Origin of the sequence: Asanoa sp. NPDC050611 (assembly GCF_040654855.1) — a bacterium.
Lineage (GTDB): Bacteria > Actinomycetota > Actinomycetes > Mycobacteriales > Micromonosporaceae > Asanoa.
This window is the reverse complement of the sequence record NZ_JBFAIU010000008.1, coordinates 1-56,915: the sequence shown is the minus strand read 5'-3', so window position 1 is coordinate 56,915 and position 56,915 is coordinate 1. Positions and strand designations below refer to the sequence as shown.

Annotated in this window: 53 protein-coding genes and 1 tRNA gene (1 of these 54 running past the window's edge); 21 read left to right on the top strand and 33 right to left on the bottom strand. The window is 72.3% G+C overall.

The genetic code is table 11. From position 1 onward, the window contains the following. Both AB0H87_RS02740 and AB0H87_RS02735 read right to left on the bottom strand, forming a co-directional pair. A protein-coding gene (locus tag AB0H87_RS02740) for a nitrate- and nitrite sensing domain-containing protein (RefSeq protein ID WP_360138478.1) crosses the window boundary here: on the bottom strand, positions 1–560 show its 5' end (the start). 3,235 nt of this gene lie to the left of the window's left edge; 560 of the gene's 3,795 nt are visible here — the first part of the coding sequence; its start codon is at positions 558–560; the stop codon falls past the left edge of the window. A gap of 375 nt (positions 561–935) precedes the next feature. After that, positions 936–2,009 carry an adenosine deaminase gene (locus tag AB0H87_RS02735; protein ID WP_360138475.1) on the bottom strand — a complete coding sequence of 358 codons (1,074 nt, stop codon included), beginning with the start codon at positions 2,007–2,009 and terminating at the stop codon, positions 936–938. Positions 2,010–2,035: 26 nt separating this feature from the next. Here AB0H87_RS02735 and AB0H87_RS02730 point away from each other — a divergent pair, with 26 nt between their 5' ends. Then, positions 2,036–2,848, top strand: a complete 813-nt coding sequence (locus AB0H87_RS02730; protein ID WP_360138472.1) for a putative RNA methyltransferase — start codon at positions 2,036–2,038, stop codon at positions 2,846–2,848. On the opposite strand, the gene AB0H87_RS02725 is transcribed toward AB0H87_RS02730, so the two are convergent. From AB0H87_RS02725 to AB0H87_RS02690, 8 genes are all read right to left on the bottom strand, one after another. Continuing rightward, complete coding sequence (locus AB0H87_RS02725) at positions 2,841–3,521, bottom strand: DUF4272 domain-containing protein (protein ID WP_360138469.1); 681 nt, start codon at positions 3,519–3,521, stop codon at positions 2,841–2,843. The two genes, AB0H87_RS02730 and AB0H87_RS02725, sit on opposite strands and share 8 nt — an antisense overlap. A gap of 72 nt (positions 3,522–3,593) precedes the next feature. After that, complete coding sequence (locus AB0H87_RS02720) at positions 3,594–4,871, bottom strand: thymidine phosphorylase (protein WP_360138466.1); 1,278 nt, start codon at positions 4,869–4,871, stop codon at positions 3,594–3,596. A 73-nt stretch (positions 4,872–4,944) separates the two neighbouring features. Beyond that, complete coding sequence (locus AB0H87_RS02715) at positions 4,945–5,637, bottom strand: cytidine deaminase (protein ID WP_360138463.1); 693 nt, start codon at positions 5,635–5,637, stop codon at positions 4,945–4,947. Between the two features lie 9 nt (positions 5,638–5,646). Next, complete coding sequence (locus AB0H87_RS02710) at positions 5,647–6,927, bottom strand: ABC transporter permease (protein WP_360138460.1); 1,281 nt, start codon at positions 6,925–6,927, stop codon at positions 5,647–5,649. A 4-nt stretch (positions 6,928–6,931) separates the two neighbouring features. Beyond that, entirely contained in the window at positions 6,932–8,224 is a 1,293-nt protein-coding gene (locus AB0H87_RS02705) for an ABC transporter permease (RefSeq protein ID WP_360138457.1), read from the bottom strand. Beyond that, positions 8,217–9,713 carry an ABC transporter ATP-binding protein gene (locus tag AB0H87_RS02700; protein WP_360138454.1) on the bottom strand — a complete coding sequence of 499 codons (1,497 nt, stop codon included), beginning with the start codon at positions 9,711–9,713 and terminating at the stop codon, positions 8,217–8,219. The genes AB0H87_RS02705 and AB0H87_RS02700 overlap by 8 nt, the downstream gene beginning before the upstream one ends. Positions 9,714–9,862: 149 nt before the next feature. Next, positions 9,863–10,939, bottom strand: a complete 1,077-nt coding sequence (locus AB0H87_RS02695; RefSeq protein ID WP_360138491.1) for a BMP family ABC transporter substrate-binding protein — start codon at positions 10,937–10,939, stop codon at positions 9,863–9,865. A 240-nt stretch (positions 10,940–11,179) separates the two neighbouring features. Next, entirely contained in the window at positions 11,180–12,163 is a 984-nt protein-coding gene (locus tag AB0H87_RS02690) for a hypothetical protein (protein WP_360138451.1), read from the bottom strand. Positions 12,164–12,266: 103 nt separating this feature from the next. On the opposite strand from AB0H87_RS02690, the gene AB0H87_RS02685 reads away from it, so the two are divergent. The 3 genes from AB0H87_RS02685 (at position 12,267) to AB0H87_RS02675 (ending at position 15,639) form a co-directional block, all read left to right on the top strand. After that, positions 12,267–12,854 (top strand): TetR/AcrR family transcriptional regulator, encoded by a 588-nt coding sequence (locus tag AB0H87_RS02685; RefSeq protein WP_360138448.1) that lies wholly within the window; start codon positions 12,267–12,269, stop codon positions 12,852–12,854. A gap of 77 nt (positions 12,855–12,931) precedes the next feature. Continuing rightward, positions 12,932–13,942 carry a LacI family DNA-binding transcriptional regulator gene (locus AB0H87_RS02680; protein ID WP_360138445.1) on the top strand — a complete coding sequence of 337 codons (1,011 nt, stop codon included), beginning with the start codon at positions 12,932–12,934 and terminating at the stop codon, positions 13,940–13,942. 77 nt (positions 13,943–14,019) lie between these two features. Continuing rightward, complete coding sequence (locus AB0H87_RS02675) at positions 14,020–15,639, top strand: glycoside hydrolase family 13 protein (RefSeq protein WP_360138442.1); 1,620 nt, start codon at positions 14,020–14,022, stop codon at positions 15,637–15,639. Positions 15,640–15,720: 81 nt separating this feature from the next. Here the strand turns inward: AB0H87_RS02675 and AB0H87_RS02670 are convergent, their stop codons facing one another. From AB0H87_RS02670 to trpS, 3 genes are read right to left on the bottom strand one after another with little or no spacing between them, the layout of a single operon-like run. Further along, the gene (locus AB0H87_RS02670; protein ID WP_360138439.1) at positions 15,721–16,170 is read right to left on the bottom strand and encodes a hypothetical protein; all 450 of its coding nucleotides are present in this window, start codon (positions 16,168–16,170) and stop codon (positions 15,721–15,723) included. Between the two features lie 7 nt (positions 16,171–16,177). Continuing rightward, positions 16,178–17,149 carry a YihY/virulence factor BrkB family protein gene (locus tag AB0H87_RS02665; protein ID WP_360138436.1) on the bottom strand — a complete coding sequence of 324 codons (972 nt, stop codon included), beginning with the start codon at positions 17,147–17,149 and terminating at the stop codon, positions 16,178–16,180. A 42-nt stretch (positions 17,150–17,191) separates the two neighbouring features. Then, positions 17,192–18,220 (bottom strand): tryptophan--tRNA ligase, encoded by a 1,029-nt coding sequence (trpS, locus tag AB0H87_RS02660; protein WP_360138433.1) that lies wholly within the window; start codon positions 18,218–18,220, stop codon positions 17,192–17,194. A gap of 83 nt (positions 18,221–18,303) precedes the next feature. Here trpS and AB0H87_RS02655 point away from each other — a divergent pair, with 83 nt between their 5' ends. Both AB0H87_RS02655 and AB0H87_RS02650 read left to right on the top strand, forming a co-directional pair. Next, positions 18,304–18,852 carry a SigE family RNA polymerase sigma factor gene (locus tag AB0H87_RS02655; protein WP_360138430.1) on the top strand — a complete coding sequence of 183 codons (549 nt, stop codon included), beginning with the start codon at positions 18,304–18,306 and terminating at the stop codon, positions 18,850–18,852. Next, complete coding sequence (locus tag AB0H87_RS02650) at positions 18,839–20,068, top strand: hypothetical protein (protein ID WP_360138427.1); 1,230 nt, start codon at positions 18,839–18,841, stop codon at positions 20,066–20,068. The genes AB0H87_RS02655 and AB0H87_RS02650 overlap by 14 nt, the downstream gene beginning before the upstream one ends. Here the strand turns inward: AB0H87_RS02650 and AB0H87_RS02645 are convergent. Next, a complete protein-coding gene (locus tag AB0H87_RS02645; protein ID WP_360138424.1) occupies positions 20,065–21,090 on the bottom strand; it encodes a hemolysin family protein in 1,026 nt (341 codons plus the stop codon). The genes AB0H87_RS02650 and AB0H87_RS02645 overlap by 4 nt on opposite strands. A 59-nt stretch (positions 21,091–21,149) precedes the next feature. On the opposite strand from AB0H87_RS02645, the gene galK reads away from it, so the two are divergent. Both galK and AB0H87_RS02635 read left to right on the top strand, forming a co-directional pair. Then, positions 21,150–22,298: a galactokinase gene (gene galK, locus AB0H87_RS02640; protein ID WP_360138421.1), complete on the top strand. Its 1,149-nt coding sequence runs from the start codon at positions 21,150–21,152 to the stop codon at positions 22,296–22,298. Next, positions 22,295–23,020, top strand: a complete 726-nt coding sequence (locus tag AB0H87_RS02635) for a rhomboid family intramembrane serine protease (protein WP_360138418.1) — start codon at positions 22,295–22,297, stop codon at positions 23,018–23,020. Before galK ends, AB0H87_RS02635 begins: the two co-directional genes overlap by 4 nt. Positions 23,021–23,431: 411 nt before the next feature. On the opposite strand, the gene cysN is transcribed toward AB0H87_RS02635, so the two are convergent. From cysN to AB0H87_RS02590, 9 genes are all read right to left on the bottom strand, one after another. Continuing rightward, the gene (gene cysN / locus AB0H87_RS02630) at positions 23,432–24,724 is read right to left on the bottom strand and encodes a sulfate adenylyltransferase subunit CysN (RefSeq protein ID WP_360138415.1); all 1,293 of its coding nucleotides are present in this window, start codon (positions 24,722–24,724) and stop codon (positions 23,432–23,434) included. After that, complete coding sequence (cysD, locus tag AB0H87_RS02625) at positions 24,724–25,629, bottom strand: sulfate adenylyltransferase subunit CysD (RefSeq protein WP_360138412.1); 906 nt, start codon at positions 25,627–25,629, stop codon at positions 24,724–24,726. The genes cysN and cysD overlap by 1 nt, the downstream gene beginning before the upstream one ends. Before the next feature lie 55 nt (positions 25,630–25,684). Next, complete coding sequence (locus AB0H87_RS02620) at positions 25,685–26,473, bottom strand: inositol monophosphatase family protein (protein ID WP_360138409.1); 789 nt, start codon at positions 26,471–26,473, stop codon at positions 25,685–25,687. Positions 26,474–26,493: 20 nt separating this feature from the next. Then, positions 26,494–28,278 carry a sugar transferase gene (locus AB0H87_RS02615; RefSeq protein ID WP_360138406.1) on the bottom strand — a complete coding sequence of 595 codons (1,785 nt, stop codon included), beginning with the start codon at positions 28,276–28,278 and terminating at the stop codon, positions 26,494–26,496. Between the two features lie 67 nt (positions 28,279–28,345). Further along, the gene (gene pth / locus AB0H87_RS02610) at positions 28,346–28,933 is read right to left on the bottom strand and encodes an aminoacyl-tRNA hydrolase (RefSeq protein WP_360138403.1); all 588 of its coding nucleotides are present in this window, start codon (positions 28,931–28,933) and stop codon (positions 28,346–28,348) included. A 91-nt stretch (positions 28,934–29,024) separates the two neighbouring features. Beyond that, on the bottom strand, positions 29,025–29,684 hold the full coding sequence (locus AB0H87_RS02605) for a 50S ribosomal protein L25/general stress protein Ctc (protein WP_360138400.1): 660 nt from the start codon (positions 29,682–29,684) through the stop codon (positions 29,025–29,027). 277 nt (positions 29,685–29,961) lie between these two features. Then, positions 29,962–30,942, bottom strand: a complete 981-nt coding sequence (locus tag AB0H87_RS02600; protein WP_203710014.1) for a ribose-phosphate diphosphokinase — start codon at positions 30,940–30,942, stop codon at positions 29,962–29,964. Positions 30,943–30,973: 31 nt separating this feature from the next. Further along, a complete protein-coding gene (gene glmU / locus AB0H87_RS02595; RefSeq protein WP_360138396.1) occupies positions 30,974–32,455 on the bottom strand; it encodes a bifunctional UDP-N-acetylglucosamine diphosphorylase/glucosamine-1-phosphate N-acetyltransferase GlmU in 1,482 nt (493 codons plus the stop codon). Positions 32,456–32,537: 82 nt separating this feature from the next. Beyond that, positions 32,538–32,609, bottom strand: a tRNA-Gln gene (locus AB0H87_RS02590). A gap of 172 nt (positions 32,610–32,781) precedes the next feature. Between AB0H87_RS02590 and AB0H87_RS02585 the strand changes: the two genes are divergently transcribed. Next, complete coding sequence (locus tag AB0H87_RS02585) at positions 32,782–33,750, top strand: acyl-CoA desaturase (protein WP_360138393.1); 969 nt, start codon at positions 32,782–32,784, stop codon at positions 33,748–33,750. Positions 33,751–33,858: 108 nt separating this feature from the next. Beyond that, positions 33,859–34,458: a TetR/AcrR family transcriptional regulator gene (locus AB0H87_RS02580; protein ID WP_360138488.1), complete on the top strand. Its 600-nt coding sequence runs from the start codon at positions 33,859–33,861 to the stop codon at positions 34,456–34,458. 50 nt (positions 34,459–34,508) lie between these two features. On the opposite strand, the gene AB0H87_RS02575 is transcribed toward AB0H87_RS02580, so the two are convergent. From AB0H87_RS02575 to rsmA, 5 genes are all read right to left on the bottom strand, one after another. Continuing rightward, entirely contained in the window at positions 34,509–34,988 is a 480-nt protein-coding gene (locus AB0H87_RS02575; protein ID WP_360138390.1) for a DUF4383 domain-containing protein, read from the bottom strand. 35 nt (positions 34,989–35,023) lie between these two features. Further along, positions 35,024–35,476, bottom strand: coding sequence for a DUF4383 domain-containing protein (locus AB0H87_RS02570; protein WP_360138387.1), 453 nt, complete (start codon positions 35,474–35,476; stop codon positions 35,024–35,026). Positions 35,477–35,549: 73 nt separating this feature from the next. Continuing rightward, entirely contained in the window at positions 35,550–37,376 is a 1,827-nt protein-coding gene (locus AB0H87_RS02565; RefSeq protein WP_360138385.1) for an ABC-F family ATP-binding cassette domain-containing protein, read from the bottom strand. Positions 37,377–37,381: 5 nt separating this feature from the next. Then, a complete protein-coding gene (locus tag AB0H87_RS02560) occupies positions 37,382–38,335 on the bottom strand; it encodes a 4-(cytidine 5'-diphospho)-2-C-methyl-D-erythritol kinase (protein WP_360138382.1) in 954 nt (317 codons plus the stop codon). A 32-nt stretch (positions 38,336–38,367) separates the two neighbouring features. After that, complete coding sequence (rsmA, locus tag AB0H87_RS02555; protein ID WP_360138379.1) at positions 38,368–39,231, bottom strand: 16S rRNA (adenine(1518)-N(6)/adenine(1519)-N(6))-dimethyltransferase RsmA; 864 nt, start codon at positions 39,229–39,231, stop codon at positions 38,368–38,370. Between the two features lie 57 nt (positions 39,232–39,288). On the opposite strand from rsmA, the gene AB0H87_RS02550 reads away from it, so the two are divergent. Then, a complete protein-coding gene (locus tag AB0H87_RS02550) occupies positions 39,289–39,660 on the top strand; it encodes a VOC family protein (protein WP_360138376.1) in 372 nt (123 codons plus the stop codon). On the opposite strand, the gene AB0H87_RS02545 is transcribed toward AB0H87_RS02550, so the two are convergent. Genes AB0H87_RS02545 through AB0H87_RS02535 form a run of 3 tightly spaced genes read right to left on the bottom strand, consistent with a single transcriptional unit; the run spans position 39,657 to position 41,409 of the window. Then, positions 39,657–40,232 carry a hydrolase gene (locus tag AB0H87_RS02545; protein WP_360138373.1) on the bottom strand — a complete coding sequence of 192 codons (576 nt, stop codon included), beginning with the start codon at positions 40,230–40,232 and terminating at the stop codon, positions 39,657–39,659. The genes AB0H87_RS02550 and AB0H87_RS02545 overlap by 4 nt on opposite strands. Before the next feature lie 6 nt (positions 40,233–40,238). Then, the gene (locus AB0H87_RS02540) at positions 40,239–40,535 is read right to left on the bottom strand and encodes an MFS transporter (protein ID WP_360138370.1); all 297 of its coding nucleotides are present in this window, start codon (positions 40,533–40,535) and stop codon (positions 40,239–40,241) included. Further along, a complete protein-coding gene (locus AB0H87_RS02535; RefSeq protein ID WP_360138367.1) occupies positions 40,516–41,409 on the bottom strand; it encodes a TatD family hydrolase in 894 nt (297 codons plus the stop codon). Before AB0H87_RS02535 ends, AB0H87_RS02540 begins: the two co-directional genes overlap by 20 nt. A gap of 133 nt (positions 41,410–41,542) precedes the next feature. Between AB0H87_RS02535 and AB0H87_RS02530 the strand changes: the two genes are divergently transcribed. Next, positions 41,543–42,793 (top strand): hypothetical protein, encoded by a 1,251-nt coding sequence (locus AB0H87_RS02530; protein WP_360138364.1) that lies wholly within the window; start codon positions 41,543–41,545, stop codon positions 42,791–42,793. Positions 42,794–42,816: 23 nt separating this feature from the next. Here the strand turns inward: AB0H87_RS02530 and metG are convergent, their stop codons facing one another. Then, positions 42,817–44,613, bottom strand: coding sequence for a methionine--tRNA ligase (gene metG / locus AB0H87_RS02525; protein WP_360138361.1), 1,797 nt, complete (start codon positions 44,611–44,613; stop codon positions 42,817–42,819). Positions 44,614–44,749: 136 nt separating this feature from the next. On the opposite strand from metG, the gene AB0H87_RS02520 reads away from it, so the two are divergent. Continuing rightward, positions 44,750–45,637, top strand: coding sequence for a hypothetical protein (locus AB0H87_RS02520; RefSeq protein WP_360138358.1), 888 nt, complete (start codon positions 44,750–44,752; stop codon positions 45,635–45,637). On the opposite strand, the gene rsmI is transcribed toward AB0H87_RS02520, so the two are convergent. Beyond that, a complete protein-coding gene (gene rsmI / locus AB0H87_RS02515) occupies positions 45,631–46,479 on the bottom strand; it encodes a 16S rRNA (cytidine(1402)-2'-O)-methyltransferase (RefSeq protein WP_360138355.1) in 849 nt (282 codons plus the stop codon). The two genes, AB0H87_RS02520 and rsmI, sit on opposite strands and share 7 nt — an antisense overlap. A gap of 151 nt (positions 46,480–46,630) precedes the next feature. Here rsmI and AB0H87_RS02510 point away from each other — a divergent pair, with 151 nt between their 5' ends. The 8 genes from AB0H87_RS02510 (at position 46,631) to AB0H87_RS02475 (ending at position 56,906) form a co-directional block, all read left to right on the top strand. After that, a complete protein-coding gene (locus AB0H87_RS02510; RefSeq protein ID WP_360138486.1) occupies positions 46,631–48,241 on the top strand; it encodes a phospholipid carrier-dependent glycosyltransferase in 1,611 nt (536 codons plus the stop codon). A 10-nt stretch (positions 48,242–48,251) separates the two neighbouring features. After that, positions 48,252–49,019, top strand: a complete 768-nt coding sequence (locus tag AB0H87_RS02505; protein WP_360138352.1) for a dihydrodipicolinate synthase family protein — start codon at positions 48,252–48,254, stop codon at positions 49,017–49,019. Between the two features lie 407 nt (positions 49,020–49,426). Further along, positions 49,427–50,344, top strand: coding sequence for a hypothetical protein (locus AB0H87_RS02500; protein ID WP_360138349.1), 918 nt, complete (start codon positions 49,427–49,429; stop codon positions 50,342–50,344). Beyond that, the gene (locus tag AB0H87_RS02495) at positions 50,341–52,668 is read left to right on the top strand and encodes a glycosyltransferase (protein WP_360138346.1); all 2,328 of its coding nucleotides are present in this window, start codon (positions 50,341–50,343) and stop codon (positions 52,666–52,668) included. Before AB0H87_RS02500 ends, AB0H87_RS02495 begins: the two co-directional genes overlap by 4 nt. A 3-nt stretch (positions 52,669–52,671) precedes the next feature. Continuing rightward, a complete protein-coding gene (locus AB0H87_RS02490) occupies positions 52,672–53,028 on the top strand; it encodes an MmcQ/YjbR family DNA-binding protein (RefSeq protein ID WP_360138343.1) in 357 nt (118 codons plus the stop codon). A gap of 35 nt (positions 53,029–53,063) precedes the next feature. Then, positions 53,064–55,241: a LuxR C-terminal-related transcriptional regulator gene (locus AB0H87_RS02485; protein WP_360138340.1), complete on the top strand. Its 2,178-nt coding sequence runs from the start codon at positions 53,064–53,066 to the stop codon at positions 55,239–55,241. A 171-nt stretch (positions 55,242–55,412) separates the two neighbouring features. Continuing rightward, positions 55,413–56,465, top strand: a complete 1,053-nt coding sequence (locus tag AB0H87_RS02480) for a hypothetical protein (protein ID WP_360138337.1) — start codon at positions 55,413–55,415, stop codon at positions 56,463–56,465. Positions 56,466–56,552: 87 nt separating this feature from the next. After that, positions 56,553–56,906 (top strand): dynamin family protein, encoded by a 354-nt coding sequence (locus tag AB0H87_RS02475; RefSeq protein WP_360138334.1) that lies wholly within the window; start codon positions 56,553–56,555, stop codon positions 56,904–56,906. The last annotated feature ends 9 nt before the right edge of the window (positions 56,907–56,915 follow it).

Here is a 56,915-nt window from a genome sequence, read left to right as displayed (position 1 = left end):
GCCAGCTGGGCGGCGCCGTCGCGGAGCGTGAGCAGGTTGTCGGTGAGGGCGTTGTATGCGTTGGCCGCGTCGGTGAAGGCGAACTTGCGCCCCGTCACCTGGCTGCGCACGCCCGGCAGGCCCTGCAGGCCCGCGTCGATCTGGTTGAGCGTCGAGACGAAGTTCGGCGGCAGGTCGTTGAGGGAGGCCCGCTGCGTCGCGTAGTTGTTGACCACGCGGTCGACCGCCTGCTGGGCGCTGTCGAACGACGCCCGGTATTTTGCCTGGTCGTTCGTCTTCTCGGCGCCCAGGAACAGGGCCGCCGCGGCGCGCTCGTTCTGCAGGTTCTGGACGAGATCCCCGGACGCTTCCACCACCACGGCGAGGTCGCGTGCCTGGTCCGCGTTCTCCGACGTCTCGATGTGATCGATCAGGCCGTTGGTGCCAACCACGATCGTCGCCAGGGTCGGCACGATCATGATGAGGCCGAGCTTCGACCAGATCGGCAGATCACGAAGCCGGCCGGCTGGCCGGCGGAGACGCGACATGAAGGAATTCGCCGTCTTCGGCCGCTTGCTCACGTCACCGCCCTCCGGTTCGGCGCCGTCAGGAAATTGCGCACGGGCACCGCCGATCGACCGACCCGGGCGGGTCGGACCCCCGGCATTCCATCACGTCGGCCTGCCAAAGAGAAAGCCCACCCTGTGCGTCATCGCCGTACCGATGCGATGTTCAGACCGTTTGTCAGCACGGCGTTTGGTTGAGGTCACCCTAGGTGAGGATCGATCTCCGTCGTGCGGTACTTCTTCCGTGGGGCGCGCGGGATTACGCCGGTGGTGCAATGCCCTTTTAGGGGAAGCACACCATGGATTAGTACGAACGGCCGGCGAAAATGGCCCGTTAAGTCTGGATTGGACTTCCGATTCGCCGGATTGTGCGCCTGACGAAGACGCCCATCACGCCAATTTGGCGTACGCGGGCTTGATCACCTCATTGATGATGGTGAGCCGTTCGTCGAAGGGGATGAAGGCGCTCTTCATCGCGTTGATGGTGAACCACTGCAGCTCGGCCCAGCCGTAACCGAACGCGTCGACGAGCAGCGCCATCTCGCGGGACATCGAGGTGCCGCTCATCAGCCGGTTGTCGGTGTTGACGGTGGCCCGGAAGCGCAGGTCGCGCAGCAGCCCGATGGGGTGCCGCTCGATCGACGGCGCGGCGCCGGTCTGCACGTTGGACGACGGGCACAGCTCCAGCGGGATCCGCTTGTCGCGCACGTACGCGGCGAGCCGGCCGAGCACCGGCTGCCCACCGGGGGTGATGTCGTCGACGAGCCGCACGCCGTGCCCGAGGCGGTCGGCGCCGCACCACTGGATCGCCTGCCAGATGGACGGCAGCCCGAACGCCTCGCCCGCGTGGATGGTGAAGTGGAAGTTCTCGCGCTGCAGGTATTCAAAGGCGTCGAGGTGGCGGGTGGGCGGGAAGCCCGCCTCGGCGCCGGCGATGTCGAAGCCGACCACCCCGGTGTCCCGGTAGCGGACCGCCAGCTCGGCGATCTCCGTCGAGCGCGCCGCGTGCCGCATCGCGGTCAGCAGCGTGCCGACCCGAATCTGCTGGCCCTTGGCCGCCGCCTCCGTCGTGCCCGCGGCGAACCCACGCAGCACCGCCTCGACCACGGCGTCGAGCGTCAGCCCGCGCTCCAGGTGCTGTTCAGGCGCGAACCGGACCTCGGCGTAGACGACGCCGTCCGCGGCCAGGTCGAGCGCGCACTCGGCGGCGACCCGGTGCAACGCGGCCGCGGTCTGCATCACCGCGACGGTGTGGTCGAACGTCTCCAGGTAGCGTTCGAGCGAGCCGGAGTCGGCCGACTCGACGAACCACTGCCCGAGCTCGCCGGGGTCGGTGGTGGGCAGGGCATGGTCGACATCGGCCGCGAGCTCGACGATGGTCGCCGGTCGCAGGCCGCCGTCGAGGTGGTCGTGCAGCAGCGCCTTGGGCGCCTTGACGATCTCTTCCATGCCGATTGCGACCATGGAAAGACCCTAGTGGCTGAGGATGGATGAACCGCGACGTTGTGGCGTACCTGCGTTGTCCGGTGTGCCGCGAAACACTCGAACCCGGCGAGTCACGCACGCTGCGCTGCCCACGGGGCCACAGCTTCGACCTCGCCAGGCAGGGGTACGCGGACCTGAGCGCCGGCCGCTCGCCGCACACCGGTGACACCGCGGAGATGGTCGCCGCACGGGCGGAGTTCCTCGCGGCGGGCCACTACGCGGCCATCTCCACGGCGCTGGCCGAGGCGGCGGCCGGCGCCACCGGGCTGGCCGTCGACGTCGGCGGGGGCACCGGGCAGCACCTGGCGGTCGTCCTCGACCAGCACCCCGAGCTGCGCGGTCTCGTCGTGGACGCGTCGAAGCCGGCCCTGCGCCGGGCCGCGCGGGCGCACGACCGGGCCGGCGCGGTGCGGGCGGACGCATGGGGCCGGCTGCCGCTGGCCGACCACGACACGGCCGTGCTGCTCGACGTCTTCGCGCCGCGCAACGGCGCCGAGTTCCACCGCGTGCTGCGCGCCGACGGCCGGCTGCTGGTCGTGACGCCGGAGCCGGACCACCTGGCCGAACTGGTGGCGGGGCTGGACCTGCTCTCCGTCGACCCGGCCAAGGAGGAGCGCCTCGCCGCCGGCCTCGAACCGCACTTCGCCCTGACCAGCCGGCGGTCGCTGCGGTGGACCATGCGACTGGATCGGGCGGAGGTCGCCACCGTGGTCGGCATGGGCCCGAGCGCCTGGCACCGCGCCCCGGGCACGATCGACCTGCCGACCCCGCTGGACGTGACCGCCGCGGTGCGCCTGGACGAGTTCCGGCCTAGGTAGAGAGGTCGACTTCTTCCCAGCCGCCGGGCGGCTCGTGGTAGGGCCCGCGGAACACCACCGCCCACTCCAGCGCCCAGCGGCGCTGCCCGATCGCGTTGGCGTCGATGACGCCCGGCAGGTTCATGCCCCGCCGCTCCGCCTCGAGGTAGCTCCAGTCGAGGCAGTAGTAGAAGTCGAGCATCGCGGCGGCCTCGGCGGCGTCCCGCGGCGCGGCCAGGATCCGGGACCGCCACGCCCGGAATGTCTCGCCTTCCGGCAGGTGCGGCAACGCATCCATCAACCGCTCGTCGGTCGGCGCCGTCGGGTCGAGGTGCTTGCTCATCCCGAGCAGCCAGGCGAGCGCGAAGATGGCGTCGTGGTGCAGGACGAAGGACCGGCGGTCGCCCCGCTCGGCCACCACGAACTGCCATTCCGGCGGTGTGACCAGCTCGACCAGGTGTGAGGTGAGCAGCCAGCTCATCGCCGCCTGGGGCGGCATGCCGAAACAGCGGGCCAGCACGAGGTGCAGGATCGCGGTGCGCGCCTCGATGTCGCCGGTGGGGCGCAGCTCGACTTCGTCACCTGGCTCCCACACGAGCGGAAACCCGGTCGGCGGCGTCGGCAGCCGGAGTCGGCGCAGCTCATCGACGCTCGCGGCGCGGATGGGCCGCGGGTCGGGAGCAGACACGGACACGGCGTTCGTTCCTCTGGCGTCGGTGATCCCCCTGGCCAGCGAGGATAGCCGTTCCGGGCGCCCAGCGGAATGTCAGGCGAGCCGATCGATGACCAGTGGCGCCGTGGCCTGCGGTGAACTGCGCACGGACACCGCGCCGGCGGCCGCCTCGATGGCCGCGGCGAACCGGGCCGGGTCGTCGGCGCGCAACTCGTAGAGGGGCTCGCCGGCCCGCACCGGGTCGCCGGGCCGCCGGTGCAGCACGACGCCGGCCGCGGCCGAGACCGGGTCCTCCTTGCGCGCGCGGCCCGCACCGAGCCGCCAGGCGGCGACACCGATCGCGTACGCGTCCACCGCGGCGACGAACCCGTCGGTCTCGGCGGTGACCGTGTGTGTCTCGCGAGCGGTCGGCAGGGCCGCGTTGGGGTCACCGCCCTGCGCGCGGATCATCGCCCGCCAGGAGTCCATCGCGCGGCCGTCGGCGAGCGCCGCGGCCGGATCCGCGTCGGGCCTGCCGGCCGCGGCGAGCATCTCGCGCGCCAGCGCGAGCGTCAGCTCGACCACGTCGGGCGGGCCACCGCCCGCGAGCACCGCCAGCGACTCCTCGACCTCGACGGCGTTGCCGATCGTCAGGCCGAGCGGCGTGGACATGTCGGTGAGCAGGGCGACGGTCTTCACTCCATGGGCCTTGCCCAGGTCGACCATGGTCCGGGCCAGCTCGCGGGCGTCGTCGAGGGATTTCATGAACGCGCCCGAGCCGACCTTGACGTCGAGCACCAGCGCGCCGGTCCCCTCGGCGATCTTCTTGCTCATGATCGAGCTCGCGATCAGCGGGATCGCCTCGACGGTGCCCGTGACGTCGCGCAGCGCGTACAGCTTGCGGTCCGCCGGTGCCAGCCCCTCGCCCGCGGCGCAGATGACCGCGCCGACGTCCCGCAACTGGGCGATGAACTCGGCGTTGTCGAGCCGGGCCCGCCAGCCCGGGATGGACTCGAGCTTGTCGAGCGTCCCGCCGGTGTGGCCGAGGCCGCGTCCGGAGAGCTGCGGCACCGCGACGCCGCACGCGGCGACGAGCGGGGTCAGCGGCAGCGTGATCTTGTCGCCGACACCGCCGGTGCTGTGCTTGTCGGCCGTCGGCCGGTCCACCGCGGAGAGGTCGAGCCGCTCACCGCTCGCGATCATCGCGGCGGTCCAGCGGGCGATCTCGGCCGGCGTCATGCCGCGCAGCAGGATTGCCATCGCCAGCGCGGACATCTGCTCGTCGGCGACCAGGCCCTTGGTGTAGGCGTCGACCACCCAGTCGATGGCGGCGTCGGAGAGCACCCCACCGTCGCGCTTCGTCCGGATGACATCGACCGCGGCGAAGCTCATCGCTCGACCACGCTTCGCGTGGTCGCGCGTTCGCCGGGCGTGCTGAGCCAACTGGTTCGCCCGCTGCGCTCCCTCACGCCTCCCACCGCTTCCCGATCTCGGCGGGCGGCTCGCCCTCGCCCGCCCACCAGGTGTCGCCGGCCTCGTCGACGATCACGATCCGGGCCGTCCGGGCCCGCGCCCACTCGATGCCCTCGCGCGGCTCGTGCCAGGTCGGCGCCTCCTCGAGGATGCCGGTCTCCTCACCCTCGCCGGCCGACCGCTCCCAGTAGCCGGTCCAGACCAGTTCGCCACCGGCGCTGTCGGTGTGCACGAAGACCGTGCCACGGCCGCGCCAGCGGGCCAGCCGCTCCGGCACCTCGGGGATCGTGGCGCGCGGGCGGTCGAGGTCGGCCGGGCCGAACGCGTGCGGCAGCAGGTCGCCGACGCGCAGCGGCTCGGGCACCGCCTCGACGAGGCACTCCGGGCCGCCGTGTTCGAAGAGCAGCTGTCGGCACCGGCCACAGGGCATCAGAGGCGCTCCGGCGCCGTCGACGCAGGAGACCGCGACCAGCCGGCCGCCGCCCGAGGCGTGCAGGGCCGAGACCATGCCGCACTCGGCGCACAGCGTCACGCCGTACGACGCGTTCTCCACGTTGCAGCCGGCCACGATCCGCCCGTCGTCGACGAGCCCCGCGGCACCGACCGGAAAGTCCGAGTACGGCGCGTACGCGTTACCCATCACCTCGACGGCGGCCGCCCGCAGCGCCACCCAGTCGATCTCCATGAGCAGACCCTAACCCTTGATATAGGGCGTTCCGTCCGCGGCGGGCGCGCGCACCCGGCCGACCAGCCCGGCCACCGCGACGATCGTGGCGATGTACGGCAGCATGTTGAGGAACTGGCTGGGAATCGGGCTGTTGATCGAGCCGAGGCTGAACGCCAGCGCGCTGCAGAAGCCGAAGAACAGTGCCGCCAGCGTCGCGCCGATCGGACTCCACCGGCCGAAGATCAGCGCGGCTAGGGCCACGAAGCCGAGGCCGGACGTCATGTTCTTGTTGAAGTTGGTCGTCGACAGCAGCGTGAAGTAGGCGCCGCCGAAGCCGGCCACCAGGCCGCCGACCAGGACGTTGCGGTAGCGCAGGGCCAGCACCTTCACGCCCAGCGTGTCGGCCGCCGCCGGGTGCTCGCCGACGGCCCGGGTACGCAGGCCCCACCGGGTGTAGAACAGCCCGACGTGGATCAGGATCACCAGCACGATCGCGCCGTACAGGAAGATGTTGCCCTTGAACAGCGCCGGGCCGATCAGCGGGATCTTCGAGAGCCCCGGGATGTCCCACTCCGGCACGAACGTCGGCTGGTTGTACTTCGACTGGTCCTTGGCCATGAGCTGCTCGTAGAGGAAGCCGGTCAGGCCCAGCGCGAACACGTTGAGCACGACGCCGAGCACCACCTGGTCGACCAGGAAGCGGATCGCCAGCACCGCCAGCAGCAGCCCGATGATCAGGCCGCCCACGCCGGCGGCCAGGATGCCGACCCACACGCTGCCGGCCAGCGTCGCGAACATCGCCGCGGCGAACGCGCCCATCAGGAACTGGCCCTCGATGGCCACGTTGATCACGGCCGACCGCTCGCAGAGCACACCGGCCAGCGCGCCGAGGATCAGCGGCAGGGCCAGCGTCACGGAACTGCGGGCGACGCTGCCGAGCGGGATCGTGTTGAGGTTGTCCGGCGCCTGGGAGAGCTGCCAGCAGAGGAACGAGATCAGCGCGGCGACGATGCCGAGGCCGAGCAGCCAGCCGAACCAGCGCCGGGCGGTGACCAGCATCGCGGCGCCGGCCAGCGCGGCGATCGCGCCGAACACGATCGCGCCGACCGTGCCGTTGATCCCGACCGCGCTGCCGCTGATCGTCTCGGCCAGCGTGAACTCGGCCTTGCGTCCGGTGGCGAGCGCGCCGAAGAGCAGCGCGGCGACGATGCCGACGGCCGCGAGGCCGACGCCGACCTTGCGCTGCCGGGTCCAGTAGCGGACCGGCTCGACGACCGCCTGGGCCGCCTCGACGGTGCTGGCGGTCACGGTCTCACCATCCCTTGGACATGCCGGTCCCGAGCCCGCTGACCTTGGCCGGCCGGAGCCGGAACACGGTCTTCACCAGCGCGGGCGCGGCGACGAAGATCACTATCAGCGCCTGGATCACGCCGACGAGCTCGAGCGAGATCCCGGAGAACGACTGCATGCGGTTGCCGCCGGCCTGCAGCGCGCCGAACAGCAGCGCCGCGAACAGCACGCCCCACGGCTTGGCGCGGCCGAGCAGGCCGACCAGCAGGCCGTCGAAGCCGACGCTGCCGATCACGGCGCCGGTCAGGCTCACCGCGGTGCCCATCACGATGGTCGCGCCGCCGAGCCCGGCCAGCGCGCCCGCGACGGTCATCACGAGCACGTAGGTCGACCCGACACCGATGCCGGCGGTGCGCGACGCCTCGGGGTTGAGGCCGACCGCGCGCAGCTCGAAGCCGAACGTCGAGCGGCGCAGCATCCAGGCGATCGCGGCGACGACCAGGATCGCGACCACGATGCCGAGGTTGACCCGCAGGCTCGGGCCGAGGAAGCCGAGCAGGTGCGTGAGCTGCGCGGAGTCGTCGACGGGCTTGCTGATCGCGTCGCTGCGCGCCGGGTCCTGGATGCCCTTCTGGACGATCAGCCAGCCCAGGAAGAACAGCGCGACGTAGTTGAGCATGATGGTCGTGATGACCTCGTGCGCGCCGGTGCGGGCCTTGAGGAAGCCGGGGACGAAGCCGTACATGCCGCCGAACGCCGCGCCGAAGACCAGCGCCACGACCAGGTGGATGCCGACCGGCAGCGGCAGCAGGAAGCCGGCGATGGCGGCGCCGACCGCGCCCATGATCGCCTGGCCCTGCACGCCGATGTTGAACAGACCGCCGCGGAACGCGACCGCGAAGGCCAGACCGGTCAGCGCCAGCGGTGCCGCGTAGGTCAGCGTCTCCGAGATCGGGAAGAACACCCGCTCCCACGGTCCGGTGCCGTTGACCGCCGCCTGCACCGCGGCCGGGTCGACGATCGAACCCTTGAACAACTGGGCGTACGCGTCGCTGACCTTGTCCCACGACAGGCTGAAGAAGTCGGACGGCCGGCTGAAGAAGTAGGAGAACGTGGCGCGCACGGCCTCGTCGGAGATCGCGATCAGGATGCCGCCGATGACCAGCGCGAGCAGCACCGCCAGCACCGTCACGGTGAACGTGTTCGCGGTCCAGAGCGTGGCGAGGTAGCGCCCGGCGAACGTCTTCGGCGGCGGCAGCTGGTCGGCACCGGCCGCGGCGAGGTCCTCCGCGGTCGCCGTCGTCTGCTCAGTCATCGTGAGTGCCGTCCTTCGCGGTGCCGTCCGTGGTGACGCCCGCCATCAGCAGACCGATCTCCTCGCGCGGGGTGTCCGGCGACACCTCGGCGATCACCCGGCCCCGGTACATCACGGCGACCCGGTCGGCGAGCGCGAGCACCTCGTCGAGCTCGCTGGAGACCAGCAGCACGGCCGTGCCCTCGCCGCGCTCGTGGACGATCTGCCGGTGGATGAACTCGATCGACCCGACGTCGACGCCGCGGGTCGGCTGGGCGGCGATGAAGAGCTTGAGCGGCCGCGAGAACTCCCGGGCGACGATCACCTTCTGCTGGTTGCCGCCGGAGAGCGTGCCGACGGCCGCCTGGCCGGCGGCGTCGGTGCGGACGTCGAACTGCTCGATCCGGGCGCGGGCCGAGTCGGCGATCGCCTCGGGGCGGACCACCCAGCGGGTGCCGTACGGCTCCGTGTTGTAGATGTCGAGCACCAGGTTCTCGGCGACGGTGAAGTCCTTGACCAGGCCGTCGACGCTGCGGTCCTCGGGGACGTAGCCGACGCCGGCGCGGAGGATCTCGCGTGTCGACAGGCCCTGCATCGGGCGACCGCCGAGGGTCGCGTCACCGGCGACCAGCGGGCGCAGGCCCATGATCGCCTCGATCAGCTCGGTCTGGCCGTTGCCCTGGACGCCCGCGATGCCGAGCACCTCGCCCGCCCGGACGGTCAGGTCGACGCCGTCGACCGCGCGGTGGCCGCGGTCGTCGTTGACGGCGAGGCCCGCGACCTCGAGCACGGGCGCGCCGGGCTCGGCGGCGCCCTTGTCGACCCGCAGGAGCACGGAGCGGCCGACCATCAGCGAGGCCAGTTCCTCCTCGCTGGTGTCGGGCGGTGCGGTGCCGACGGTGCGGCCGCGGCGGATCACGGTGATCCGGTCGGCGATCGCCTGGACCTCTTTGAGCTTGTGCGTGATGAAGACGATGGACTTGCCGGCCGCCTTGAGCGTCCGCATGATCTCGAGGAGGTCCTCGGTCTCCTGCGGGGTCAGCACGGCGGTCGGCTCGTCGAGGATCAGCAGGTCGACCTCGCGGGTCAGCGCCTTGACGATCTCGACGCGCTGCTGCACGCCGACCGCGAGGTCCTCGACGGTGCGGTCCGGGTCGACGGCGAGGCGGTAGCGGTCGGACACCTCGCGGACCAGCTTGCGCGCGCGCCGCCGGTCGAGGAAGCCGATCGGGCCGCCGCTGGTCTGCTCGGCGCCGAGCATCACGTTCTCGGCGACGGTGAACACCGGCACGAGCATGAAATGCTGGTGCACCATGCCGATGCCGGCCGCGATCGCGTCGCGCGGACCGCGGATCTGCACCGGCTTGTCGTCGACGAGGATCTCGCCCTCGTCGGGCTGAAGCAGCCCGTAGAGGACGTTCATCAGCGTCGACTTGCCGGCGCCGTTCTCGCCGAGCAGGGCATGGATCTCGCCGGGCTCGACGGTCAGGCTGATGTCGTCGTTGGCCACGAGGTCGCCGAAGCGCTTGGTGATGCCGCGCAGTTCGAGTCTCAGCGTGACCTCCTTCAGACGGTGCGGAAATTCTTCACGATCGGCCCCGGCCGGGGAACAGCCGGTCCCACCAAAGTGGGACCGGCTGTTCGGCCGGGATCTTCAGATCACTTGGGCTGGGCCGGGGAGGTCACCTTCACGGTGCCCGCGATGATGTCGGCCTTCAGCTTGTCGACCTCGCCCTTCAGCTCGGCGCTGACCTTGCTGTCGAACTCGTGGTACGGCGCGATCGAGACGCCCTCGTTCTCCAGCGTGCCGAGGTACGAGCCGGTCAGCATGCCGGTCGAGTCGGCGCCCTTGACGGCCGCCTCCTTGACCGCTTCCGGGATGTTCTTGACGACGGTGGTCAGGAACGAGGAGCAGTACTGCTCCGCGCTCTCGCAACCGTCGACGTCCACCCAGACGACCGCGTACTTGCTGGCCGCGTTGGCCGCGGTGCCGAGGCCCGTGCCGCCGGCGACCGGCATGATCACGTCAGCGCCCTGGGCGACGAAACCGTCCGAGAGGGCCTTGCCCTTGGTCTGGTCGGTGAAGCTCTCGGCGAACGAGCCGTTCTGCGCGGCCTTGTCCCAGCCGAGCACCTGGACCTTGTCGTTCTTCTGCTGGTTCCAGTAGGCGACGCCGTCGGCGAACCCGTCCATGAAGATCGTGACCGGGGGAATCTTCAGGCCGCCGTACGTCGCGACCTTTTTGCTCTTCGAGTAACCCGCCGAGAGGTAGCCGGCGAGGAACGCGGCCTGCGCGGTGTCGAACTGCATCGGGTAGACGTTGGTCGCACCCGGGATCGCGGCGTCGACGATGGCGAACTGCTTGTCGGCGTTGGCCGCGGCGACCTGCTTCGTGGCGTCGCCCATCAGGCCACCGACGGCCAGCGTGAAGTTGCAGTCCTGCTGTGCGAACTGCGTCAGATTCGGGACGTAGTCGGCCTCAGCCTTGGACGACACGTTCTTGGGCTCGGCCAGCTTGGTGCTGGCGGCCTTGGCCTCCTGGAGACCCTTCCACGCCGACGCGTTGAACGACCGGTCGTCGATGCCGCCGATATCGGTGACCATGCACGCCTTATAGGTGCCCGCGGCGGGTGCGGCGCTGCTGTCGCCGGTCCCGCTGCTGCTTTCCGGAGCGTCACCACACGCGGCAAGGCCCGCTGCGAGGCCACCCACCGCGAGTATCGCGACGATCCGCATCCCACGCACAGAGCGCAAGACGGTCTCCCTTCCCATTACACACCGCAAGGGATGCGCGGTGAGTTCACGTTGCGCAGGACTGTACGCCCAGCAAACGCGCGGAACGAAAATCCAGACTCGACTGTTGGATGCCCGTTACGCAGGCGTGACTTGGGCCTGCGCGAAATCGCCCGGCGAGTAAGGAAGGGCCCCTTCCCAACGCTTTCCGCATGGGAAGGGACCCTTGTTAACCGATGTCGCTCAGGCCGCGACCGCCACGTGCTCGGCGTCGGCCGACTCCGCGGCGACTGTCCGGGTTCGGACACCGCCGGCGAGGGCGAGGAGCAGACCGACGAGGGCGTACGCCCCCAGCACCCAGGCCGGCGCGGCAGCGCCCGCGCCGTCGAAGAACGCGGTCGACCGCAGCAGCGAGCCGCCCGCACCGATCGGCAGGAACTGGCCGATCGCGCCCCACGGCTGCGGCAGCAGCTCGGGCGCCGCGCTGACCGCGGAAAGCGGGTTGCCGACCAGGAACACGAGCAGCACGGCGAGCGCGATGCCGGGCCGGCCGACGGCCGCACCGAGGCCGGCCACGATGCCGGCGACCGCGGTCGCGAACAACCCGATCGCGGCGGCGTTGAGCAGGTAGTCGCCGGTCAGCACGCCGAGCCACTCCTGCAGCACCAGCGGACCGACGAGGCCGGCGAGCACGCCGAAGGTCAGCACGCCGGTGAACCGGGCCCAGCGGGCGCGGACCAGCAGGGCGAGCGCGGCACCGGCGGCCAACGCGGTGAGGGCGAGCGGCAGGAACCCGGACGCGAAGCCGGCACCGCGCGGGTCGTCGGGCGATCCGGGCACGACGTCGGTGACCTGGGCGTTCATCCCGGTCGCGGCCTGGCCGACGAGCTGCGCCACGGTCGGGCTCGCGCCGCTGGCGGTGTGCACGGCCGGGCCGGCCGGACCCATCACGAACGCGGCGTAGGCCTGGTTGTCGCGGAGGATCGCGTCCGCGGCGGCCGCGTCGGGCGCGCGGGTGATCTCGAACGCGCCCGGCTCGCGCTGTGCGAGCTGGGCGGCCAGTGCGTCAGCGGCGGGCGCCGGACCCGCGACGACGACCGGCAGGTCGCGCGGGCCGAGGTTGGCGGCGGGTGCCGCGAAGAGCGGGACGAGCAGAGCCTGCACGACCACGATGCCGACCCCGATCAGGACGGCGATCAGGAGCGGCGGGCGACCCTGGCGAGGCATGACCATCTCCTTAAAACGAATGCTCGTTCTTCTTTGTTGACCCGAGCATCCCATCGATGGCTGTCCGTGGTCAAGAACGAGCGTTCGTTTTACTATGTGTGCCATGCCACGCGTCTCGGAAGCCCACCTCGCCGCCCGCCGCCAGCAGATCCTCGACGCCGCCAAGCGGTGCTTCATGCGCGACGGCTTCCACAACACGTCGATGCAGGACGTGATCGCCGAGGCGGGGCTCTCGGTCGGCGCGGTCTACCGCTACTTCAAGAGCAAGAACGAGCTGATCACCGCCATCGCGGAGTCCGTGATCGGCGACGCCTCCGCGATGTTCGAGGAGCTGGCCCGGCACGAGCCGCCGCTGTCGCCCACCGAGGCCGTCGAGCGGGCGGTCACGTTCGTCGACCGCGAGACCGGCCCCGACGGCCTGCTGCGGATCGCGCTGCAGGTCTGGGCCGAGGCCATGCGCGACCCGGCGCTGGCGGAGTTCGTCAGCAACGCCTACAGCCGGATGCGGGGCCACTTCGTGCAACTCGCCACCCGCGCCCGCGACGCCGGCCAACTCCCGGCGGACGCCGACGTCGAGGCGATCGGCGCGGTGCTGTTCGGCATGGTTCCCGGCTACGCGCTGCAACGCATGCTCTCCGCCGGCCCCGACGCCAAGACCTACAGCGCGGGCTTACGCACGCTCGTACCGTAAGCGAGCTTGTTTCGAGTTTGTTGCTAGACGGCAAGGGCTTGCGAAAGACGCGAAAGACCAGCGGATATCGTGCAGCCATGCGTGCCCGCCTGTCCGACATCGCGCTCCGGGCGCGGGTCAGCGAGGCGACCGTCTCCCGGGTGCTCAACGACAAGCCGGGCGTCTCCCCCGACACCCGCGAAACGGTCCTCGCGGCCCTCGACGCGCTCGGCCTCGAGCGCCCCAGCCGGCTGCGTAGGCGCAGCGCCGGGCTGGTCGGGCTGGTCGTGCCGGAGCTGGGCAACCCGATCTTCCCGGAGTTCGCGCAGACCATCGAGTCGGCGCTCGCCCAGCGCGGCTACACGCCGGTGCTGTGCACGCAGACGCCGGGCGGCGTGACCGAGGACGAGTACGTCGAGATCCTGCTCGACCGCCAGGTGAGCGGCATCGTGTTCGTCTCCGGCTTGCACGCCGACGCCACCGGCGATCACGAGCGCTACCGCCGGCTGGTCCACCGTGAGCTGCCGATCGTGCTGGTCAACGGCTATGTCGACGGGCTGCCCGCGCCGTTTGTCTCGCCCGACGAGCAGGCCGCCGCGGAGATCGCCGTGGCGTATCTCACGACCCTCGGCCACCGCCGGATCGGCCTGATCAACGGGCCGGACCGCTTCCTGCCGGTGCGCCGCCGGATCGCCGGCTTCCGCGCCGCCATGCGGACCACGCTGGGTGTCGACGACGACGAACTGATCTCGCTGTCGCTGTTCGGCGTCGAAGGTGGCGAGGCGGCCACCCACCGACTGCTGGACGCCGGGGTGACCGGAATCGTCTGCGGCTCGGACCTGATGGCGCTGGGCGCGATCCGGTCCGCCCGCCGCCGCGGGATGCGCGTGCCGGCCGACGTCTCGGTGGTCGGCTACGACGGTTCGCCGCTGATGGCGTTCACCGACCCGCCACTGACCACCGTCCGCCAGCCGGTCGAGGCGATGGCGGTGGCCGCGGTGCGCGCGCTGGTCGACGAGATCGAGGGGCATCCCGCACCCCATTCGGAGTACCTGTTCCGTCCGGAACTCGTCGTCCGATCGTCGACGGCGATCGCCAACACGCACTGAAACCGTCCCGTTGCGAAGCTTGCGCAAGGTCTGACGGGTCCTTGCAGACCCCGGGTTGTTTCCGGCATGCTTCTGCGGTGCCAAAGGAACGGGGTCAATTCGCGTTCAATGCGGATGAACTAGGCGCAGGCTGGTGGCGCACCGCGGTCGTCTACCAGGTCTACGTGCGCAGCTTCGCGGACTCGAACGGCGACGGCATCGGCGACCTCGCGGGTCTCCGCGACCGCCTGCCGTACCTCCGCGACCTCGGCGTCGACGCCATCTGGCTGACGCCCTTCTACCGCTCGCCCATGGTCGACGGCGGCTACGACGTCACGGACTACCGCGAGGTCGATCCGATGTTCGGCGACCTCGCCGACTTCGACGCGATGATGACCGAGGCCCACGCGCTGGGCCTGCGCGTGATCATCGACGTGGTCCCCAACCACACCTCGAGCGCCCACCGCTGGTTCCAGGCCGCGCTGGCCGCCGGGCCGGGGTCGCCCGAGCGGGCGCGCTACATGTTCCGCGACGGCCGCGGCCCGGACGGCGCCGAGCCACCCAACGACTGGGAGTCCATCTTCGGCGGCGACGCCTGGACCCGCGTCCCGGACGGCCAGTGGTACCTGCACATCTTCGATCCCGAGCAGCCCGACCTGAACTGGGAGCTGCCCGAGGTGCGGGCCGAGTTCGAGGACATCCTGCGCTTCTGGCTCGACCGGGGTGTCGACGGGTTCCGGGTCGACGTCGCGCACGGCAACATCAAGGCGCCCGGGCTGCCCGACGTCGGCTACAGCAGCAGGACCGGCCGCAACCAGCGGCAGAGCCGGCTGCTGGAGGGCACCACGCTGCCCTACTTCGACCAGGACGGCGTGCACGAGATCTACCGCGCCTGGCGGAAGATCCTCGACAGCTACGCCGGCGGCCGGATGGCGGTCGCGGAGGCGTGGGCGTCGTCGCCGGAGCGGCTGGCCCGTTACGTCGGCCCCGACGAGCTGCACCAGGTCTTCAACTTCGACTTCCTGCACGCGACCTGGACCGTCGACTCGTTCCGCAAGGTGATCGACACCGCGCTGGCCGAGGCCCGGCTCGTCGGTGCGCCGACCACCTGGGTCCTGTCCAACCACGACAAGCCACGACACGTCACGCGGTACGGCGGCGGCGCGCTCGGCCTCCGCCGGGCCCGGGCGGCCGCCCTGCTGATGCTCGCCCTGCCCGGCGTCGCCTACCTCTACCAGGGTGAGGAGCTCGGCCTCGACGAGGTCCTCGACCTGCCCGACGAGCTGCGCGAGGACCCGGCGTTCCGGCGCACCGGCGAGAGCCGTGACGGCTGCCGGGTGCCGCTGCCCTGGTCCGGCGACGCGGCGCCGTACGGGTTCGGCCCGGCCGGCGCCTGGCTGCCCGCCCCGGCGAGCTGGGTCGCGCACACCGTCGAGGCGCAGGCCGGCGACCCCGGCTCGACGCTCGCGCTCTACCGGGCCGCGCTGGGGCTGCGCCGCGCCGAGCCCGGCCTGGCCGGCGGCGAGCTGTCCTGGCTGCAGGCGGAGCCGGGCGTGCTGGCGTTCCGGCGCGGCGACCTGACCTGCGTGGTGAACCTCGGCGGCGAGCCGGTCGACGTGCGCCCGTACGGCGTGCCGATCCTGTCCAGCGCACCCCTCGAGCAAGATTTTCTGCCGGTCGACGCGGCCGCATGGTTGAAACCGGCGACGGCGGGGTAAGGCGTTACCTACGAGGCCCCTGTGGTGGGGGTGTGGTGGGTACGGTGCCCCGGCGTGACGACGCCGGGGCACCACCGCGTTTCAGGGGTTGTCGGCCCTGGGTGCGGTGAGCCTGGCGGCGATCCGGCCCCAGCCGGCCATCAGCTGGTCGGGCGTGGGTGGCGGCGCCGCGTAGCCCGCGTCGTTCTCGCCGAACGTCTCGCCGATGTCCGGGTCCGCCTCGTCCAGGTCGAGGTCGTCCAGCGCGCCGTCGGCCGGCCGCTCCTCCCGGAACGCCGAGATCCGGGCCGCCTCGATCTCGGCGCGGATCTCCTCGGTCGAGATGTGCGGCATGCACGGCTCCACGACGGCCATCAGCTCCTCGTCGGCGACCACCGACTGGGCCAGGGCGAGCGCGTGCGGCCGCTCGTACGGCCCGCTCACGATCGGCTCCCAGTCCTCGTCGTCACCGATCGGCCCGAACGTGATGATCCACGGCAGCGCGTGCAGCGGCGAGTCGTCGGCCAGCCGCAAGGTCACCAGTGCACCCATCCGACCATCATGCGCCGTGGTGGCCCTCCGGGTTGCCGTTCTGAGCGTCATCTTCGTCATTGTCGACGGGTGAGACGGCGTGCGGCGGGGGCAGGTCGGGCTGCGACGCGCCGAGGTCGCGCACCGTGCCGTGGCGGTCCGTGGCGGCCACGGCGGCGGCCCAGATCAGGATCTGGTTGTAGAGGTACAGGTAGATCAACAACCCGACCGGACCGACCAGGGCGTACGCGGCGTTGTCGCGCACCCAGTTGACGTAGAGCCGGCCGACCGAGTTGAGCACGGTCAGTCCACCGGCGACCATGATCATCGGAACCACCAGGCGGCGCGGGCTCATCCGGATCCGCGGGATCGCACACAGCAGCGCGAACGCGATCACCAGGTTGACCAGCACGGTGAGCACGTAGGTGAGCACCATCAACCACGTGCCGTGGCCGCCGATGGCCCAGGTGAGCAGGGTCCTGAGCCCGTCGACGGCGCCTACCGAGGCGATCACCATGGCGAGCACGATCAGCAGCACGCCGAGGTCGATGATCCGGCGCACGACGAGGTTGCCGGGCTGCTGCTGGAAGCCGTGCACGGCGCGTTGGGAGGAGCGGATCGCCTCGACCCAGCCGATGCCGGTGAAGACGAGGCCGACCAGGCCGACGATGCCGATCGGGCGGCCGGTGGTCTGCACCCCGCTGACCGCGTCCTGGACGTTCTGGATGTCGAGGAACGGCAGGTTTCCCGCGATGAAGGTGACGACGGCCTCGTTGATCCGGGCGTTGCCCAGCGTGAAGCCGAACACCGCGTAGCCGACCAGGGCGAACGCGAAGATCGCGAAGAAGCCGTAGTACGCGATGGCCGCGGCGAGCCGGCCGCCCAGCACGAAGCCGAACCGGTCCGCGGCCCGGTAGACGTGGTCGAAGACGGCGGACCGCTCCCGTGCGCGGTCGAAGGCCCGGTTGACGCCGGCCTCGATCCGCGCGAGTGGGTTCACAGGCTCATTGTTGCGGATCAAGCGGACCCGCGAGCCGCAGCGTCAGGCGCCCCGGCTGGGGAAGAAGCCGACCCGGTCGTAAACCCGGGTCAGGGTCGCCGACGCCACCGCGCGCGCCTTGTCGGCGCCCATCGCGAGCAGCTTGTCGAGCTGCGCCGGATCGTCCAGATAGGCCTTCGTGCGCTCCTGGATCGGCTTGACGAACTCGGCCACCACCTCGCCGAGCTCCTTCTTGAGGTCGCCGTAGCCCTTGCCCTCGAACGCCGCGACCAGGTCGTCGATCGGGCGGTCGGCGAGCACCGAGTAGATGGTGAGCAGGTTGGACACGCCGGGCTTGTTGGCGGGGTCGTAGATGATCTCGCGGCCGGTGTCGGTCACCGCCGAGCGGATCTTCTTGGCGGACCTCGCCGGGTCGTCGAGCAGCTCGATGATGCCGGCGGGCGAGGACGACGACTTCGACATCTTCGCCGTCGGCTCCTGCAGGTCGGTGATCTTCGCGGTGTCGCGCACGATGAACGGCGCCGGCAGCGTGAAGGTCTTCCCGAACTGGGTGTTGAACCGGCCGGCCAGGTCGCGGGTCAGCTCGAGGTGCTGGCGCTGGTCCTCACCGACCGGCACCGCGTCGGCCTGGTAGAGCAGGATGTCGGCGGCCTGCAGGATCGGATACGTGAACAGCCCGACGCTGGACCGGTCGGCACCCTGCTTCGCCGACTTGTCCTTGAACTGGACCATCCGGCTGGCCTCGCCGAAGCCGGTGATGCAGCTGAGCACCCAGGAGAGCATCGGGTGCTCGGGCACCTGCGACTGGACGAAGAGGGTGCAGCGCTCCGGGTCGAGCCCGAGGGCGAGCAGCTGGGCGGCGGAGACCCGGCTGCGGGCGCGGAGCACCTTGGGGTCGTGGCCGGCCGTGATCGCGTGCAGGTCGACCACGCAGTAGAAGGCGTCGTGCGTCTCCTGCAGCGCCACCCACTGGCGGACCGCTCCCAGGTAGTTGCCCATGTGGAAGGAGTCAGCGGTCGGCTGGATGCCGGAGAGCACCCGGGGCCGGGCAGTGGGGTTCTGGTCGGGCATGCCGCAATTCTGCCAGGGCGCACTCGGAACCCCACCAGGCCCTGGGGGCTCGTACGGTGTGGCCAGAACCGGAAGGACGGCGATTGGCGCACGACGAGGGTGAAGCGGTGGCCCGCGACCGGCAGCGGGGCGAGCAGGCGATGGAAGAGCTCTACCACGCCTGTTATCGCCGGCTGGTCGCGCAGGTCTACGCGTTCACCACCGATCTGACGGAGGCGCAGGACGTGGTGCAGGAGGCGTTCGCACGGGCCATCGCCCGGCCGCGGGGCCTCGCCGACGTGGACAACCCGGAGGCGTGGCTGCGCACGGTCGCGGTCAACGTCGTCCGCCGGCGCTGGCGGCGGCGCAAGCTGCTCGACGCGATCCTGCTCCGCGACCGGCCGGTCGCGCAGACCGTCGAGCCCGCGCCCGGCCCCGAACGCACCGACCTGCGCGACGCCCTGGCCGCCCTGCCGCCCACGTTCCGCGAGGTGGTGGTCCTGCACTACTACGCCGACCTGCCGGTCGACGAGATCGCCGCGGTGCTCGGCGTGCCGACCGGCACGGTCAAGTCGCGGCTGTCCCGGGCGCGCACGGCGCTCGCGGGCCGGCTGGACGGCTACCGGACGGAGGTGACCCGTGCCCGATCTTGACAACCGGCTCGCCCGGTCCCGCTCGGCCCTGCTCGACGAGATCGAGCAGCCACCGATGGCGGACGTCCGGCGCCGGGCGTCCCGGATCCGCCGCCGCCGCGCCGCCACGGCGGGCGCCGCGGCCCTCGCCCTCCTCGGCGTCATCGCCATCGGTGCCCGACCCTGGCAGCAGGACACCGCGCCGACCGTCACCGCGACCGACCCGCCGGCGATCGCGCCCGTCTACCGGGGCGGCGGCATCGAGATCGTCGGCCTCGCACCGGAGTCGGTGCACGACCTCGACGGCGAGATCGCCGACGTCGAGTTCACCGACCCGGCGCACGGCATCGCGGTCGCGGGCTGCGACCGGAACTGCGCGCCGCCGGCCACCACCGAGGACGGCGGGCGGTCGTGGCACCAGGTGCCGATGGCGCCGGTCAGCACCGGCCCGGCCGACGTGACCGCCTTCCCCGGCGGCCACTGGCTCCTGACCGGCGACGGCGCCCAGTTCTCGTCGCCCAGCGGGGTCGGCTGGACGGCCAGCACGCCACCGGCGCCGACGACCCGCGACCTGATCGGCCCGGGCGAGCTGCCCGCCGTCGACCGGGCGGGCGGCCCGCTGGTGGTGCGGAGCTGGAACCACGGCACGCTGGGCCCGCTGGCCACGCAGCCCGACCTGTCCGTGCGGTGGGTGGCACCCGCGGTGGCCGCCGACGGCGCGTGGTGGGTCGGCGGCGTGTCCGGCACCGCACCCGCGGTCGCGGTCAGCCGCGACGCCGGTCGGCACTGGAAGACGACGACGCTGTCCGCACCGATGGGCGACGTGCGCACGGTGGCGATCGGCACGCTCGGCACGGAGGTCTACGCGGTGGCCACCGGCGACGGCGGCGCACTGCTCGGGATCTACCACTCGGTCGACGGCGGCCGCGGTTTCGCACCGACCTACCTGGCGTCCACCGGCGCGCCCACCACGAGCGAACGCGTCCCCCAGACGGTCGCCGGCGACCCGGTGCCGCTGCTGGACGGCCGCCTGCTGCTCGTGCAGCGCTGGGGCGCGCCCAGCTCGTGGTGGGTGAGCGAGGACGCCGGGGCCAACTTCGTGCCGGTCACCGGTCTCCCGGCGGCAGGCGAGATCCGCCGCACGTACGCGGGCTACGTCGCCTACGACCTGTTCGAAAGCGCCTGGGCTGCCTTCTCCACGGACGGCAGCAACTGGCAGAAGCTGCAGCTGTCCTAGTCGCGGGCGCTGGCGGTCTCGCTCGTCGGCTCGCGGCGCGGCACGACCGGCATCGGGATCGTCGCGATCACCTGGCTCGGCTCGGGAGCCGGCGGCGGTGGCGGCGGTTCGACCACGCGGATGGCGACCCGGGACACCCGGCGGCCGTCGAGCTCCAGCACCCGCAACACCCAGCCGTCCTCCGGGACGGCGCCCGGCACCCGAGCCTCGTCGCCGATCCGCGGCACCCGGCCGAGGCTGGCCATCACGTAACCGCCGACCGTCTCGTAGGGCCCGGGCGGCAGCTCGAAGCCCGCGCGCTCGGCGAAGTCAGCCAGGTTCAGCCGGCCGTCGAGGTCGGTGGGGCGGCCCGGCAGCGGGTCCGGCTCGATGTCGTACTCGTCGTGGATCTCGCCGACCACCTCTTCGATGAGGTCCTCGAGCGTGACGATGCCGGCCGTGCCGCCGTACTCGTCGATCACCACCGCCAGGTGGTGCCGCTCGCGGCGCATCTCGGTCAGCGCGATCAGCACCCGCTTGCTCGCCGGGATCCGCTTGACCTCGCGGGTCAGCTCGCCGATCGTCACCCGACCGTCGCCCTCGGGCCGGATCAGCAGGTCCCGCAGGTGTACGAAGCCGATCACGTCGTCGTGTGTGCCGTCGACCACGGGATAGCGGGTGTGCGTCTCCGCGCGGGCCCGCTCCGCCGCCTCGGCCAGCGTGTGCCGGGCGGACAGGAACGTGACCTCGGTGCGCGGCCGCATCACCTCGCGGACCATCGTGTCGCGGGCCACCAGCACCTCGTCGATGATTCGGCGCTCAACCGGGTCCAGGCGGGTGTTCGCGGCGACCAGGTCACGCAGGTCGGCCTCGCTGATCTGCTCGCGGCCGGCGGACGGGTCGGCGCCGAGCGCCGCGGTCAGGCCGTCGGCGGTCCGCACCACGAGGCGGGCCAGCCGGCGGGCGACCGGGCCGGGGTTGCGCTGGGGACGCCCCGTCGGAACGCGCCGACGGGGCCCGGCTGTGCCGGGTTGGTCCTGCATGCAGCGATCGTAGACACGTACCGCTCGTCGTGCCGAACGGTTGTGATGGGATGCAGGCCATGAGCGTCCCCTCTCGCGCTGCCGACGGCTTCTCCGCCGCGTACGGCACCGACCCCGCCGGCCTGTGGGCCGCACCGGGTCGCGTCAACCTCATCGGTGAGCACACGGATTACAACGACGGGTTCGTGCTGCCCTTCGCCCTGCCGCACCGTGTCGTGGTCGCTGCCGCCCCGGTGCCCGAGCCGCGGTGGCGGGTGTGGTCCGAGCAGGCCGCCGAGACGGTCGAGTTCGGCGCGGCGGAAGCCGACGATCCGGGCCGCGTCGACGGTTGGGCCGGTTACGTCGCGGGCGTGGTGTGGACCCTGCGATCCAAGGGGTACGAGGTGCCGGGCGCGGACCTGGCCGTCGCCTCCGACGTGCCGGCGGGCGCCGGGCTCTCGTCGTCGGCGGCGCTCGAGTCGGCCGTGCTGACCGCGCTCGCCGACCTGGGCGACCTGTCGCTGCCGGTCGAGGACCGGCCGGCCCTGGCCCAGCGGGCGGAGAACGACTACGTCGGCATGCCGTGCGGGATCATGGACCAGTCCGCGTCGATCCGCGCCGAGGCTGGTCACGCGCTCTTCCTCGACTGCCGGACCCTGGCCATCGAGCAGATCCCCTTCGACGTCGCCGCCTCCGGGCTGGCCGTGCTCGTGGTCGACACCCAGGCGCCGCACCGGCACGCCGGTGGCGAGTACGCGAGCCGGCGACGGGCCTGCGAGGAGGCGGCCGCGCTGCTCGGCGTGCCGGCCCTGCGGGACGTCGACGACCTCGAGGGCGCGCTGGCGAAGCTGCCCGACGACGTCATGCGGCGCCGGGTCCGGCACGTGGTGACCGAGAACCAGCGGGTGCTCGACACCGTCGACCTGCTGCGCGCCGGCCGTGTCCGCGAGATCGGCCCGCTGCTGACCGCGTCACACGCCTCGATGCGGGACGACTTCGAGATCACGGTGCCGGAGGTGGACCTCGCGGTCTCGACCGCGCTCACCGCGGGCGCGTACGGTGCCCGGATGACCGGTGGCGGTTTCGGCGGCTGCGTGCTCGCGCTGGTCGACGCGGCCGAGACCGAGCGGGTCGCGGCCGCGGTGGCCGCCGCCTACGCCGAGCGGGGCTTCACGGCGCCGGTCTGGTTCGCCGCGCGGCCGGGCGCCGGTGCGGAACGCATCGAGTGACCGCGCTGCGCCGGACCCCGCTCACGCTGGCCGTCTTCGTGGTGACGGCCGTGCCCAGCCTGCTCCAGTTCGCCTTCCCGGCGGTGCTGACCAGCCTGCAGCGCACGGCCGCGATCCGCGACGGCGAGGTGTGGCGGCTGGTCACGTCCCTGCTCGTGCAGGATGGCGGCTGGTTCGGCGCGATCTCCAACCTGTTCTTCCTGCTGCTCGTGGGGTCGCTCGCCGAGTTGGTGCTGCGCCGGTGGCTCTGGGCGTTGTGCTATCTCGGCTGCGGCCTGGCGGCCGAGGGCATCGCGGTGGCCTGGCAGCCGACCGGCGGCGGCAACTCGATCGCCATCTGCGGCCTGGCCGGCGCCCTCACGATCGCCCTGCTCGCGCGGCCGCTGCGGCCGTCCGCGGCGTGGCGGCCCGACGCTATCAGCGAGGAACTGCGCCCCCGCCACCTCTGGCTGCCGGCCGGGGTGGCGTGGTGGTCGGTCGCGATTCTCGGCACCGAGTCGGAGGTCGCCCTCTACATCGGTGTCGCGGCCGGCGCGGCCGTGCAGATCGCCCTCGTCGCGGGCGGCGAGCAGGGACGCGGGAACCGCGCACTGGGCCGGATCGTGGCGACGGGTGCTCTGTTGGTGGCGGTCGCGCTGACCGCACTCCGCAACATCCACGGCCCGCCCCTGCTGCTCGGCGCGGCCCTCGCCTACGCCGCCACCCGCCCCCGTCGCGCTTAGCGCGAGCCGCCGCCGCGCGCTCAGCACGAACGCCCGTCACCCTTAGCGCGAGCCGCCGTCGCCCTCAGCGCGAACGCCCGTCGCGCTCAGCGCGAACCGCCGCCGCGCTCAGCACGAGCACCCGTCACCCTTAGCGCAAGCCGCCGCCGCGCTCAGCGCGAACGCCCGCCGCGCTCAGCGCGAACCGCCGCCGCGCTCAGCGCGAACCGCCGCCGCGCTCAGCGCGAACCGCCGCCGCGCTCAGCGCGAACCGCCGCCGCGCTCAGCGCGAACCGCTGCGGCGCTGAGCGCTGGCCGCCTTTAGCTTGGCTCACCGCGGACCTGGCAGCGGAGCGAAGCGGAGCGGTGTCTGGCGGGAGCAACGGCCCGCACCGCCGCGGTCCCGAGCAATAGGCCGCTATTGATCGAATTTCAGGAAGCTTCGACGATCATGCCGGCGGCCACGGTGCGGTTGGTCGCCTCGTCGACAAGGATGAAGCCACCCGTCGTGCGGTTGCGGCGGTATTCGTCAGCGAGGAGCGGCGCGGTGGTGCGGAGCTTGAGCCGCCCGATCTCGTTGAGCCGCAGCTCGCCCGCCTCCTCGTCGCGGTGCAGCGAGTTGACGTCGAGCCGGTAGTGCAGGTCGCGGACCACCGCCCGGACCGACCGGGTGGTGTGCTTGAGCGCGTACTTCCCGCCGACCCGCAGCGGCTTCGTCTCGTCCATCCAGCAGACCATCGCCTCGATGTCCTGTGCGACCGCCGGCGCGTTGTTGGGCCGGCAGATCAGGTCGCCGCGGGAGATGTCGATCTCGTCTTCGAGCCGCACGGTCACCGACATCGGCGGGAACGCCTCCGCGACCGGGCCGTCGGCGGTGTCGATCGCGGCGATCCGGCTCGTGAACCCGGACGGCAGCACCATCACCTCGTCGCCCGGCTTGAGCACGCCCGAGGCGACCTGGCCCGCGTAGCCGCGGTAGTCGGTCACGGTGGTCGACTGCGGACGGATCACGTACTGCACCGGGAACCGCACGTCGACCAGGTTGCGGTCGGAGGCGATGTGCACGCGCTCGAGATGGTGCAGCAGCGACGGGCCCTCGTACCACGGCATGTTCTCGGACCGCGTGGCGATGTTGTCGCCCTTGAGCGCCGAGATCGGGACGACCGTGAGGTCGGGCGCCTCGAGCTTCGCGGCGAACGCGGTGAACTCGTCGGCGATCCGCTCGAAGACCTCCTGCGACCAGTCGACGAGGTCCATCTTGTTGACGCAGAGCACCAGGTGCGGCACCCGCAGCAGCGAGCAGAGGAACGCGTGCCGGCGGGACTGCTCGACCAGCCCCTTGCGGGCGTCGACCAGGATCAGCGCCAGGTCGGCGGTGGACGCCCCGGTCACCATGTTGCGGGTGTACTGGATGTGCCCCGGCGTGTCCGCGATGATGAACTTCCGCCGCGGCGTCGCGAAGTAGCGGTAGGCCACGTCGATCGTGATGCCCTGCTCGCGCTCGGCCCGCAGGCCGTCGGTGAGCAGCGCGAGGTTCGTGTACTCGTCGCCGCGCGCCGCGCTGACCGCCTCGACGGCGGCGAGCTGGTCGGTGAACAGCGACTTGGTGTCGTAGAGCAGCCGGCCGATCAACGTGGACTTGCCATCGTCGACGCTGCCCGCGGTGGCGAACCGGAGCAGGTCCATGGCGCGCTGCTCGCTGGCAGCGATCGTCGGGGCCGACATCAGAAGTAACCCTCCCGCTTGCGGTCTTCCATCGCCGCCTCGCTGACCCGGTCGTCGCCGCGGGTCGCGCCGCGCTCGGTGATCCGGGTCGCGGCGACCTCGTCGATCACCTTCTCGACGGTGTCCGCGGCGGACTCCACGGCCGCGGTGCACGAGGCGTCACCGACGGTGCGGTAGCGCACCTTGGCGATGAACGGCTGCTCGGCGCCGCGCGGCTGGATGAACTGGTTGACGGCGTAGAGCATCCCGTCGCGGGAGATCACCTGTCGCTCGTGCGCGTAGTAGATCGACGGCAGGTCGAGCCGCTCCTGCTGGATGTAGTGCCAGACGTCCAGCTCGGTCCAGTTGGACAGCGGGAACACCCGGATCGACTCGCCCGCGTGGTGCCGGCCGTTGTAGAGCCCCCACAGCTCGGGCCGCTGGTTCTTGGGGTCCCACTGCCCGAACTCGTCGCGGAAGCTGAACATCCGCTCCTTGGCGCGGGCCTTCTCCTCGTCGCGGCGGGCGCCGCCGAACAGCGCGTCGAAGCGGTACTTCTCGACCGCGTCGAGCAGCACGGGCGTCTGGATCCGGTTGCGCATGCCGTCGCCCGGCTCCACCACGAGGCCCGACTCGATCGCCTCGGGCACGCTGGCGACCAGCAGGTGCAGGCCCAGCTCGGCGACCCGGCGGTCGCGGAACGCGATCACCTCGGGGAAGTTGTGGCCGGTGTCGACGTGCATCACCGGGAACGGGATGCGCGCCGGGGCGAACGCCTTCTCGGCGAGCCGGAGCATGACGATCGAGTCCTTGCCGCCCGAGAAGAGCAGCACGGGCCGCTCGAGCTCGGCGACGACCTCGCGCATCACGAAGATGCTCTCCGCCTCGAGCGCCGCGAGGTGGGAGACCCGGTAAGCCGGCGGCATGGAACCCCTTCAGCGAATTGTCTAGTCGGTCAGTGGGTTTTTACCCTGGGCGACTCTACCCCGGGATGTGCTGCCGCAGCGCCGCGAGCAACCGTGGTGCCAGATCCTTCCGGCAGACCACCAGATCAGGCAGCCGGGGATCGGTCTCGTTGTATTTCAGCGCAGATCCGTCGATCCGGGAAGCGTGCAGCCCGGTGGCCGTCGCCACAGCGACCGGTGCGGCGGAGTCCCACTCGTACTGGCCACCCGCGTGCACGTAGGCGTCCACGTCGCCGCCGACCACCGCGGCGATCTTCACGCCGGCCGAGCCCATCGGCACCAACTCGGCGTCGAGGTCGGCGGCGAGGTCGGCGAGGAACGCGGGCGGGCGGCTGCGGCTCGCGGCCAGGCGCAGCCGCGTCACCGGCCGCATCGGTGGGTACGCCGGTGGAAAGTCGGTGGCCAGCGTCCGGTGCTGCGCGGGGATCGCGACGGCGCCGGCGAGCAGCTTGTGCGGGCTCGTGCCGTGCCGGCCCCAGAGCGCCACGTGCACCGCCCAGTCGTCGCGGCCCTCCTCGGAAAACTCGCGCGTGCCGTCGAGCGGGTCGACGATCCACACCCGGTCGGCCGCGAGCCGGTCGGTGCCGGTCGCCTTGGCGTCCTTGTCCTCCTCGGACAGCACGGCGTCGCCCGGCCGCCAGCGGGCCAGCTCGGTGCGCATCAGCTCGTGTGACAGCTTGTCACCGGCCGCTTTCAGGGCGTGCGGATCGGCGAAGCCGACCTCGGCCCGGGTGCGCAGCAGCAACTCCCCGGCGCGCCCCGCCAGCCAGCGGGCGAACGCGCCGTCGATCACCGGCGGTGTCATGAGGGGGTCTCTCCTAGTTGTCAGTAGGCGCCACTCGGACGCAAGACGGCGGCCAGCGTACGCATGAGGATGACCAGGTCGAGGGAGAGCGACCAGTTCTCCACATAGCGCAGGTCCAACCGGACCGCCTCCTCCCACGGCAGGTCGGACCGGCCCGACACCTGCCACAGCCCGGTCATCCCGGGCTTGACCGCCAGCCGGCGGCGCACGTCGTCGGCGTACTGCGCCACCTCGTGCGGCAGCGGCGGCCGCGGTCCCACCAGCGACATCTGCCCGAGCAGCACGTTGAACAGCTGGGGCAGCTCGTCGAGCGAGAACCGGCGCAGCCGGCGGCCGACGGGGGTGATCCGCGGGTCGTTGCGGATCTTGAAGAGCACGCCGTCGTGCTCGTTGAGGTGGCGCAGCTCCGCGAGGCGCGCCTCGGCGTCGAGGTACATGCTGCGGAACTTGTAGATCAGGAACTCCCGGCCGTCGCGGCCGGTGCGCACCTGCCGGAAGAGTACCGGGCCGGGTGAGTCGATCCGGATGCAGAGGGCGACCGCCAACAGGACGGGTGACAGCAGCGCGACCAGCACCGCCGCGCCGAGGCGGTCGACGACCTCCTTCGCGAACCGGGCGGCGCCCTCCAGGCGGGGATGCTCGACGTGCAGCATCGGCAGCCCGTCGACCGGGCGGATCGTGGTGCGGTCGCCGGCGACGTCGATCAGCGCGTTGGCCAGGATCAGGTCGATCTCGTCGCGCTCCAGCCGCCAGGCCAGCCGGCGCAGCGTCTGCCCGTCGATCTCCGGGCAGGACAGCACGATGACGGTGTCGGCACCGGACGCGTCGACGGCGTGCGCGACATCGTCGAACGTGCCGTAGACGGGCAGGCCGACCTCGCCGTCGTGCTGCGGTGGCAGGCAGGCGCCGACGATCTCCAGCCCGTGGTAGCGCTCGCGCCGCAGCTGCCGGGCGAGGTGGATGACGGCGAGCTCGTGCCCGACGACGATCACCCGGCGCAGGCACTCGCCGCGCTTGCGCGCGCGGTGCAGGCGTTTGCGCAGGCCGAACCGGACCGCGACCGTGACGAAGGTGGCGGCGGGCAGCGCGATCAGGACGTACGACCGGGCGAGCTGGATCTCCCCGGCGTAGGAGACCATCGCGGTGCCGGCGATCAGGCCCAGCCCGGCCCGGATCACCCGCTGGTACTCGTCGGTGCCGACGAACAGGAACCGCGACTCGTACGCCCGGGCGAGCCCGAGCGCGGCGACCAGCGCGACCGGCAGCAGGGCCGAGAGCACGAGGTAGTCGCGGTTGTAGTCGGTCAACCCGTCGCCGAAGCGCAGCTCGAAGGCGAGCCCGCCGGCCGCACCGCCGACCGTGAGGTCGGCCAGCAGCAGCATGCGGATGTAGCGCGACTCCCAGGCGGCCCGGCGGGACAGGGCGGCGTGCCGGCCGGGGATCCGGCGGAGCAGGGGCCGGCGCGGCGGTGGGGTTGTGGGGCCTCGATCCGGACCGCCGCGCCCCGGCCGGGTGGCCGCCCGGCCGGAGGCATCGAGGTCGCGCTCGCGGACATCGACGCCGCGGTCACGGACGCCGGAATGCCGGTCACGGGTGTCGAGACCGCGCCGGCGGGTGTCGAGATCGCGCCGGCGGGTGTCGGGATCGCGGGGGCGGTTGTCGACATCGCGGGCGCGGGTGTCGACATCGCGGGCGCGGGTGTCGACATCGCGGGTGTCGAGATCGCGGGCGTCGAGATCGCGGGCGTCCAGGGCGCGCTCCATCAGGTCGCGCACCGCGGCGGGATCGAATCGCCCTCGCTCCACGCCGCGCCTCCCCAGTTAAGCCCCGCCTAAGACACAACGGGCGGAACCGGGCAGGCGATACGCGTGATCAGGACCCGTTATAGGCGTTTTGCGCCCATTCGACGCCCTTGCTGGCAACGGCTTCGGCGACGTCCGCCGCGCGGTCGACCAGGAACTCGAGCTCCTTGCGCTCGGCCGCGGAGAAGTCGTTGAGCACGTAGTCGGCCGGGTCCTGCCGGCCCGGCGGGCGGCCGATGCCGAACCGCACCCGGGCGTAGTCCTTGGTGCCCAGCGATTTGGACATCGAGCGCAGCCCGTTGTGGCCACCCTCGCCGCCGCCGATCTTGGCGCGGATCTGGCCGTAGGGGATGTCGAGCTCGTCGTGCACCGCGATGATCTGCTCCGGCGGCACCTTGTAGAACTGCGCCAGCGCGACCGTCGGGCCACCCGACAGGTTCATGTAGGTGAGCGGCTTGACCAGCACGAGCCGGGGCCCGCCGAAGCCGAGCCGCCCCTCGGCGACGTCGGCGACCGCACGGCGGTGCCGGCCGAACTTGGCGCCGATCCGCTCGGCGATCAGGTCGGCGACCATGAAGCCCACGTTGTGGCGGTTCTTGGCGTACTCCTTGCCAGGGTTGCCAAGACCGACCACCAGGAAGGGCGCTGTCGCTTCCACGCTCTCATTCTCCCGAGGAGCACAAGCTCGTTAGCGAAAGACCCCTCCCGGTCGTGCCGGAAGGGGTCTCTCGCGCGCAGACCAGGATTTGTTACTGAGCGGCGGCGGGCTGCTCTTCGCTCGCGGCCTCGGCGGGCGCCTCGCCCTCCGCAGCCGCGCCCTCGGCCGCCTCGCCCTCAGCGGTCTCGCCCTCGAGCGCCTCGGCGCTCGGCGCGACGCTGATCACGGCGATGGTGGTCTCGGGGTCGGCGACGAGCTCGGTGCCGTCCGGCAGCGGGACGTCGGCCGCGGTGATCTTCGAGCCGGCCTCGAGGCCCTCGATGGAGACCTCGAAGTGGTCCGGGAGCCGGGTCGCGTCGGCGCTGACCGACAGCGTGTCGCTCTCGTGCACCACGAGGGTGCCGGGCGCCGCGTCGCCGAGCAGCTGCACCGGGACGTCGACGGTGACCTTCTCGCCCCGGCGGACGAGCAGCAGGTCGATGTGCTCGAAGGTGTCCTTGACCGGGTCGCGCTGGATCGCCTTCGGTAGGGCCAGGGCCTGGGTGCCGTCGCTGATCTCGATCGCGAAGAGCTGGTTGGCACCACCGTGGCGGATCGCGGCGGCGAACTCACGCGCGGGGAGCGCGATGTGCTTGGGCTTCTCGCCGTGGCCGTAGAGCACGGCGGGCACCAGGCCGGCACGGCGCGTGCGGCGGGCACCACCCTTGCCGAACTCGGTGCGGGGCTCGGCGGCGATCTTTACCTCGGACACGGGAGAACTCCTGGATCTTGGTCTGGGCTGCGTGCAAGTCGGCGGCGGTGCCGGGCGAAGGAGGCGCGCGGGCTGGCCCGGACACCGCGTCGATGACGGCGCCCGTGGCTGCGTTGAGAACCAGCTGGGTCACCCTCGCCGTGGCAACCTCAATACTCTACCCGAGCCGGCGGAGCACCTTACCGCCGGGTGTGTCGCTTCTAAGGTCTGCCGCGAAATGGGTGGCCGGAGCGAGGCGAGGCCCAGGCGGCGGCTGGCGCCGCCGCAGCGCAGATCCTTAGCTCAGGCCACCAAAGAGGGTGGTAACGGAACCGTCGTCGAAGACCTCGCGGATCGCCCGGGCCAGCAGCGGGGCGATCGACAGCGAGGTGATCTTGTCGAGGCGCTTCTCCGGCGGCAGCGGCAGCGTGTTGGTGACCACGACCTCGCTGATGCGGCTGTTCTTGAGGCGCTCGGTGGCCGGGTCGGAGAGCAGGGCGTGGGTCGCGGCGACCACGACGTCGGCCGCGCCGCTGTCGTGCAGGATCTCGGCCGCCTTGCAGATCGTGCTGCCCGTGTCGATCATGTCGTCGACGATCAGGCAGACCCGGCCCTCGACGTCGCCGACCACCCGGTTGGCCACCACCTGGTTGGGCTTGAGCGGGTCGCGGGTCTTGTGGATGAACGCCAGCGGGCAGCCGCCCAGCCGGTCGGTCCACCGCTCGGCGACCCGCACGCGGCCCGAGTCGGGCGCGACCACGGTCATCGGGCGCCCGGCGTACTTGCGCTCGACGTAACCGGCCAGCGTGTCCATCGCGAACAGGTGGTCCACCGGGCCGTCGAAGAAGCCCTGGATCTGCGCGGTGTGCAGGTCGACGGTGAGGATCCGGTTGGCGCCCGCCTGCTTGAGCAGGTCGGCGACCAGCCGGGCGGAGATCGGCTCACGGCCGCGGTGCTTCTTGTCCTGCCGGGCGTACGGGTAGAACGGCAGGACGACGGTGATCCGCTTGGCCGAGCCGCGCTTGAGCGCGTCGACCATGATCAGCGTCTCCATCACCCATTTGTTGACGCCCTCGCCTGCCGACTGCACGACGAACGCGTCCGAACCCCGGACGGACTCGCGGTAACGGACGAAGATCTCGCCGTTGGCGAACTCGTACGCGTCGGTCGGGGTCGGCGCCACGCCGAGCACCTCGCCGATCTCGGTGACCAGCTCGGGGAACCCCCGGCCGGAGAAGAGCATCAGGCTCTTGCGGTTTTCGGCGACGATGCTGCCCATGGGTGAGGCGCTCCGTGAGTTAGGCGGGTGTTTACTCGCTTGAAGTATCACCCGGAGCGTCGGCGCTGGCATGACCGTCTTCGGTCTCGTGCAGTTGGTCACGTGCCCGCTTGGCCGCTTCGGCCGCAGCTGTGCCCGGACGCCGGGATTCGACCCACCCCCCGAAGATCCGCTGAGGGCCGCCGGAGACGGACAGCGCACCCGGCGGGACGTCGCGGCGGACCACCGTGCCGGCGCCCGTGTAGGCGCCGTCGCCGACCTCGACCGGCGCCACGAACATGTTGTCGGAGCCGGTGCGGGCGTGGTTGCCGATGACCGTGCGGTGCTTCTTGACGCCGTCGTAGTTGACGAACACCGACGCCGCGCCGATGTTGCTGTATTCGCCGATCGTCGCGTCGCCGACGTAGGACAGGTGCGGCACCTTGGACCCGGTGCCGATCTCCGAGTTCTTGGCCTCGACGAACGTGCCGATCTTGGACTTCTCGCCCAGTCGGGTGCCGGGGCGCAGGTAGGCGTACGGTCCGACGCTCGCACCCGGGCCGATCTCGCTGGAGACGGCGTGCGCACGCAGCACCGTCGCGCCCGCCTCGACGACCGTGTCGATCAGCGTCGTGTCGGGGCCGACCGTGGCGCCCGGGCCCACCCGGGTCGCGCCGCGCAGCTGGGTGTTCTGGTCGAGCACCGCGTCGCGCTCGACCGTGGCGGTGACGTCGATCCAGGTGGTGGCCGGGTCGAGGATCGTGACGCCCGAGCGCATCAGCTCGCGGTTGATCCGGTCGCGCAGCCGGGCCCGCAGGCCGGCCAGCTCGACCCGGTCGTTGCACCCCAGGGTCTCCTCGGCGTCGGCCGCGACGTGCACCGCGACGTGCTCGCCGGCCGCGGCGAGCAGCCCGAACACGTCGGTCAGGTATTCCTCGCCCTGGTCGTTGTCGGTGGTCAGCTTCGCCAGCGCGGCCCGCAGCAGGCGGGCGTCGAAGGCGTAGATGCCGGCGTTGACCTCACGGATGGCGCGCTCGGCGGGCGACGCGTCGCGCTGCTCGACGATCCGCTCGAGGCCGCCGGCCTGGTCGCGGACGATCCGGCCGAGCCCGGTCGGGTCCGGCACCTCGGCGGCGAGCACGGTCGCCGCGGTGCCGGCGGCCTCGTGCGCCTCGACCAGCGCGGTCACCGTCTCGCCGCGCAGCAGCGGCACGTCGCCGTTGAGCACCACGACCGTGCCGGTCGCGTCGGGCGCCGCCTCGAGCGCGATCCGCACCGCGTGACCGGTGCCGTGCTGCTCGGCCTGTAGCACCGGGGTGACGCCGGGCGCGACCTCGGCGAGGTGGGCCTCGACCTGGTCGGCGGCGTGGCCGACGACGACCAGCGTGCGGTCGGCGCCGACGGGCGCGGCCGCGGTGAGCACGTGGCCGAGCAGGGTGCGGCCGAGCAGCGGATGCAGCATCTTCGACAGTGCCGACTTCATCCGCTTTCCCTCACCCGCGGCGAGGATGATGACGGTGCGGGCTTCGGTCACGAGGGGGCTCCCGTCGGACGGCGAACGGCGTGCGGCCTCATGCTAGTAGGGCCGCTCGAAGACAACTATCGAGGCAACGAAGCTGGGACGCCTGGATTCGAACCAGGACCTTCCGGATTCAAAGTCCGGCGGGCTGCCGTTACCCCACGTCCCACTGAGCCGGCTAAGCCTAGCCTGTCGCATTTTCCGAGACACGCTGTTACCGGTTCCCTCTACGGGGTTAGCCCAACCTAAATTCTGCGCTTGTCGAGGTGCTAACTACGGGTCCGTAAGTTACGGTGACGTAAGCGTAACTTTTTGATCACCCCCATCCGCTGCGAGGTGCCATGACCACCATCACCGCGACCACCGACCAGACGACGACAACAACGGGCCCGAAGCCACTCACCGAGGGCAAACAGTCAACCGGGGTGCTGATCGCCCTGTGGGGTTTCGTCGTCCTGCCGTTCCTCGCGGTGCTCGCGGCGATCCCGGTGGCCGTCGTCGGCGGCTGGTTGTCGTGGACCGACGCGTCCATCGCGCTGGTCCTTTATGTCGTCTCGGGGCTCGGCATCACGGTGGGCTTCCACCGCTACTTCACGCACGGCTCCTTCAAGGCGAAGCGCTGGCTGCGGGTGACCCTCGCGGTGGCGGGCTCGTTCGCGATCGAGGGCAACGTGATCCAGTGGGTCGCCGACCACCGGCGGCACCACGCGTTCTCCGACGTGGAGGGCGACCCGCACTCCCCGTGGCGCTTCGGGGGTGGCGTCTGGGGTCTCACCAAGGGTCTGTTCTTCGCACACGTCGGCTGGATGTTCTCGCGCGAGCTGGGCAACCGCGAGCGGTTCGCGCCCGACCTGCTCGCCGACAAGGACATCCGTCGGGTCGACAAGCTCTTCCCGCTCCTGGTGGTCATCTCGACGCTCTCGCCGGCCCTGGTCGGTGGCCTGGTCACCTGGTCGTGGCAGGGCGCGCTGACCGCGTTCTTCTGGGCCGGCCTGGTCCGCATCGCGGTGCTGCACCACGTCACCTGGTCGATCAACTCGGTCTGCCACGTCTACGGCGAGCGCCCGTTCGAGGTGCGCCAGGGCGACAAAGCCGCCAACTTCTGGCCGCTGGCGATCCTGTCGTTCGGCGAGAGCTGGCACAACCTGCACCACGCCGACCCGACCTGCGCCCGACACGGCGTCCTGAAGGGGCAGATCGACAGCTCGGCACGGACGATCTGGCTGTTCGAGAAGCTCGGCTGGGTGTCCAACGTGCGCTGGCCCAAGCCCGAGCGGATCGCCGCCAAGCTCGTCAAGACGAACGCCTGATCTGATGATGCCCCTGGTGCGGGTCAGCGGCCCGCACCGGGCGGCTGGCAGGATGCTCGCGTGGTAGCCGACCCGACCAACCCGGCGGGCGGCCGGTCCCGTGTCCGGATGTCCGCGACCCAGCGTCGCGAGCAGCTGATCGTGATCGGGCGTCAACTCTTCGCGGAGCGTGGCTTCGACGCCACCTCGATCGAGGAGGTGGCGGCCCGGGCCAAGGTGTCCAAGCCCGTCGTCTACGAACACTTCGGCGGCAAAGAGGGGTTGTACGCGGTCGTCGTCGACCGCGAGGTGCGCTCCCTGCTCGACCGGATCACCAACGCGCTGACCGCGGGCCATCCGCGGGAGCTGCTCGAACAGGCGGCCCTGGCGCTGCTCGACTACATCGAGCAGGAGACCGACGGCTTCCGGGTGCTGGTCCGCGAGTCACCGGTGATGTCCTCGACCGGCAACTTCAGCAGCGTGCTCAACGACCTGGCGCACCAGGCCGAGCACATCCTGGGTGCCGAGTTCAAGACCCGGGGTTTCGACCCGAAGCTGGCGGAGCTCTACTCGCAGGCGCTGGTGGGCATGGTCGCGCTGACCGGCCGCTGGTGGCTGGAGGTGCGCAAGCCGCGCAAGGACGTGGTCGCCAGCCACCTGGTCAACCTGGCCTGGAACGGCCTGTCCCACTTGGAGTCGAAGCCGGCCCTCGTGGTGCGCGACCGCTGACCCGCCGTTGACGTTGATCTCCGCCGACCAGAGGTCCAGGCGGCTCGGGATCACTGGCGCGGGGCGCTCCGCGGGATCGACGTGCTCTTGTAGACCTGTTCGGCGCGTTGGGACTCAGCGGTGCCCGTTTTGTCGTACATGCCGGCCAGTAGCAGGATCACGCCGAAGACCAGGGACAGGATCGCCGTCGAGACCGAGAAGTTGAGGAAGTTCGCCGGCGTCTGCATGAACGCGACCATGTAGATCCCGGTGACCATGAAGACCACCGCGCCGACGAGGTTGGTGTAGTGGCCCACGTTGCCGCCGATCAGGTTGGCGACGACCACGATCAGGCCCCAGATCACCGAGATGATGGCGAACGCCAGGTTGGTACGCAGGCCCAGCGCCCAGGTGCTCTCCCGCGAGAACAGCGTCTGCCCCACGGTCCTGGTCAGGCTCACGCTGCCGAAGATCAGGATGTACGTGCCCGTGAGCGCGGCCAGCGTCCGGTAGAGCGGCCGGAGCGGGTGGTTGAGCGGAAAGTGCGCCATGCCCCAATTGTGGGGCTATGCCGGCGCCCCCGGGCTCAGAACTCCAGACGCGCCTTCTGCCAGGCGTCGTGCTCCTCGTCGGAGCCGACCCGGCCGTACATGCCGGCGAGCAGGAGGCCCAGGCCCAGGATCATCATCACGATGCTGGTCGCGAGCGTGTGGCCGAGGTAGTTGGCGTCCGTCCGGATCGTCGCCAGCGTCGCCAGCCCGATGGCCATCAGCACGTACGAGAACAGCCGGTTGACAGCGGCGTCGATGTTGCGGCCGAGCACGGTCGCGATCAGGATGATCGCCCCGATGACGATGCTGAGCAGCGAGTTCGCCAGGTTGGTGCCCTGGCCGAGGACGTTGTCGGTCTCCTGCGCGAAGAAGCCGTCACCGGCCGTCGCGGCCGCGCCGATGCCCCCGAAGACCACGAGATAGAGCCCGATCAGCCCGGCCAGCACCCGGTAGGTCGCCCGCGCGGGGTGGTTGATGGGATTGTGCATGGTCCGCCTGCCTCCAGCCTTCGTCGATCCGAACAGATTGTGGCCCAACCGCCTGAACGGTCCTCACGCGGGGTTACGAGGCGTCGACCTGCTCGGCCAGCGCGAGCCATTCCTCCTCGACCCGCTCCCGCTCCGCGCGCAGCTCGCGGAGCTGGCCGTCGAGCTCGGCGACCTTCGCGTAGTCGGTGGCGTGGGTGGCCAGCGCGTCGTGCAGCGCCGCCTCGCGCTCCTCGAGCCGGCTGACCGCCCGCTCCAGCCGGGTCAGGTCCTTGCGGGCCGCGCGGACCTCGGCCGCGGACATCCCGGCCCGCTCGGGTGCGGCGGCCGTGGCGACGACCGGTTCCGCGGCCGGCGCCGGCTTGTCCGTGGCCCGGGTCAGGTACTCGTCGACCCCGCCGGGCAGGTGCACCAGCCGGCCGTCGCCGAACATGCCGTAGACCGTGTCGGTGACCCGCTCGACCAGGTAGCGGTCGTGCGACGCGACGATCACCGTGCCGGGCCACGAGTCGAGCAGGTCCTCGAGCGAGGCCAGCGTGTCGGTGTCGAGATCGTTCGTGGGCTCGTCGAACAGCAGCACGTTGGGCTCGCCGGCGAGCAGCCGGAGCATCTGCAGGCGCCGCCGCTCGCCGCCGGACAGGTCGCTGACCGGCGTCCAGAGGCTCGACGTGCGGGTGCCGCCGCCGGAGGGCCGGTCGACGAAGCCGAACACCTCGGCGAGCTGGGCCGCGGACAGCTCCCGCCCGCCCAGGTTGACCCGCCGGGCCACCTCCTCGACCGCCTCCAGCACGCGCAGCGAGCCCGGCAGCTCGGCCAGCTCCTGCGAGAGGAACGCGGGCTTGACGGTCGCGCCGACCGTGAAGCGCCCGGCGTGCGGCGTGGACCGGCCGGCCAGCAGGCGCAGCAGCGTGGTCTTGCCGGCGCCGTTGGCGCCCAGCAGGGCCACCCGGTCGCCCGGGCCGACCTGCCAGGTCAGGTCGTCGAGGATCGGCTTGTCGCCTGCGGTCAGGAAGACGTTCTCCAGGTCGTACACCTGCTTGCCGAGGCGCGCGGTGGCCAGGCGCTGCAGGGAGAGGGTGTCGCGCGGCGGCGGCACGTCGGCGATCAGCGCGTTGGCCGCGTCGATCCGGAACCGCGGCTTCGAGGTGCGGGCCGGTGGGCCGCGGCGCAGCCAGGCGATCTCCTTGCGCAGGAGGTTCTGCCGGCGGGCCTCGGTGGCCGCCGCGATCCGCTCGCGCTCGGCCCGGGCCAGCGTCCACGCGGCGAAGCCGCCCTCGTACGCCCGGATCGTCCGGTCCGCGACCTCCCACGTGCTCGTGCAGACCGCGTCGAGGAACCACCGGTCGTGGGTGACCACCACGAGCGCGCCCTTGCGGCCGAGCAGGTGCCGGGCCAGCCAGTCGACGCCGGCGACGTCGAGGTGGTTGGTCGGCTCGTCGAGCACGAGCAGGTCGGCCGGGCGGACCAGCAGCGCGGCCAGCGCCACCCGGCGCCGCTCGCCACCGGACATCGGGCCGACCGGCTGGTCGAGGCCGAGGTGGGGCATGCCGAGGCCGTCGAGGATCGCGCGGACACCGGCGTCGCCGGCCCACTCGTGCTCGGCGCCCAGGTCCTCGGCCAGCCAGGCGGTGCCGATCACCACCTCCCGCACGGTGGCCTCGGGCGCGAACGACAGCGTCTGCGGCAGCGCCGCCACCCGCAGGTCGCGGCGCAGCGTCACCCGGCCCTCGTCGGGCTCCTCCTGCTTGGTGATCAACCGCAGCAGCGTCGACTTCCCGGCGCCGTTGAGACCCACCACGCCGATCCGGTCGGCGTCGTCGATCCCGGCCGAAACCCCGCTGAGCAGGGGCCCCGCCGCGCCGTAGCCCTTGGACACGCGGTCCAGGTTGACGATGTTGGCCATCGGACCTAGACGACGCGGGCGCCGGCGACCGGGCCCGTCTCGGTGCGCGCTTCGCGGCAGACGCCGGCCGACTCCAGGGCGCTCGCGATCATGGTGGCCTCGGAGGCGTCGTACGCCAGGAAGACGCAGGTCGGGCCCGAGCCCGAGACGATGCCGGCGAGGGCGCCCGCGGCGCGGCCGGTCTTGAGCACGTCGGCGAGCTGCGGGCGCAGCGAGATCGCGGCGGCCTGCAGGTCGTTGCCGAGGGCGGCGGCGAGCACCTCCGGGTCGCGCTGGCGCAGCGCGGCGAGCAGGTCGTCGGTGCTGCCCAGCGGCGGCGGTGCGGCCCGCAGCGCGCGCAGCCGGTCGAGCTCCGCGTAGACCGCCGGCGTGGCCAGGCCGCCGTCGGCGACCGCGATCACCCAGTGCCAGGTGGTCGGGCGGGCCAGCACCGGGCTGACCGTCTCGCCGCGGCCGGTGCCCAGCGCGGTGCCGCCGTACACCAGGAACGGCACGTCCGAGCCGATCTCCGCGGCGATCGCGGCGAGGTCGTCGCGGGTCATCCCCGTGCCCCAGAGCGCGTCGCAGGCGACCAGCGCGGCGGCCGCGTCGGCGCTGCCACCGGCCAGGCCGGCCGCGAGCGGGATCTGCTTGCGCAGGTGCAACCGGGCGTGCGCGGGGACCCCGGCATGCCGGGCCAGCGCCCGGGCGGCGCGGATCACCAGGTTGGTCTCGTCGAGGGCCAGCTCGCCGGCGCCGACGCCCTCCATGGTCAGCGTCAGCGTGTCACCGCGGCGGGCGGTCAGCTCGTCGTGCAGCGCGATCGCGTGATAGACGGTGCTGAGCTCGTGATAGCCGTCCGGGCGCGCGGGACCGACGCCCAGATGCAAGTTGATCTTAGCCGGGACCCTGACCTTGACCGGGCCGGATGCTCCCAGCCGAGGGCGTTCGTCCTCCTCCGGCTCCCACGCTTCGGTCACGGAGTGATGTCCCGGCTCAGCACGGCGTCAGCCTACTCGGGGGCGGTCGCGGTCACGTTGGCCGCCGCCGCGATGTCGGCGAACGCGCCCACGGCCAGCGCCTCGCCACGGGCGCCGGGATCGACGCCCGCCGCTACCAGCACCCGCGCGGCCCGGTCGGCACCGCCCGCCCAGCCGGCGAGCGCGGCCCGCAGCGTCTTGCGGCGCTGCGCGAAGGCCGCGTCCACGACCCGGAAGACATCCGCGCGGGGTACGTCGGCCCGCGGCGGCTCGCGCCGGGTGAACGCGACCAGGCCGGAGTCGACGTTGGGGACCGGCCAGAACACGCTCGGCGGCACCCGGCCGGCGGGACGCGCGGCGGCGTACCAGGCGAGCTTGACCGACGGGATGCCGTAGACCTTGCCGCCCGGCCCCGCGGTCAGCCGGTCGGCGACCTCCTTCTGCACCATGACCAGCCCGTGCTCCAGGGTGGGCAGCTCGGCCAGCAGGTGCAGCACCACCGGCACGGCGACGTTGTACGGCAGGTTGGCGACCAGCGCGGTCGGTGCGGGGCGCAGCTCGCCGGCGGTGATCCGCAGCGCGTCGGCGGCGTGCACAGTCAGCCGCCCGGCCGGGGCGCCGCGCGCGGCCGCCGTCTGCGCCAAGGCGCCAGCCAGCACCGGATCGACCTCGACCGCGTGCACCTGGGCACCGGCCGCGAGCAGCCCGAGGGTCAGCGAGCCCAGCCCGGGCCCGACCTCCACGACCACCTCGTCGGGCGCCAGTTCGGCGGCGGCGACGATCCGCCGCACGGTGTTCGGGTCGTGCACGAAGTTCTGCCCGAGCCGCTTGGTCGGCGCCACCCCGAGCCGGCCCGCCAGCGCGCGGATCTCGGCGGGCCCCAGCAGTTCGGTCACGGCGCCGAGCCTAGAGGAAGGGCTGCGAGGCCCGTCGCAGCGTGTGACGATCGGGGTATGTTCAAGCCAACCCGACCGTTCAGCGGGTTCTCCGTCGATGACATCCCGGCCGCGAAGCGGTTCTACGGCGACACGCTCGGCCTGCCCGTCGCCGAGGAGCACGGCATGCTCCTGATCGACATCGGGGCCGGCGCCGAGGTGCTCGTCTACCCGAAGCCGAACCACCAGCCGGCCACGTTCACGATCCTCAACTTCCCGGTCGCCGACATCGACTCCGCGGTCGACGACCTGGCCAGGCGGGGCATCACGTTCGAGCGCTACGCCGGCATGGAGCACGACGAGAAGGGCATCGTGCGCGGCGAGGGGCCGGACATCGCCTGGTTCACCGACCCCGCCGGCAACGTGCTCTCCGTGTTGTCCGACCGCTAGGGGCGCGTCCAGTCGAGCAGCTCGATGAGCTGCTCGACGGTCCCGGTCTCCCCCAGCCGCGGGAAGATCCGCTCGACGCTGTGGCGGTGGGCGGCCTCGTCCATGTCGGCCATCGCGTCGACCGCGAGCGCCACGTTGTAGCCGTGCTCGTACGCCGCCCGCGCCGTCGACTCGACGCCGATGCTCGTGGCGATCCCGGTCAGCACGATCTGCGTCACGCCCCGCCGGCGCAGCTGCAGGTCGAGGTCGGTGCCGTAGAACGCCGACCAGTTCCGCTTGGTGATCACCAGATCCCCGGGCATCTCGTCGACCAGCGTGTCCCAGCCGGCCGGCCGCGCGCCACCGCCGGCCCGGGTCTCGGTGCGCCCGGGCACCGCGTCCGCGAAGTCCGGCGCGAACGTCACCCGGACCCGCACCACCGGCAGCCCGTGCGCCCGGAACGCGTCGGCCAGCGTCGCCGACCGCACCAGCACCTCACCGGCCTCGTGCGGCGCGGTCGGCAGCGCGACGATCCCCTGCTGGAGGTCGATGACGACGAGGGCGGAGCGGGGGTCCAAGGTGGTCAGTGCCATGGTGCGTCAGCCTTTCGTTGTGCCGAGCCGACCGAGGGTGCGGTCGGCGAGCGTGCCGAGCACCCCGGCGGCGCCGACCAGCGCATCGCCGACCAGGTAGAGCCGGCGCGGGCCGTACGTGTCGACCAGCCACCCGACCACCGGCTGCCCGACGGCCGTGGCCAGGTAGAGGCCGGAGACCAGCCACGCGGTCTCGGCGGGCGGTGCGCCGAGCGCGACCCCGATCGGGATCAGCGCCACCGCGATCATCGACGAGTTGCCGACGGTGGTGGTCGCCGCGTGGCTACCAGTGACCGAACGCACGCTCCGTCGCGCCGGAGATCGCGGTGCAGAGCTCGTCGACGTCGGCGCCCTTCGCTTCCGCCAGGGCGCGCACGGTGAGCGGGATCAGGTAGGACGCGTTGGGGCGCCCGCGGTACGGCATCGGGGTCAGGTAGGGCGCGTCGGTCTCGACCAGCATCTGCTCCGCCGGGGTGATCGCGGCGGCGGCGCGCAGAGCACCGGCGTTGCCGAACGTCACCGTGCCGGCGAAGGAGAGCAGGTAGCCGCGGCGCACGCACTCGGCCGCGAACTCCTCGTCGCCCGAGAAGCAGTGCAGCACGACCGTGTCCGGTGCGCCCTCGTCGTCGAGCACCCGGAGCACGTCGGCGTGCGCGTCCCGGTCGTGGATGACCAGCGCCTTGCCGTACCGCTTCGCGATCGCGATGTGGGCCCGGAAGCTGGCCTCCTGCGCCGACCGCCCCTCGGCACCGGTGCGGAACGTGTCGAGGCCGGTCTCGCCGACACCGCGTACGCGCTCGTCCGCGGCCAGTCCCTCGATGATCCGGAGCGCCTCGTCGAGGTTGGGCAGCCGGGGCGCCTCATTCGGGTGCAGTGCCACGGTCGCCACCACGGCGGTGTGCTCGCGGGCCACGGCCAGACCCCAGCGCGACGACGCGACGTCCACACCGACCTGGACGACCCGGTCGACGCCGGCGTTCGCGGCGGCGGCCAGGGCACCGGATACGGGGTCGGGGCCGAACACGTCGCGGCCACCGCCGCCGGCCTCGCCTACCGTGATATCGATGTGCGTATGGCTGTCGGTCACCGGCACCGCGAGCGGGAGGGGCGGCGGCGGGAACTCGCCGGCACGGCGGGCGGCCCGCTGCTGGCGCGACTCGTTCGGTTGCTCGGTCATCGCCGGTCAGCATCACACATAGATGTCGTGACGCATCGCGCAGCGCCGAGCCGCGGAAGTTCACCAACTGTTCATGGCCGGCTCACGCGGCGCACCTAAGGTCTGCCGGGTGCAGGTCACCCCCCAGGAGCGCATGAGTTCCACCACCGATCTGCGCGTCACCCTCGGCGACGCGACCTACCCGGCTGTCGAGATCGCCCGGGGCGCCGCGTACGAGCTGTTCAGCGCCGAGCACGACGACGGCTTCGAACGCGACCCGCGGCCCGGCGCGCGCTACCCGTTCCACCGGTTCATCCACGTCACCGAGGTGACCGCGGTCAACGGCCGGCCGGCCGACCCGCACCACGCGGACCGGCCGCACCACGACGGGCGCGACGAGCCGGACGACCCGCTGATGCTGCCGCTGAGCCGGGCGGTGGGCTGGCACGAGGTGCACAGCCGCAGCCAGAACCCGTCGTCGGCCGGCGACCCGATCCTGCTCGCCGTGCGGGCCAGCGCGCACATCCGGCGCGGCACGCGGATGGTCAAGCACCTCTCGGCCAACCAGGTCGCGGCCTATCTGCGCGGCCGGCTGCCGCACGGGTTCTGCTACCGCGAGTACGACGTCGCGCACCTGCGCACCCCGGGCGACCTGCAGCTCCTGCGCACCGAGGCCGACAACGGCCGGGACCGCGAGGACATCGCGTTCGCCCTGCGGTGGCGGGCCGTGGACGCGTCCGACTTCGACGTGCCCGCGTACGACCGCTATCCGGGCCTGGTCACGATGCCGGCGCACGACCGGATGGGCGCGCCCGTGCTCGGCACCGGCTTCGCGCCCAGCGGCCGGCACGTGATCCCCGAGTTCGTCACCAGCAACTTCACCGAGCTGCCGATGCCGGCCAACGCGACGCTGGTCGCGTACACCGCCGACGGCGACGAGGCGATCCTCTACTCGTTCCAGCCCGAGCAGCGCGGGTGGCTGCGGATGGCCGGCCCGCGCTGGCGCGACCTCCTGTCGGAGCTGCCCGGCATCTCGCCCGACCAGGAGTACGTGCAGATCGGCGACCAGCAGTCGGCGGTGCACCTCGTCGGCACGTACCGCGGCGAGGAGGTCGTCGCGGTGGCCGACCCGCCGGGCGAGTTCCGGGTGCTGGCGATGACCCGGGCGGCCCGCTACCCGGTGGAGTCGCTGGCGCGGCGCAACGAGTACGGCCGCTGGCGCGACGCGCCCTGCCTGGTGCTCCGCCAGGAGTCGGGCTGGCTGCGGCTGCGGCTGTGCCGCCCCGACCCGGAGGCGGTGGCCCGCCTGGGCGCCCAGTGCTACGAACGCGGGGTCTACGAGACCTGGGCGCCGCTCAGCGAGGTCACCGACCGCCAGGTGATCGACAACCGGTACGAAATTTAGCGGTCAGCCGAGTTTGCTTCTCGTCAGCCGGCGAGCCGGCTGAGCTCCTCGTCGACGATCGACGGCTCCAGCTTGCGGAACACCGGCTTCGGCGCCTGCAGCTGCCGGCCGGCCTCGATCGGCACCGACTCCCACCGGGCGCCGACCGTGTAGTCACCGGTCAGCACCGGGTACGCCGGCCCGCCGTCGAGGTCGGAGACCTCCTCGATGGCCGGCATCGGCGCGTGCACGCCCGTGCCGCCGAGCAGCTCGTGCACCTTCTGCGCGGAGTGCGGCAGGAACGGCGTGAGCAGCGTGTTGGCGTCGCTGACGACCTGCAGCGCGACGTGCAGGATCGTGCCCATCCGGGGCTTGTCGGCCGCGTCCTTGAGCTTCCAGGGCGCCTGCTCGGAGAGGTATTTGTTGGCCTCGGCGACCACCCGCATCGCCTCGCCGATCGCCTGCTTCTGCCGGTGCTTCTCGATCAGCTCGCCGACCGTGCGGAAGCCGGCCCTGGCCACCGCCAGCAGCGCCTCGTCGGCCTCGGTCAGCTCGACCGCCGGCGGGATCGCGCCGAAGTTCTTCGCCGCCATCGAGATCGACCGGTTGACCAGGTTGCCCCAGCCGGCGACCAGCTCGTCGTTGTTGCGGCGGAGGAACTCGGCCCAGGTGAAGTCGGTGTCCTGGCTCTCCGGACCGGCGACCGCGATGAAGTAGCGCAGCGCGTCGGCGTCGTACCGCTCGAGGAAGTCGCGCACGTAGATCACGACCTGGCGGGACGACGAGAACTTGCGCCCCTCCATGGTCAGGAACTCGCTGGAGACCACCTCGGTCGGCAGGTTGAGGGCGCCCAGGTCGCCCGGCGAGCCGCCGCGCGAGCCCTGGCCCGAGTAGCCGAGCAGGATCGCGGGCCAGATCACCGAGTGGAAGACGATGTTGTCCTTGCCCATGAAGTAGTACGCGGCGGCGTCCTTGCCCTCGCCCTCGGCCGACCACCACTTCTTCCACGCCGACGGGTCGCCGGTGCGGCGCGCCCACTCGATCGAGGCCGACAGGTAGCCGATCACGGCGTCGAACCAGACGTAGATGCGCTTGTCGGAGCGGTCGCGCCAGCCGTCGAGCGGGATCGGCACGCCCCACTCCAGGTCGCGGGTGATCGCCCGGGGCTGCAGGTCGTCGAGCAGGTTGCGGGAGAACCGCAGCACGTTGGGGCGCCAGCCCTCGCGGGTGTCGAGCCAGGCGGCCAGCGCCTCGGCCACCGCGGGCAGGTCGAGGAAGAAGTGCTCGGTCTCCACGAACTCCGGCGTCTCGCCGTTGATCCGCGAGCGCGGGTTGATCAGCTGCTCGGGGTCGAGCTGGTTGCCGCAGTTGTCGCACTGGTCGCCGCGGGCACTGCCGTACCCGCAGATCGGGCACGTGCCCTCGATGTAACGGTCGGGCAGCGTGCGCCCGGTCGACGGCGAGATCGCGCCGAGCGTTGTCTTGGCGATGATGTAGCCGTTGCGGTAGAGGCCGTCGAACAGGTCCTGCACGACCTGGTAGTGGTTGCCGGTCGTGGTGCGCGTGAACAGGTCGTACGACAGGCCGAGCCCGTGCAGGTCCTCGACGATCACCCGGTTGTAGCGGTCGGCCAGCTGGCGCGGGGTCAGCCCCTCGCTGTCGGCCTGCACCTGGATCGGGGTGCCGTGTTCGTCGGTGCCCGACACCATGAGCACGTCGTGCCCGGCCATGCGCATGTAACGGCTGAACACGTCGGCGGGGACGCCGAAGCCGGAAACATGGCCGATGTGACGCGGGCCGTTGGCGTAGGGCCAGGCGACCGCGGCAAGAACGTGACTCATGGCCGCAAGGGTAGTGACCCAGGAATGAGCGCGGCCAGCGAGCCCGCACACCTCAGAACCGCATTGTCCGGATTTATCCGCCGACACGCGCTTTACCTGCACGAAGGGTGACGTGAGGCGTTGTCCAATGAGATTTGTGAGCGCGACGCCCGAACGACCCGAGACCGCCGGCGAGCTGGACATCGCCGCACCAGCCAACGAGCCGGACCGGGCCTGGGACGCGGCCGGCCAGCCGCACATCCCGGCACCGGCCCGCGAGCCGGCCGCGGTCACCGGGCTCGCGGCCGCGGTGCAGGGCGCCGGCGCTGCCCGCGGCGGCGCGCGGTTCGAGACGCTCCGCGACGCGACCCCGCCGGCCCCACCAGCGCCCGACACGGCCGGCACGCCCGGCACCTCCGTCGGCGACGACCTGTGGGCGAGCGAGGAGGTCGACCGGGAGACCTGGTCGCCGGCCAAGCTGGTCGTCCGCGCCCGCCGCGCCGCCACCAGGCCCAACCGGCACGCCGCCACGCGGGCCCGCCGGGTGCGCAAGCCACGCCGGCTCCGCGCCGCGCTCGCCATGCTGGTCGTGCTCGCGCTGACCGGCACCTTCTTCGCCTGGGTCACCGCGGAACCGATCTGGCTCGCGGTCGGCCGCGGCGACACCGGCACGGCGACCGTGGCCGGCTGCGTCGGATCGGGGCTCACGCAACGCTGCCGGGGCTCGTTCACCTCCGCGGACGGCCGCTACACCACCGAGCTCGTGCGGGTGCTGGGCGTGCCCGAGACGCGGACCGCGCCGGGCAGCCAGGTGCGGGCACAGATGGTGAAGGCCGGCAGCAGCAGCGCCTACCTCGACGACCGGACGGTCAACACGCTGCGCTGGCTGCTCGGCATCCTGCTCGTGCTGCTCTGCGGTCTCGGCATCGTGTTCGCCACCGGGGCGCTGCGGCTCGAGGACCGGCGGGCCAGGCGCACCGCCGCGATCTGCGGGCTGGCCGCGCCACTGCTGGTCACGGTGGGTTTCCTCGCCGCCACCTACTGATGGACGATCGCGTAGACCTCGCGCCGGCGCACGCCGTGGCGCTCGGCGACCGCCGCGATCGCGTCACGCCGTGAGCTGCCCGCGGCCTCGGCGGCGGCGACCTCGGCCCGCAACGCCTCGTCCGACGGCCGCTCGGCGGCGGTCGGAGCGGCGCCGGCGACCACCAGCGTGATCTCACCCTTGGGTTCGCCGGCGGCGGCCCACTCGGCGAGCCCGCCCAGCGGCCGGCGGACGACCTCTTCGTAGGTCTTGGTCAGCTCGCGGCAGACCGCGGCCGCCCGGTCGGCGCCGAACGCCGCGGCCAGGTCGGCGAGCATCGCGGCGAGCCGGTGCGGTGCCTCGAAGAAGACGAGCGTCCGCTCCTCGGCGGCGAGCGCCGCGAGCCGGGACCGCCGCGCCGCGCCCGTGCGGGGCAGGAACCCCTCGAAGCAGAACCGGTCGGTCGGCAGCCCGGACAGGGCCAGCGCCGTGGTCACCGCGCTGGGGCCGGGCGCCGCCGTGACCGGCAGGCCCGCGTCGAGCGCGCCGCGCACGAGCCGGTAGCCGGGGTCGGAGACGCTCGGCATGCCGCCGTCGGTCACCAGAGCGACGACCGCGCCGTCGCGCAGGGCCTCGACCAGCTCCGGCGTACGCCGTTCCTCGTTGCCCTCGAAATAGGAGACGATCCGACCACCCACAGTGATGCCGAGGTCACGCGCCAGCCGGGTCAGTCGGCGGGTGTCCTCGGCGGCGACGACATCGGCATCGGACAGGGCGTCGCGCATCCGCGCAGAGGCGTCGCCGGGGTTGCCGAGCGGTGCGCCAACCAGAACCAACCGCCCAATGCGCCCGTTGTCCGGCACTTCCTGCCCCCTCGTTACCAACCGGTCTGCCCATAGCCTGCCTGCCGAACCCCCCAATTCGGTCCCGGCAGCCTACGATCGCGGGGTGACCCTGGCGGCGACGAGCGTAGCGAGCCCCGAGGCCAGGCCCGACGAGGCCGCGCCCGCGGAGCTGCCCTCCGGCATACCCGCGCCCAAGGCGGCGGTCCCCGACGGCATCCGGCGCCGGCTGCTGCCGTTCGACGCCCGGCGCGATCCCTGGTCGTGGGCGGTCACCGGCTTCGTCGTCGCGGTCGCCGCGCTCGTGCGGTTCGTCAACCTCGCCAACCCGCCCGGCAAGATCTTCGACGAGACCTACTACGCGAAAGACGCCTACGGCCTGCTGACCAAGGGCGTCGAATGGAACTACAAGGACAACGTCGCGTCGTACGTGGTCCACCCGCCGCTCGGCAAGTGGCTGATCTCCATCGGCGAGTGGATGTTCGGCTACCAGGACGCCGACGGCAACGTCCGCGCCGCAGGTCATCTGTGGACCGCCGCGCCGGAGCTTGGCTGGCGCTTCTCCGCCGCGGTCGCCGGCACCGTCTCAGTGCTGATCATGGTGCGGGTCGCCCGGCGGATGTTCGGCTCGACGGTGCTCGGCGCCGCCGCCGGCCTGCTGCTCGCGCTCGACGGCTTCCACCTGGTGCTGTCCCGCACCGCCATCCTCGACATCTTCCTGCTGCTGTTCATCCTCGCCGCGTTCGCCGCGCTGGTGGCCGACCGCGACAGCCGCCGCCGGCGCTGGCTGGCGGCGATGGCCGACGGCCTCGACCCGACGCGGCTCGGCAAGGCTGGCCGGCTCGGCTTCGCGTTCCCCTGGTGGCGGCTCGCGGCTGGTGCGCTGTTCGGCTGCGCCGTCTCCGTGAAGTGGAGCGCGCTCTTCTTCCTGCCCGCTTTCCTGCTCCTCATCGCATGGTGGGAGTACGGCACCCGGCGCACCGTCGGCGCCCGGCACCCGCTGCGCGACACGTTCCTCGACGAGTTCGGCTGGCTCGTCATGTTCGTCGTGGTCGCGTTCGCGGTCTACCTCGCGAGCTGGAGCGGCTGGCTGCTCACGGACGACGGCTACTACCGGCACTGGCTGGCCGACAGCGGCCGCCCCGAGCCGCCGGTCATCGGCGCGCTGCACAACCTGCTGCACTACCACCAGGAGGCCTTCAAGTTCCACGAGGGCCTCGACACCAAGCACACCTACCAGTCCTGGCCCTGGCAGTGGCTGCTGCTCGGCCGGCCGGTCGCGTTCTACTGGTCCAACACCGGCAGCTGCGGCGCCGACTCCTGCGCCTCCGAGGTGCTGCTGCTCGGCACGCCCGTGCTCTGGTGGTCGTTCCTGCCGGCGCTGGCCGCGCTCGTCTGGCTCGGCATCGCCCGACGTGACTGGCGGGCCGGCGCGATCCTGCTGATGGTGTTCGTCGGCCTGGCGCCGTGGTTCTACTACGCGATCGACAACGGCCGCACGATGTTCTCGTTCTACACCGCGCCGGCGCTGCCGTTCATGATCCTGGCGGTGGTGTACGTGCTCGGGGCGATCATGTATCCGGCGGTCAGCGGGTCCGGCCCGCCGAGCCCCGACACCGCGCGCCGGCTGGCCGACCGGCGCCTGGTCGGCGGCGTGATCGCTGGCGCGTACCTCGTGCTGTTCGTGCTCTGCTTCGCCTACTTCTTCAAGGTCTTCGTCGGCGACGTCATGCCCTACGCGGACTGGTCTCACCGGATGTGGCTGGGCTCGCGCTGGATATAGCGTGGGCTGCGTGACCGATCCCCTCTGGACCGGCGTCGCGGTGGCGCTGGTGACCCTGTTCGACGACGACGGCGCGGTCGACGAGCGCGCCACCGCGGCACACGCGGCCCGGCTCGCCGACGAGGGCGTCCGGGCGGTGCTCGTCGGTGGCAGCACCGGCGAGTCCGACACCCTCACCGACGCGGAACTGGCCGGGCTGACGGCCGCGGTCCGCGCCGCCCTGCCCGCGCCGGTGCCGGTGGTGACCGGCGCCAGCGGTGCGTGGCGGGGTGCGGCGGCGGCCCGCATCGCGGCCGCGGTGGGCGCGGGCGCGGACGCGGTCCTCGTCGCTCCCCCACGCCGCCCCGGCGACCTGGCGGCCTACTACGACGCCGCGGCGAAGGCGGCCGGTTCCGCACCGGTGCTGGCCTACCACTTCCCCGGTACGGCCGGCGGCGAGGTGCCCGTGCCGGCGCTGCCGGACCTGCCGATCGCCGGGCTCAAGGACTCGACCGGTTCCGCCGAGCGCCTGCTGCAGGAGCTGGCGGTGTGGGATCGCGCGGTCTACGTGGGCTCCAGCGCGCTGGTGCTGACGGCCGGCGCGGTGGGCGCGGCCGGCGCGATCCTGGCGGTGGCCAACGCGCATCCGGCCGAGTCCGTCGCCGCGTTCGCCGGTGACGCGGCCGCGCAACGCGCCCTGCTGGCACCGCACCTGCGGTCGAGGGAGCGTTTCCCGGCGGGGCTCAAGGAAATGGTGGCCGAGCGCTACGGAACGTCGCGGGCTGCACGCTTAGCGTGAGATTTCGGCCGTTAGCTTTCATTACGAAAGAAAGACGCGCGCCCCGATCGCCTGCCACGGGGGAAGCGGGCGATAGGGGCGCGCACATGAGAGCTTAACGACCGACGATCACCCGCACAACGGGTGACGGGGTCCAAAAATGTGGTCGGATTCCCGACGCGAGCATCGCCGAACAACACCGGCAAGTGTCGCTTACCGGACAGCGCCGTTCGCGCGCTGGCCGTCACCATCCCGGGTGACGAACATCAACCCTGGTCACGGCGGTGATCGGCGCGTCGATGCCACGGCGCGTGGGGCCACGTTGTATAGGTGACGGCCGGTTCGGGCATTTTTCCGGACTGGCCCGATGAACACAGCCGAGTGATGTGCGCCTCCTCATCGCGGAGCGTGCTTTCTACGCTTCCCGCGTGAATCCGGACCATGAACCCGAAACAGAGGTAATCGTCAGTGCCGCCGAGCCGCTCGACGCGGCCGGAGCGACCTACGAGACGGTGACCTTCGGGCACGACGGCGCGGCACCCGTGTTCGTCGACGAGACCGGTCGCCGACGGCGGCTGGTACGTGTCGTCGCGTACGGCATCGGCGCCGTCTGCCTGGGCTACACCGCCCTGGTCGGCGTGAGCATCGCCGGCGGACCCGCGCTGCCGCACGCCCTGATGCCGTTCCCCGACCGCGCCGAGCAGAACGACGCTGACCGGGCCCCGGTGGAGAGACCCGAGCGGACCTCGTTCCGCCCGCCGACGCCGGGGCCGTTCGTCGCGCCGCTGCCGCCCGCGCCCGGGCCAGGCGGCTCCAGCGTGCTGCGCACCACGACCATCCCGGTGGCCGCCCGGCCGACGCCGAGCCCGACCAAGGGCACCGCGCCGGTCTCGCCACCTCCGGTGACCAGCTCGCCGACGCGTCCGGCCGAGGGCACGCCGACGCCGGCGCCGGACCCGACCACGGAACCGCCCACGCAGCCGCCCGCACCCGGCAACGGTGGCGGCACGGGCGGGTCAGCCGACCAGCCACCCGGCGGTGAAGCCGGTGGTGGAGGTGGCGGCGGCGGCGCCGACACCGGCAGCGGTGGCACGGGCGAGACCGGCGGTGGCACGGGCGAGACCGGTGGTGACACGGGCGGCTCCGGCTCCGGAGGCAGCGGCGGTGGCAGCGGGGGCACCGGCGGCGGCAGCGGAGCGGGCAGCAGCGACGACGGCACCGGCACCGGCGGGGGCACGGGCGGCGGCACGGCCAGCGGACCGGTCGCCACCGACCCGGAGCAGCCCGAGGTGCCCGACCCGACCACACCGGCCGGCCCGTCCACACTGGCCGCCAGCGCGACATGAGCGCACCGACCAGCGAACCCGCCCGCGGCACGGCCAGGATCCCGGCCGGCGTGAAGATCACCGCCACGGCGCCCGTCCAGCGGGCCGGCGGCGGTTACGACGAGGCGCCCACGGTGGTGCTCGAAGCACCGCCACCACCGCCGGCCGCGCCGCGGGCCGTACCCGCCGACGTCGAACCGCCACGGCGGCCCGCGCGGCGGGTGGTGCCGCGGCCCAAGTGGGTCGTCGCCGCGGTCCTGGTCTTCGTGTTCGTCAGCCTGCTGCTCGTCGAGGCCTACGCGAACGCCCGCTTCACCCCCGACCACCAGAGCGAGCCGGGCGACACGACGATCGTCCCCGACCGGATCATCGAGGGTGGGCCGATCATCAACGCGCCGCCGGGTCAGGAGGCACGCTCCTACCGGCTGCCGCCGAAGACGATCGCGCTGACGTTCGACGACGGCCCGGACCCGACGTGGACACCGCGGGTGCTGGCCGCGCTCGAGCGCTACGGCGCCAAGGGCACGTTCTTCGTCATCGGCTCGCAGGTGGTCCGCTACCCGGAGCTGGCCGACGAGCTGGCCAGAAAGGGCCACGAGCTCGGCGTGCACACGTTCACCCACCCGGACGTCGCGACGCTCCCGCAGTGGCGCCGCCGGATGGAGTACTCCCAGACCCAGCTCGCCCTGGCCGAGGCCGCCGGGGTGCGCAGCTCGCTGTTGCGCTTCCCGTACTCGTCCACGGCCGACGCCATCGACGACAACGCCTGGCGGCTGCTCACGAAGGCCGGCGAGCTCGGCTACGTCACCGTGGTCAACGACCGGGACAGCCAGGACTGGGCCCGCCCGGGCGTCGACCAAGTCGTCGCGAACATGATCCCCGACGGCGACCAGGGCGCGGTGGTGCTGCTGCACGACGCGGGCGGCGACCGCGCGCAGACCGTGCAGGCCCTCGAGCGGTTCATCCCGATGATGCAGGCGCGCGGCTACAGCTTCGTCACGGTCACCGACGGCCTGCGCCGCGCGCTCACGGACCCCAGGACAGGGGCCGCGCCGACGGTGCTGCGCAACCCGCCCGCTGATGCCGCCGACCGGCAGCGCGGCCTGGCGCTGGCCAGCGCGGTCCGGATCGCCGACTGGTCGCTGCAGTTCTTCGCCCTGCTCTTCCTGGTGGTCGGCCTCCTGACGCTGGCCCGTACGCTGCTGCTCTTCGTGCTCTCGGGCCGGCAGGCCAGGCGGCGCCGCGGCGACTGGTCGTGGGGCCCGCCGGTGACCGCGCCGGTCTCAGTGATCGTGCCCGCCTACAACGAGCGCGAAGGGATCGAGGCCGCGGTGCGCTCGCTGGCCGGCGGTGACTACCCGGGCGGCATCGAGGTGATCGTCGTCGACGACGGGTCGACCGACGACACGGCCGACATCGCCGCGTCGCTGGGCCTGCCCAACGTGCGGGTGATCCGCAAGGCCAACGGCGGCAAGTCGTCGGCGCTGAACACCGGCGTCGCCGCGGCCCGCTCGGACATCATCGTGATGGTCGACGGCGACACGGTCTTCGAGCACGACTCCGTCCGCCAGCTCGTGCAGCCGTTCGCCGACCCCGAGGTGGGCGCGGTCGCGGGCAACGTCAAGGTCGGCAACCGGGCCAGCCTGGTCGCCCGCTGGCAGCACATCGAGTACGTGATCGGCTTCAACCTCGACCGCCGGCTGTACGAGTCGCTGCGCTGCATGCCCACCGTCCCGGGCGCGATCGGCGCCTGGCGCAAGGACGCCCTGCTGAGTGTCGGCGGGATGAGCGACGACACGCTCGCCGAGGACACCGACGTGACGATCGCCTTCGGCCGCGCCGGTTGGAAGGTCGTCTACGAGGGCCGGGCCCGCGCCTGGACCGAGGCGCCGGCGTCCCTTGGGCAGCTCTGGCGGCAGCGTTACCGGTGGAGCTACGGGACCATGCAGGCGATGTGGAAGCACCGCGCGGCGCTGGTCGACGACGGCCCGTCGGGCCGGTTCGGCCGCCGCGGCCTGCCCTTCCTCGCGCTCTTCGGCATCGCGCTGCCGCTGCTCGCGCCCGTGATCGACCTGCTGGCCGTGTACGCGCTGCTGTTCGCCGGCCGCGCGGAGACCGTGCTCGCCTGGCTCGCGATGCTCGGCCTGCAGATGGTCACCGGCGTGGTGGCGTTCCGGCTCGACAAGGAGCGGCTCACCCCACTGTGGACCCTGCCGCTGCAGCAGTTCGCGTACCGCCAGCTCATGTATCTCGTGCTCATCCAGTCGCTGGTCACCGCGCTGACCGGCGGCCGGCTGCGCTGGCACAAGCTGCGCCGCACCGGCGAGGCGTCCGTGCAGACTTAGGCGATGGACCTGCTCACCCGCATGCGGGAGATCTGCCTGGCGCTGCCGGAGACCACCGAGCGGCTCAGCCACGGCTCGCCGACCTGGTTCGTGCGCGGCCGGACCGTCTTCGTGACCCTGCACGTCGAGGGCCACCACGACAACCGGTTCCCGCACCTGTGGTGCGCGGCGCCGGCGGGCGTGCAGGCGGAGCTGATCGCCGAGGACCCGGGCACGTTCTTCCGGCCGCCGTACGTCGGTCATCGCGGCTGGCTCGGCGTGCGGCTCGACCGCGAACCCGACTGGGCGGAGATCCGCGAGCTGGCCATCGACGCCTACCGGACAGTCGCGCCCGGGCGGCTGGTCGCCGAGCTGGAGTGATGGCAGGCTGACCGGTTGTGGCGGTGGTGGTGGGTGTGGACGGAGCCGGTCGGACGCACCGGCTCCGCGCGCTGGCCCCGCCCGGCGCGGTCTGGGTGACGCCCGACCGGCCGGCCGTCCCGGACACCGCGCCGGCGGTCGTCGTCGATGATCCACACCGGCTCGACGACGCGACGCTGCGTGCGCTGTCCGATGTGGCCCGCCGCGCGGTGCCGGTGCTGCTCGGCCGCCGGCCCACGCTCGACCGGGCGGCGCTGGCCGAGCTGGACGAGCTCGCGGCCCGGGACGGCGTGGTCCAGCTCGAGCCCCTCGACGCCGCGGCGATCGCCGCGCTGACCGGGCGCGCCGACCTCCACGTCGCGTCGGCGGGCCGGCCCGCGATCGCGGCGCTGCTGGCCGGCGGCGGGCTCCTCCCCCGGGTGCAGCGGCGACTGGCGGCCGAGCCGGGGGTGGCCGACATCGCCCGCACGCTCGCGCTCGGCCTGGACCTCACCGACGACGTGCTGGCCGCCGCGACCGGCCAGCCGCCGGACGCCCTGGCCGGCGCCCTGCGCACCCTGCGCGACCTGGGCTTCCTGGTGCCGGGCGCGGAGCGGCTGGTGCCGGCCGTCGCGACCGCGCTGCTCGACGACCTGGCACCGGCCGAGCGCCGCCGGGTGCACGCCCGGGTCGCCACCGCCCTGGCCGGGTCCGGCGCCGACCCGGTGGCCGCGGCGACCCAGCTGCGGGCCGCCCGGATCCGCGCCGGCGCCGACGTCTTCCGCGCCGCCGGCGACTGCCTGCGGTTCACCGACCCGGCGGCCGCGATCGGGTGGTACGCCGACGCGGTGGACGCCGGTGCCGACCCGGCCCAGGTCGCGGCCGGACACGCCGAGGCGGCCGCGCTGGTCGGGTTGCCGGTCGATCCCGCGCCGGGCGACCCACACCGGTTGGCGCTGGTGGCCGGCGCCGTGGCCGCACACGACGGCCGGCCGGCCCGCGCCGCCGACGTGCTGGTCGCGGCCGCGCCGCCCGGGCCGCTGCTCGCGGTGCCGTCGCTCGTCGCCCTCGGCCGGGCGGCGGAGGCCCGCGCGCTGGCGACCGGCGAGCCGGCGCCGTTCCGGCTGCTCGCCGCGGCGGTGCTGGCGGCCGGTGACGAGCCGGCGGCGGCCGTACCGCTGCTGATCGAGGCCGCCGAAGCCGCGGAGCGCACGCCGGCCGCGGTCGTCCCGCCGGACACGCCGCACGCGTGGGGTGCGGTCGTCGCGGTCACCGCAGGCGACGCCGCCACCGCCGAGCACCTGCTGGGCCGCGCCCTCGACCGCGGCGTCGGTGGACCGGTCGGCGCACAGCGCCATCGCCTGCTGCTGGCCTGGGTGCGGCTGCGCGCGGGCCGCTACGACACGGCGGTCGCTGAGCTGCGCCGGCTCGGCACCGGCCTGCCCGGCCGCGAGGTGCTGCTCGCCGCCGCGTTGCGGGCCGGGCTCGCCCGCCGGTCGGGCGACATCGCGAAGCTGCGCGAGGCGTGGTCCAGCGTCGAGCCCGTGCTGGCCCGCCAGGCCGTCGACCTCTTCCAGGCGGAGCAGGTCGAGGAGCTGGCGGTGGCGGCGACCCGGCTGCGCCGGCCGCAGCGGATCGCGCCGGTGCTGGCCGCGCTCGACTCGGCGGTCGCCGGACTCGGCCACCCGCCGGCCTGGACGGTCACCGTCGCGTGGATCCGGCTGCAGCTCGGAGTGGCCGCCGACGACGCGACCGCGGTCAAGGCGGCCGCCGCCGCGATGGCCGGTCGTGGCCAGGGCCGGCAGCGGGCCCAGGCTGCCGCCGCCGCGACGTGGGCGCGCTCGGTCGGCGGCACCGTCGACCTCGACGACGTCGTGGCCGCGGTGGACGGGCTGGCGGAGGCCGAGCTGCCCTGGGAGGCGTCCCGGCTCGCCGGCCACGCCGCCATCCGCACCGCCGACCCCGGGGCAGCGCGCCGGCTGCTGGAGGTCGCCCGCGAACTGTCCGGTGTGGAGCAGGAACGGGCCGGCGAGGGCAACGCGGCCGGGCTGTCGGAGCGCGAGGTCGAGGTGGCCCGGCTGGTCCTCGACGGCCGTACGCACAAAGAGATCGGGGCCCAGCTCTACATCTCGCCGAAAACCGTCGAGCACCACGTGGCCCGGATCCGCGTCAAGGTCGGTGCCACCGATCGGGCCGAGTTCGTCGCGGCGCTGAAATCCCTGCTCAATTCCTGACACTCCGCGTCATGAGCGGCCCGTTTCACGGTCTGCTGTGTACCAGCCGATCCCCCTATCGACTCCCCTAGGCAGGGGGGTCTTCCCGATGTCCGGGGGGTGGGCCGGCGGCGAGGCTGTACTCACCCCGCCAGACAGGCCGGGAGCGATCCTCAGAAGGGGGAACCGGAAATGCAGAACGTCGAGCTCACCAACCTCCTGGTCAACTTCATCGAGAAGCTGGCGAACAACCCGCGCGAGGCGCTGCAGTTCGTGAAGGACCCGGAGGGCCAGCTGGTCGCCGAGGGCATCAGCGAGCACGATCTGTCCGGCCTGGACATGCCGGCGATCACGCAGATCGCCTGCGGCCAGCCCGGCTTCCCGGCCGACGCGAGTCGGGCGCTGCAGAGCTACACGAGCGGTGGCGGCGGTGGCGGCGGCGGCTACAACCCGCCCGCGCACCACGTGACCTCGGGTCCGCAGTCGATGGAGCAGGTCGTGCAGCACCTGACCTACGTGACGCAGGTGACCAACGACAACGACATCATCAACGAGATCGTCGACCAGAGCACCAACGTCGAGGTGGGCGACGACTTCGACGGTGACATCGACATCGACACCAACAACGCGAACGCGTCCGGCGCGGGCGCCGTGGCCGTCGGCGAGGCCGACGACGTCAACGCCGCGACGGGCGACAACTCCCAGGTCGTCGACGGCGACATCGAGGGCGACAACCTCTTCAACAGCGACGGCGCCGTCTCGGTCGACGGTGACCTCGAGGCGCCCGTGGTGACCGGCGTCAACACCGGCATCGTGGCCGACGGCGACGTCGACCGCTCGATCGTGGGCGACGGCAACGAGCAGCAGGCCAACGACGTGGACGTCGACGGCGACAACGACGGTGTCATCAACTTCGGCGACGGCGACGTCAACAACGTCAACGACTCGACCCTCGACAACTCGAACGTCGGCTCGGGCACCAACATCGCCGACAACGACGACTCCGCGATCGGCCTCGGCGACGGCGACACCACCAACGAGGACAACGACACCACGATCACCGAAAACACGAACGTCAACGCCGAGGACTCCGTGGTCAACACGGAGCAGGGCCCCGGCGACCAGGACGCCGACTTCGAGCAGGAGATCGACGTCGACCTGGGCCTGCCGCACCCGGTCCGGACCCTGGAAGAGGTCGACGAGCCCGCCCTGCGCGAGGAAGAGCCCGAGGACGCCCCGGCCTGACCCCACAACTGAACCAACCACTCGCCGACAGCGGGCGGTCGGGCCACCCGGCCCGACCGGCCCGCTGCGCCGTACGCAGGAGGGACGATGGACACCACAGCGGCGACCGCGCTGGTCGACCTGGGGATCAAGGCGTGCACGGCGTACGGGCGGGAGGATCTCGCCGCGCGGCTCGGCCGGATCGGCGCCGGGCTCGCCGACCCGGCGGTGCACATCGTCGTGGCGGGCGAGTTCAAGCAGGGCAAGAGCTCACTGATCAACGCGCTGCTCGGCACCGCGGTCTGCCCGGTCGACGACGACGTGGCCACCGCGGTGCCGACGTTCGTGCGGCACGGTGACGAGAAGACCGCGACCCTCGTCTACGACGGCAACCCGCCCCGGCGCGAGCAGGTCGGACCTCGGCCGCCGACAGCCAGCAGCAGAAGACGCAGGACCTGCTGAGCAGCGGCG

Excerpts from the sequence above, each read along its gene's own strand:
- AB0H87_RS02735 (WP_360138475.1), bottom strand. The coding sequence starts at position 2,009 with ATGGTCGCAATCGGCATGGAAGAGATCGTCAAGGCGCCCAAGGCGCTG.
- AB0H87_RS02730 (WP_360138472.1), top strand. The coding sequence starts at position 2,036 with ATGAACCGCGACGTTGTGGCGTACCTGCGTTGTCCGGTGTGCCGCGAA.
- AB0H87_RS02720 (WP_360138466.1), bottom strand. The coding sequence starts at position 4,871 with ATGAGCTTCGCCGCGGTCGATGTCATCCGGACGAAGCGCGACGGTGGG.
- AB0H87_RS02715 (WP_360138463.1), bottom strand. The coding sequence starts at position 5,637 with ATGGAGATCGACTGGGTGGCGCTGCGGGCGGCCGCCGTCGAGGTGATG.
- AB0H87_RS02705 (WP_360138457.1), bottom strand. The coding sequence starts at position 8,224 with ATGACTGAGCAGACGACGGCGACCGCGGAGGACCTCGCCGCGGCCGGT.
- AB0H87_RS02695 (WP_360138491.1), bottom strand. The coding sequence starts at position 10,939 with ATGCGGATCGTCGCGATACTCGCGGTGGGTGGCCTCGCAGCGGGCCTT.
- AB0H87_RS02690 (WP_360138451.1), bottom strand. The coding sequence starts at position 12,163 with ATGCCTCGCCAGGGTCGCCCGCCGCTCCTGATCGCCGTCCTGATCGGG.
- AB0H87_RS02685 (WP_360138448.1), top strand. The coding sequence starts at position 12,267 with ATGCCACGCGTCTCGGAAGCCCACCTCGCCGCCCGCCGCCAGCAGATC.
- AB0H87_RS02680 (WP_360138445.1), top strand. The coding sequence starts at position 12,932 with ATGCGTGCCCGCCTGTCCGACATCGCGCTCCGGGCGCGGGTCAGCGAG.
- AB0H87_RS02670 (WP_360138439.1), bottom strand. The coding sequence starts at position 16,170 with ATGGGTGCACTGGTGACCTTGCGGCTGGCCGACGACTCGCCGCTGCAC.
- trpS (WP_360138433.1), bottom strand. The coding sequence starts at position 18,220 with ATGCCCGACCAGAACCCCACTGCCCGGCCCCGGGTGCTCTCCGGCATC.
- AB0H87_RS02645 (WP_360138424.1), bottom strand. The coding sequence starts at position 21,090 with ATGCAGGACCAACCCGGCACAGCCGGGCCCCGTCGGCGCGTTCCGACG.
- galK (WP_360138421.1), top strand. The coding sequence starts at position 21,150 with ATGAGCGTCCCCTCTCGCGCTGCCGACGGCTTCTCCGCCGCGTACGGC.
- cysN (WP_360138415.1), bottom strand. The coding sequence starts at position 24,724 with ATGTCGGCCCCGACGATCGCTGCCAGCGAGCAGCGCGCCATGGACCTG.
- cysD (WP_360138412.1), bottom strand. The coding sequence starts at position 25,629 with ATGCCGCCGGCTTACCGGGTCTCCCACCTCGCGGCGCTCGAGGCGGAG.
- AB0H87_RS02620 (WP_360138409.1), bottom strand. The coding sequence starts at position 26,473 with ATGACACCGCCGGTGATCGACGGCGCGTTCGCCCGCTGGCTGGCGGGG.
- AB0H87_RS02600 (WP_203710014.1), bottom strand. The coding sequence starts at position 30,942 with ATGGGCAGCATCGTCGCCGAAAACCGCAAGAGCCTGATGCTCTTCTCC.
- AB0H87_RS02585 (WP_360138393.1), top strand. The coding sequence starts at position 32,782 with ATGACCACCATCACCGCGACCACCGACCAGACGACGACAACAACGGGC.
- AB0H87_RS02580 (WP_360138488.1), top strand. The coding sequence starts at position 33,859 with ATGTCCGCGACCCAGCGTCGCGAGCAGCTGATCGTGATCGGGCGTCAA.
- AB0H87_RS02575 (WP_360138390.1), bottom strand. The coding sequence starts at position 34,988 with ATGGCGCACTTTCCGCTCAACCACCCGCTCCGGCCGCTCTACCGGACG.
- AB0H87_RS02570 (WP_360138387.1), bottom strand. The coding sequence starts at position 35,476 with ATGCACAATCCCATCAACCACCCCGCGCGGGCGACCTACCGGGTGCTG.
- AB0H87_RS02565 (WP_360138385.1), bottom strand. The coding sequence starts at position 37,376 with ATGGCCAACATCGTCAACCTGGACCGCGTGTCCAAGGGCTACGGCGCG.
- AB0H87_RS02550 (WP_360138376.1), top strand. The coding sequence starts at position 39,289 with ATGTTCAAGCCAACCCGACCGTTCAGCGGGTTCTCCGTCGATGACATC.
- AB0H87_RS02545 (WP_360138373.1), bottom strand. The coding sequence starts at position 40,232 with ATGGCACTGACCACCTTGGACCCCCGCTCCGCCCTCGTCGTCATCGAC.
- AB0H87_RS02535 (WP_360138367.1), bottom strand. The coding sequence starts at position 41,409 with ATGACCGAGCAACCGAACGAGTCGCGCCAGCAGCGGGCCGCCCGCCGT.
- AB0H87_RS02530 (WP_360138364.1), top strand. The coding sequence starts at position 41,543 with ATGAGTTCCACCACCGATCTGCGCGTCACCCTCGGCGACGCGACCTAC.
- metG (WP_360138361.1), bottom strand. The coding sequence starts at position 44,613 with ATGAGTCACGTTCTTGCCGCGGTCGCCTGGCCCTACGCCAACGGCCCG.
- AB0H87_RS02495 (WP_360138346.1), top strand. The coding sequence starts at position 50,341 with ATGAGCGCACCGACCAGCGAACCCGCCCGCGGCACGGCCAGGATCCCG.
- AB0H87_RS02490 (WP_360138343.1), top strand. The coding sequence starts at position 52,672 with ATGGACCTGCTCACCCGCATGCGGGAGATCTGCCTGGCGCTGCCGGAG.
- AB0H87_RS02480 (WP_360138337.1), top strand. The coding sequence starts at position 55,413 with ATGCAGAACGTCGAGCTCACCAACCTCCTGGTCAACTTCATCGAGAAG.
- AB0H87_RS02475 (WP_360138334.1), top strand. The coding sequence starts at position 56,553 with ATGGACACCACAGCGGCGACCGCGCTGGTCGACCTGGGGATCAAGGCG.